Origin of the sequence: Streptomyces iconiensis (assembly GCF_028657195.3) — a bacterium.
Taxonomy (GTDB): domain Bacteria; phylum Actinomycetota; class Actinomycetes; order Streptomycetales; family Streptomycetaceae; genus Streptomyces; species Streptomyces iconiensis.
Genome location: NZ_JANCPR020000048.1, coordinates 1 through 57091 on the forward strand (window position 1 = coordinate 1; position 57091 = coordinate 57091).

The following is a 57091-nucleotide window of genomic DNA, read 5'->3' on the forward strand; positions in this document are numbered from 1 at the left end:
CCTCTAGCGGGGGGCTGTTGGGGGGCAGCGCCCCCCAACGCCCGGCCGGCGAGGCCAACGGGGGCCAGGGGGCGAAGCCCCCATCTTGAACGGAAACGGGCTTCAAATCACAGGAACAACAACAGGGGGGCACGGGGCGAAGCCCAGAAGTTTCAACAAACTGTTGACGCCCTCTCCGGCACATCCATACGCTCCAGCATGCGGAAACCCCTTTCCACATGTCTCCCAGGAAGGCCGACCATGTCGAAACCCACGCTGACAACCGAGTCCGGCGCCCCCATCGCCGACAACCAGAACAGCTCCTCCGCCGGCATAGGTGGCCCTCTCCTCCTCCAGGACCAGCACCTGCTGGAAAAGCTGGCGCGGTTCAACCGCGAACGCATCCCGGAGCGCGTGGTACACGCCCGCGGCTCAGGCGCGTACGGGTACTTCGAGGTGACGGACGACGTCAGCGCGTACACCCACGCACACTTCCTCGGCGAGGTCGGCCGCCGTACGGAGACGTTCATCAGGTTCTCGACCGTCGCCGACAACCTCGGCGGGCCCGACGCGGCCCGCGACCCCCGCGGGTTCGCGCTGAAGTTCTACACCGAGGAGGGCAACTACGACCTCGTCGGCAACAACACCCCGGTGTTCTTCATCAAGGACCCGCTGAAATTCCCCGACTTCATCCACTCACAGAAGCGCGACCCGTTCACCGGCAAGCAGGAGCCGGACAACGTGTGGGACTTCTGGGCCCACTCCCCCGAGGCGACCCACCAGGTGACCTGGCTGATGGGCGACCGCGGCATACCGGCCTCGTACCGGCACATGAACGGGTACGGCTCGCACACCTACCAGTGGACGAACGCCGACGGCGAGGTCTTCTTCGTCAAGTACCACTTCAAGACCAACCAGGGCATCCGCTGCCTCAGCAGCGAGCAGGGCGCCGAGCTGGCCGGCAAGGACCCCAACTCGCACCAGACGGACCTGCTCCAGTCCATCGAGCGCGGCGCCCGCCCCTCCTGGACGCTGCATGTGCAGGTCATGCCGGCCGCTGACGCGGCTGACTACCGGTTCAACCCGTTCGACCTGACGAAGGTGTGGCCGCACAAGGACTACCCGCTCCAGCGGGTGGGCCGCCTGGTGCTGGACCGTAACCCGGACAACGTCTTCGCCGAGGTCGAGCAGGCCGCGTTCTCGCCGAACAACTTCGTGCCTGGCATCGGCCCCTCGCCCGACAAGATGCTCCAGGGCCGCCTGTTCGCGTACGCGGACGCGCACCGCTACCGCCTGGGCGTCAACCACACCCAGCTCGCGGTCAACGCGCCCAAGGCGGCGAAGGCCGCCAACTACGGGCGTGACGGGCTGATGGCGTCCAACGCCTACGACCGGCACGCCAAGAACTACGAGCCCAACTCCTACGACGGCCCCGCCGAGACCGGTGCGGCGCTGTCGGCCCCCCGCCCCGTCACCGGGCACACCGGCACCCATGAGGCGCCGGCGCACTCCAAGGACGACGACTTCTTCCAGGCGGGCGAGCTGTACCGGCTGATGTCCGAGGAGGAGAAGGGCAGGCTGGTCGCCAACATCGCCGGCGGCCTCTCGCAGGTCTCGCACGAGGCCGTCGTGGAGAAGAACATCGCTCACTTCAGCGCCGCCGACACCGAGTACGGGCAGCGCGTCGAGGACGCGGTGCGCGCGCTTCAGGAGGGCTGAACGCCCCCGCAGCAAGCACGCGCACCGGCAGCAGCGTGCCGGGCCGATTGGGAGGTCGGCCCGATACGCGCCCCCGTTGTGGACGGCCCGTTTGATGAGGGGTGGCCGTCCACGGCGGGGGCATTCACGTGCCGCCGCAGGCGGCATTCACGCGGCGCCGCAGGCGGCATACACGCTGAGCGGTGAAGACATTCACATGGCGCGGCGACGACATCCACGTTGCGCCGCGGGGGACATTCACACGGCGCGGCGGGAACATCGCGTAGCGCCGCAGGCGGCATTCACGTTGCGCCGCGAGGGACATTCACCTGGCGCGGGCCCGACCAAACGCACGGCCCCGGCCGCACTCACGGCCCACGAACGGCCCGCGAACGGTTCGCGACTGGTTCGCGAACGTCCCGACCAGCGGCGACCCCACCCGTTCCGCTTCGCAATTCCGGCGCCATCATGGACGATTGGAGACGCTGAACCGCCCGTTGATCTGTGCCAGGAGCCGAAAAGATGGCTGAGAGTGTGCTCGTGCGCTGCCCCGTGTGCCGTCGCGAGCACAGCTATACGGCGCCCGTATACCCCTGCGGCTGCGGGGCGCCCGTCACGCTGCCGCTGCTCGGCTCCGCCGCGCCCGTCCCGATCAGGCACCGTACCTGGGCGGACTCCTGGGTCTCCGTGCGGTGCGGCGCTTGCGGGAGCCTCGACGAGTGGCCGCAGCCCGAACTCGGCTGCGACTGCGGGACATCGCTGCGCATGCCCGTCACACCGGCCGGGCCCGCCGGCACGCCGGAGGCCGCGCAACCGCTCGTCGTACCGCGCACGGGGCAGCCCGTGCGGCGGCCCGCGTTCCAGCCGGTGACCATCCGTACGGCGCAGGACGCCAAAGCGGCAGCGGCGCAGTATCTGCGCTGGCTCGGGTTCGTGGAGGTCCGGGTGACCGAGCGGACGCCCGCCTCGGGTGTGGATCTGCGCGGCCCGGACGTGGTGGCGCACGTCGACCCCAGCACGGCGCCCACCGGACTGCGCGACATCGAGACGCTGTGGCTGAACGGGCTCAACGAGTCGGCCGTCGCCGTCTGTTTCTCCCTCGCCGGATACGTCCGCGACGCCCGGCTGCGCGCCGACGAGCTCTCCCTCCCGCTCTTCGTCCTCGACCTCACGGGCACCCCGCAACCCGTCAACGACCCGGCCGACCAGCTGATCCGCACGGTGCACTGAGCGCTCGCCGCTCCACCCTGGGGTGGAGTTCCAGGGCGGCGCCTCCGCCGCACGGGGGAAGCGGATCATGCGCCGGTCCGATCCCTGCGCGCTGTGGATCCACAACAGTGAGCCCATGGCAAGCGACGAGACGAGTCCGACGACGGCGGTCGAGGGGACCGGGCGGCCTGCGCCGCCGCTGCGGGCGAAGCGCACGGCCTCCGGGAGGCGGGACCTGTTGTGACGGTATGGCTCATGTCGTTCCCGGCGTTCGTGTGTCTGCTGGTCTTGTTCGCCCTGGTGGAGAGCGGGTGGCGATGGTTCACGGGGCTGGGCCTGATCCCGTGGCTACGCAGGCGCACGGGGCGGTCCTTGGCGAGCGTTGCCTTCGATGAATTCACGGCGGTCGTGGCCGGGAACAAGACGGTGGAGCTGGAGCAGCGGCGGGTGGAGCTGCTGCGGCGGGACGACGAAGGCGACGGTGCACCGCCCCATTCCCGTATCGACCTTGCCAAGGGCACCGCGTTCATCGTGTTGCCGCGGGAACAGGAACACAGCAGACCCCGGTCGGAGGCATAGCGCGCGCCCTGTGGGCCTCGCCGTGGGGCGAGGCCGTGGGGCGAGGCCGTGCCGGCCCTACGCGCGGTACTCCGTGCCCGGCGTGCCCGACTCGCCCGCCGCGTGGGCGCGGAGTTCGACGCGGCGGATCTTGCCGGAGATGGTCTTGGGCAGATCGGCGAACTCGACGACGCGCACCCGCTTGTAGGGCGCGAGGCGCTCGCGGCAGTGGGCGATGAGGAGGCGGGCCGTGGCCTCGTCAGGGGTCCAGCCCCCGGCGAGGACGACATACGCCTTGGGCACGGCCAGCCGTACGGGGTCGGGCGAGGGAACGATCGCGGCCTCGGCCACCGCCTCGTGCTCCAGCAGGACGCTCTCCAGCTCGAACGGGCTGATCTTGTAGTCGCTGGCCTTGAAGACGTCGTCGCTCCTGCCGACGTACGTGAGATAGCCCTCGGCGTCCCGGGATCCGATGTCGCCCGTGCGGTAATAGCCGTCGGCCATCGCCGCTGCGGTGCGTTCGGGGTCGCCGTGGTAGCCGGTCATCAGACCGGCGGGGCGCTGCGACAGGTCGAGGCAGATCTCGCCCTCGTCCACGCCTGCCGCACCGGTGGCCGGGTCGACGAGCGTGACGTCGAAGCCGGGCGTCGGGCGGCCCATGGAGCCGGGTTTGAGGGGCTGGCCCGGGCTGTTGGCGACCTGGACGGCGGTCTCGGTCTGACCGAACCCGTCGCGGATGGTGACGCCCCACACGCGGCGGACATGCTCGATGACCTCGGGGTTGAGCGGTTCGCCCGCCGCCACGATCTCGCGGGGCACGCTCTTGAGGCGGGTGAGGTCGGCCTGGATGAGCATGCGCCAGACCGTGGGAGGCGCGCAGAAGCTGGTGACACCGGCGCGGTCCATCTCGGCCATCAGGCGGCTCGCGTCGAAGCGCGTGTAGTTGTGGATGAAGATCGTCGCCTCGGCGTTCCACGGCGCGAAGAAGTTGGACCAGGCGTGCTTGGCCCAGCCGGGCGAGGAGATGTTGAGGTGCACGTCCCCCGGCTGGAGGCCGATCCAGTACATCGTCGCGAGGTGCCCGACCGGGTACGAGACATGGGTGTGCTCCACCAGCTTCGGCAGGGCCGTGGTACCGGAGGTGAAGTAGAGCAGCAGGGTGTCATCGGCACGGGTCACACCGTCGGGCTCGTACGTGTCGTCCGCCTCGTACGCGTCCTCGTAGGACAGCCAGCCCTCCCGGGGCGCACCGGTCGTGCCGACGGCGATACGCGTGTAGTCCCCGGGCACGTCGGCGAACTTGGGGGTGTCCTCGCCACGGACGATCACATGCCGGGCTTCTCCCCTGCCGACGCGGTCGTTCAGCTCGTGCGGGCCGAGCTGCGGGGTGGAGGGGATGACGACGGCGCGCAGCTTCATCAGCGCGAGGAGGGTCTCCCACAGTTCGGCCTGGTTGCCGAGCATGACGATGACGCGGTCGCCCGCCCTGACTCCCCGCGCACGCAGCCAGTTGGCGACGCGGTTGGAGCGGCTGCGCATGCCGTCGAAGGTGATGGACAGCTCCTCGCCGTCCTCCTCGACGATGTGGAGCGCGGTTCCCTCGTTGCCCTCGGCGATCCTGTCGAACCAGTCGAGCGCCCAGTTGAAGTGCGCGGGCCTGGGCCACGCGAACTCGGCGCGCGCGGCGGCGTAGTCCGTCCTGTGCCGCAGCAGGATGTCGCGTGCTGCGCGGAAGGCTTCGGTGGCCTCGGTGGCCTCTGTGGATGCGGGCGGGGTCATCGTTTCCTCCTGGGCGCCTGGTGCCGGAGCCCATCGTCTCCGCAGACCGGCCACCGCACCAGCCCCGCGCACCGCCCCTGCGCGGCAGGTCAGAACGGTGGGCCCGGTGCGGCCCCGCGGTGCGCCAGGTCCCGGCGACGGGCCGGAGAGGCCGGGTGGGAAGAGGGCGGGGCGGGAAGAGGGCGGGGCCAGGGGGCCGGCGGTCCGCCTGCGGGGGGCGCGGGCCGCCGGGCCGCCGCCGGTGAGGCATCATCGGGTGTGTGTATACGGGGGCTGAGGCACGCGGAGACCGGCGCGAGGACCAGGAACGGCACAGCGCGGCGGGGCGGAGGACGGGGCGGCGGCACCCCGTGCTGGCGACGCTCGCCGCGCTCGTACTCGCGGGGCTGAGCGTGCCGCTGGCAGTGCGTGCCGCCGGGTCCGACGGGGTGACGCCCGTGCCCCAACTCCTCGCGTTCCTCCCCTGGTTCCTGGCCCCCACCTGGCTCGCGCTGCTCGGCGCCGCGCTGGCCCGCAGGCCGCTGCTGCTCGTGTGGGGGCTGGCGGTGCTGGCCGCGACGGGGTGGTTCCTCCAGCCGTACGGGAGCACGGCGCCCGACGGCGCTGCGGGGCGCCAGGGGAAGGCGCAGTTCCGGGTGCTGACCTCCAACCTCCAGCGCGGTGGGGCCCTGCCCGACCTGCTGGAGACGGTGCGCAGGGAGCGCCCGCAGATCGTGTCCATACAGGAGTGCGACAGTGCGTGCGCCGACGCGCTGCGCACACCGGAGCTGCGCAAGGCGTATCCGCACCGGGTGATCGCGGACGGCAGACCGGCCGAGGGCTCCGCGCTGCTGAGCGTCTACCCGCTGGGCGAGAAGAGCGAGGTGCCGGCGCGGCTGGCGATGCCGGGCGCCGTCGCGAAGATCGGCGGCGAGGAGGTGCGCCTCCAGGTGGCGCATCCGATGCCGCCTGACCTCGGCGAACTCGGGCCCTGGCGTACGGAGCTGGGCCGTCTGCGCTCCTACGCCGCCTCCGGCGGTGACCGGCCCACGCTCATCGCGGGCGACTTCAACTCCTCCGCCGACCACGCGGCCTTCCGCGCCGTCCTCGACACGGGCCTGCACGACACCGCCCGTATGCTCGGCCAGTCCCGCACCCCCACCTGGCCCGCCACCACCGCTCCCCCGCTGGGCACCCAGATCGACCACGTGCTGGTGAGCCGCCAACTGGTGCCCCTGGAGGCGAAGTTCCTCGACTTCGCGGGGACCGACCACCGCGCCCTGCTGGTGGACCTCAAGCTCTTCTGAGGGCTGAGGGCCGACACCGGACGCGGGCCGGCTGTGTCCGTCAGCACGCCGGGACGCCGGCCGGCTGTGTCCTTTAGCGCGCCGGGGCTGTGTCCATCAGCACGCCGGGCCCCGCCGCTGGTCGAGCGGCCGAATCACCCCTTCCGGGCCCGGTGTTCGACCAGTACGGGTTCCTCGCCGAAGACCAGGCGCTCGCCGGGGCGCACCGGTTTCTCTGAGCCGTCCATGGCACGCAGCACGCGGGCGCCCTCGCCCAGCCGGACGTCGGCCTCTCCCCGCGTGGTCCAGTACACGAGGAGCCGCTTGTCCCCGCGTTCGAAGCGGCAGGTGTACGCGCCCCGGTCGAGGCCCATCCGGGCGCCGTTGCCGCACGAGGTGATGCCGGCCCCCTCCAGCCACCCCCGCAGCCGCCCGACGCGCCGCGCCGCCTCGGTGGGCTGCCCGCCGGCGAGCTGGATCACGAGGGGCACGTCGGGGCTGCCCCAACTGTAGAAGTACGTGCGGCGCAGCCCCTGGTCCTTGACGTAGAGGCCCGTCAGGTAGAAGCGCACCGCGTAGTCGCGCGCACGGCGCGCGTCGAGGTGTTTCCTGATGGCCACGTCCTCGTCGGGGCCCGTGTTCCACAGCGCGGTGCGCCCCCTGCCCTCGCTGTAGAAGAGCCGCTGGACGCTCTTGATCAGCGTCACCATCTCCTCGGGGCGCCCGTCGGCCCTGCGCGGCGGCAGCTTGAGCGCGGCGACGTCGCAGTACTCGTACGCGCCCGTCCTGATGAACTTCCGCAGCAGCTCACGCCCCCGCTTCTGCCACAGCGAGCCGAAGGAGGGGCAGGTCGTCTGTGCCTTGGGGTCCTCCTCGCGGATGATCCGGGAAGCGCGCTCGACCATGTCGGCGAGGGTCGGGAGCGAACCGCTGTACACGCCGGGGTCGCTGGGGTAGTCCCACAGCTCGTACGCCTCGATCCGGCCCCGGTAGCGGGAGGCGAGGGCGCGGATGAAGCGGTCCCAGTCGGCCAGGTCGTCGGGGGGCGCGGCGCGCGCGTCGGCGAACACGGACCTGGCCCCCTCGGGCGCCGCCCAGTGCGGGGTACCGCCCAGCGTGAGCAGTACGGGCAGGTCCTTGCGTGCGGCGGCCTCGACCAGCCGGTCCAGCGTCTGCCACTCGAACTTGCCGCGCCGGGGCTCCAGTTGGGACCACCTGGTGCCCGAGTGCCACAGCCGTACGGACCCCGTGCCCAGGCCGGGCATCTGCCCGGTGTCGGCGCTGAGGTTCATCCCGTAGAACTCGCCGGGCACGCGCTGCGGCGCGATATGCCAGTCGGGTCCCCTGACCTCCTGCTGGTCCCCGGCGCTGTCGGACCCCGATGTGCCGGCCGTGCCCGCTGTCTCCCCTGTGCCTTCGGACCGCGCTCCCGACGGAGGGCCGCCCGTGGGGCCGCCCCGCCCGCCGCCGCCTCCGTCGCCCCCGTAGGAGACCGACAGCACCGTGGAAGGCAGCACGAGGGCGAGCAGAAGGGCCGCGACGCGCAGCCAGAAGTACGCGCGCAGCGGGGTGGGGGCCCGGACGGCGGCGGTGGGAGCGGGAGTGCCAGGCCGCCCCGCATCCGGTGCGGGGGCGGACGCGGGCACGGGAGGGGGACCGGAGGCAGGTACGGGAGTGGGTACGGGTACGGGTACGTGAGTGGGCCCGGGTGCGGGTACGGAGGTGGCCGCGCCTTCGCCGCCGGCCGCGACACCGGGGCTCTCCGCGCTCTCCGCGTCCGTGTGCGCGTCCGTGTGCGCGTCCGCGTCCGCGCCCGCGTCCGTGTCCGTATCCGCGTCCCCGGCACTCCCGGGGCCCCCGGCGCCCTCCGCACGTTCCGCGTCGATCGCCTGGCACCAGGCGCGGTAGAGCCTGTCGAGTTCGTCGCGGTCGGCGCCGCAGACGCGGGCCACCTTCTCGACGGCGCCGAAGGCGCGCGGGACGGTCGTGCCGAGGCAGTAGCGGTGCAGCGTGGACCTGCTGAGGCCCGTGCGGTGCGCGAGCGCCGTGTAACTGCGTCCGCTGCGCTGCTTGAGCAGCTCCAGCAGCTCCGCCAGCCCTGGACTCCCTGTACCGGGCGACATGGTTCCCCCTGTCCCTGGCCCCAGCCGACTGGGGCGCACCCGTCCCATCGTGTCGGAAGACTCCTGGTGGCGCCCGTCCCTCCGTCCCGTTGTCCCATCTCGTCCCTCCTTCTTGCCACGGCCCAGCGGGCACATCAAGGTCGTCCCATGGCCTCCTGGGTGACAGATGGGAGACCGCACTCAGTACATCGGGGGACTCATGCTGCGTGTGCACTTCACCGGGGGCGACCTTGCGCGGACGCGCGTCGCCGACGGTCCTGATCCGTTCTGGGAATCCGTACTCAGCCTCCACAGGCTCCGCGAGACTCGGCTGGAACCCGCCCTCTCCGGATGGCGGGAGCACGTCGCACGGACCGACGTCTCGCCGCTCCGTCAGCTGCTGCCGCTCGTTCCGCCGCGTGGGTACTTCCCGGACTTCCTCACACCCGCGGAGAGCGCACGGGGCTTCGAGACGGGGCTGGACGCTCTGCTGTCGACTCCACGTGCCCAACTGCGTTGCGAGATCGGCGCGTTGGCCGCAACGGCACCTCTGACGCCGGAGGCGCGCGACATCGCGCAGGGCAGCGCAGCCGCGCTGGAGCTGCTCGGCGGTGCGCTGCGCGCCTACCAGCACAGCGCGCTCGTACCGTGGTGGCAGCGCATCACGGCGCGGATCGAGAGCGACAGGACGTGGCGCACGAGGACCCAGTGGTACGACGGGACCGAGGCGATGCTCCGTGGTTTCGGGCCGGCGATGCGCTGGTGCCCGCCCGTGCTGGAGGCCGACTATCCGGTGGACAAGGACCTGTATCTGGAGGGCCGGGGGCTGCTCCTCATCCCGTCCTTCTTCTGCCGCCGCGCGCCGGTCGCGCTGGCCGACCCCGCGCTGCCGCCGACCCTGGTCTACCGCGCCAACGCCGGGGTGAGGCGGCAGGAACTGCCCACCCTCACCGCGGCGACCGGCCGGCATCTCGCGCGGCTCCTGGGCCATACGAGGGCGGCCGTGCTCCAGGCGCTGGGCGGGGAGTGCACGACGAGCGAGCTGGCCCGCCGCGCAGGGGTTTCCCTCTCCTCGGCGAGCGAGCACGCCTCGGTGCTCAGGGACGCGGGGCTGATCTCCAGCAGCCGCCGGCGCAACGCGGTGCACCACTCACTCACACCCGTGGGCCTCGCCCTCCTGGACGAGTCCCCGACGCCCGTGCCGCTCTGAACGGGCGCCGTCCGGCCGCCCCTTCAACCGGCCGTCAGCCCACGCCGACCGTGCCCGGCTCGTGGTGGATCGGGGTGTGCGCACCCGTCAGCGGGGCGCCGGAACCGCCGTGCCGGGCCGCGACGATCTCCGAGGCGATGGACAGGGCCGTCTCCTCCGGCGTACGGGCGCCCAGGTCAAGACCGATCGGTGAGCGGAGCGCGGCGAGTTCGGCGTCGGCGACGCCCGCCTCGCGCAGCCGGGCCAGCCGGTCCAGATGGGTGCGGCGGGAGCCCATCGCGCCCACGTACGCCAGCGGCATGCGCAGCGCCCGTTCCAGCAGCGGCACATCGAACTTGGCGTCGTGTGTGAGGACGCAGACGACCGTACGGGCGTCAGGGCGCTGGGTGTCCAGGTAGCGGTGCGGCCAGTCGACGACGATCTCGTCGGCCTCGGGGAAGCGCCTGTCCGTGGCGAAGACGGCGCGCGCGTCGCACACGGTCACGTGGTAACCGAGGAACTTGCCGACGCGCACCAGCGCGGCGGCGAAGTCGATCGCGCCGAAGACCAGCATGCGCGGCGGCGGGACCGAGGACTCCACCAGCAAGGTCACCGGCTGCCCGCACAGCCGCCCGTCGGCGCCCACGGTCACCGTCGTCGTACGCCCGGCCGCCAGCAGCGCACGGCCCTCGGCCACCGCGGTCGCGTCCAGTTCGGGGCTCCCGCCGAGCGTGCCGGCGACGCCGCCACCCGCGTACGGGGGCTCGCCCGCGTACGGGCCCTCGGCCGCGTCCGCATCCGTCTTCGGGACCGAGCCCGGGGTCGGGGCGGAGCCCGTTTCCGGGCCCAAGTGCAGTGCCGCACCCAGCAGTTCGGGTGGTCCGTCCACGATGCGGACCAGGGCCGCCGTGCCGCCGGTCGCCGCGGTGGCGACGGCCCGCGCGAAGACCGCGCGGAGCGGCGAGTCCGCGCGTACGGGGGTGACCAGGATGTCGATGATGCCGCCGCAGGTGAGGCCGACGGCGAAGGCGTCCTCGTCGCTGTACCCGAAGGTCTCGCGGGCGCTCTCGCCCGACTCCAGCGCCTGCTGGCACAGTTCGTACACCGCGCCTTCCACACAGCCGCCGCTCACGCTGCCCACCGCCTCGCCCGCCGTGTCGACCGCGAGGGCCGCGCCCGGCTGGCGCGGGGCGCTGCCGCCTACGCCGACGACGGTCGCGACGGCGAAGTCGCGGCCTTCGCCGCACCACGTGTGCAGGGCTGCGGCGATGTCCAGCATGTGCCTTCTCCTTGGTGTCGTGTGCTGCCCCCGAGCGTATGCCCGGGGCCCGCGCCTTCCCCTGTTGCTCCGGGGGCCGCGGGGACTGCGAGGGCCGCGGCTGCGGGGGTCTGTGGCTGCGGGGACGGGGCGTGCGGGGCCTGTGGCGGACCTGCGGAGACCCGGCCCTGACGTGCGTGGAGCTGAGGCGGCAGCGCCCCAGCTCCACGTACCTCGGAACAGCCGGCCCGGGAGGGGCCTACGCGCCCAGCCAGCGCTCGATGGGGCTGAGCGCGAAGTAGGCGAGGAAGACCACGCCGAGCACCCACATGAGCCAGCCGGGCTCGCGCCAGCGGCCCTGGACGGCCTTGATGAGGACGTACGCGATGATCCCTGCGGCGATGCCGGCGGTGATGGAGTACGTGAACGGCATCAGCACGGTCGTCAGGAAGACGGGGATCGACGTGGCGGGGTCGGTCCAGTCGATGTGCATCGCGTTCGTCATCATCATCGAGCCGATGACGACGAGCGCGGCTGCCGCCACCTGTGGAGGGATCACCTGCGCGAGCGGCGTGAAGAACAGACAGAGGGCGAAGCCGAGTCCGGTGACCACGCTGGCGAGCCCGGTGCGGGCACCGTCGCCGACGCCGGCCGTCGATTCGACGAAGACCGTCTGCCCCGAGGCACCGGCGAAGCCGCCGACGACTCCACCGGCGCCGTCGATGGCGAGGGCCTTGTTGAGGCCCGGCATACGGCCCTTCTCGTCGGCGAGCCCGGCCTGCTGGCCGATGCCGATGATGGTGCCGATCGCGTCGAAGAACCCGGCGAGTACGAGGGTGAAGACGATGACGCCGATGGTGATCCCGCCGACGTCACCGAGGCCCTTGAACGAGACGGAGCCGAACAGCCCGAAGTCGGGCGAGCTGACGAAGGAACCGCTGATCTCGGGCGCGTTCCGGCCGCCCCAGTCCTTCTTCGTCAGACCGGCGAACTGGTGGACGAGCGCGGCGAGCACGGTGCCGCCGACGATGCCGATGAGGATCGCTCCCGGCACCTTGCGCACCTGGAGCGCGAAGATCAGCAGCACGGTGACCGAGAAGCACAGCACGGGCCAGCCGGTGAGCATGTCCGTCGTGCCGAGCTGGATGGGCTTCTCGCCCGGCACCCCGCCGGGCCCCGGCATGGAGGTGACGAAGCCGGCCTGGACGAGGCCGATGAGGCAGACGAACAGGCCGATGCCCATGGTGATGGCGTGTTTCAGCGCCAACGGGATCGCGTTCATGATGAGTTCGCGGAGCCCGGTGACCACGAGCAGGATGATGACGCCGCCGTAGATGAGGCACATCGCCATCGCGTTGCCCCAGGTCATCTCGGGGACGACCTGGAAGGCCATGACGGCGGAGACGCTCAGTCCCGCGGCGAGCGCGAGGGGAACGTTGCCGAGGAAGCCCATCACGATCGTGGTCACCGCGGCGGCGAGCGCCGTCGCCGTGGTGACCTGGCCGCCGTCCAGCTTGTGTCCCGCGACATCGGGGACCGAGAGGATGACGGGGTTGAGCAGCACGATGTAGGCCATCGCCATGAAGGTGGTGACACCGCCACGGACCTCGCGGCCGTACGTCGATCCTCTGTCGGATATGTGGAAGTACCGGTCGAGCCACGAGCGTCCGGCGGGAACACGCGAGCCGCCGCCCGCGTCCTCCGCCGACGTCGTCGGCCCAACTGTGGACTGGGTCATGTGTACTGACTCCCAAGGTTCATAGGTGCACCCCGGCAACCACCGAGGATTTGGGACACACGACCCGGGGGACGGCCCGAGCCGGGATTCTGTGAAGCGCCGTGCCTGCCCCCTCCCTCCCCGCCGCGGCGGGGCGGCGCTTGAGCGGGAGGGGGCACACGGGGGAAGCGCTCCCCCGCGAGTCGGAAGGGCTCAGCCGACGATGTGCTCCGGGCGCACCGGAACCCGCGGCAGCGCGCGGCCCGTAGCGGCGCGGACAGCCGCCATGACGGCGGGCGTCGACGACAGGGTCGGCGCCTCGCCCGCGCCGCGCAGCCCGTACGGGGCGTGCTCGTCGGCGAGTTCGAGCACATCGACGGGGATCGTCGGCGTGTCGAGGATCGTCGGGATCAGGTAGTCCGTGAAGGACGGGTTGCGTACCTTCGCCTGCGGATCCACGACGATCTCCTCCATCACGGCCAGGCCCAGGCCCTGTGTGGTGCCGCCCTGGATCTGGCCGACGACGGCGTCGGGGTTCATCGCCTTGCCGACGTCCTGCGCGCAGGCAAGCTCGATGACCTTGACGAGGCCGAGTTCGGTGTCCACCTCGACGACGGCGCGGTGCGCGGCGAAGGAGTACTGGACGTGGCCGAAGCCCTGCCCCGTGACGAGGTCGAACGCCTCGGTGGGGCGGTGGCGCCACTCGCTCTCGGCTTCGAGCGGTTCGTCGCCGAGTACGTCGATGAGGGCGGCGAGCACCTCGCCGCCTTCGGTGACGACCTTGCCGCCCTCCAGGAGCAGTTCGGCCGTGGCCCACGCGGGGTGGTAGGTGCCGAGGCGTTCCCTGCCGCGTGCGAGTACCTTCTCGCGCAGCAGCTCGCACACGTGCTTGACGGCGCCGCCCGTGACGTACGTCTGGCGGGAGGCCGAGGTGGATCCGGCCGAGCCGACCTGGGTGTCGGCCGGCTGGATGGTGACCTGGGTGACGCCGAGTTCCGTGCGCGCGATCTGCTGGTGCACGGTGACGCCGCCCTGGCCGACCTCGGCCGCTGCCGTGTGGACCATCACGACGGGTTCGCCGCCGACGGCCTGGATGCGCACGCGCGCGGTGGAGTAGTCGTCGAAGCCCTCGGAGAACCCGACGTTCTTGATCCCGACCGCGTAGCCGACCCCGCGTACGACGCCCTCGCCGTGGCTGGTGTTGGACAGCCCGCCGGGCAGGGCCCGTACGTCGGTGCTCATGGCGTCGCCCGCGCCGGTCTCCCACTGCTTCTCCGGCGGCAGCGGCCTGGCCTTGACGCGGCGCAGGAGTTCGGCGACGGGTGCGGGCGCGTCCACCGTCTGGCCCGTGGGCATGGTCGCGCCCTGGGACATGGCGTTGCGCTGCCTGAACTCGACCGGGTCGAGGCCGAGTTCGGCGGCGACCTTGTCCATCTGCGCCTCGTAGGCGAAGCACGCCTGCACGGCGCCGAAGCCGCGCATGGCGCCGCAGGGCGGGTTGTTGGTGTAGAGCGCCAGGGCCTCGATCTCGACGTCGTCGACGACGTAGGGGCCAGCGGCGTGCGAGGACGCGTTGCCGACGACGGCGGGTGAGGCCGAGGCGTAGGCGCCGCCGTCCAGCACGATGCGGCAGCGGATGTGGGTGAGCTTGCCTTCGCGGGTGGCGCCGTGCTCGTACCAGAGCTTGGCCGGGTGCCTGTGCACATGCCCGAAGAAAGACTCGGAGCGGTTGTAGACCATCTTGACCGGCTTGCCGGTGCGCAGCGCGAGCAGGCAGGCGTGGATCTGCATGGACAGGTCCTCGCGCCCGCCGAAGGCGCCGCCGACGCCGGAGAGCGTCATCCGGACCTTGTCCTCGGGCAGGCCGAGTACGGGCGCGATCTGCCGCAGGTCGGAGTGGAGCCACTGGGTCGCGACATACAGGTCGACGCCGCCGTCCTCCGACGGCACGGCGAGCCCCGACTCGGGGCCGAGGAACGCCTGGTCCTGCATGCCCACTTCGTACTCGCCCGACACGATCACGTCGGCCCGCTCGGCCGCGGCGCGCACGTCGCCGCGCAGCACGGGCTGGCGGTGGACGATGTTGGGGTGCGGGACATGCCCCGCATGGTGGTCGTCACGGTCGGGGTGGAGCACGGCCGCGCCCTCGCCGATGGCGGACTCCTCGTCGTGGATGACGGGCAGCTCGCGGTACTCGACGCGGATCTTCGCCGCCGCCCTGCGCGCGGTCTCGGGGTGGTCGGCTGCGACGAGCGCGACGGGCTCGCCGTGGTGCCGTACCCGGCCGTGTGCGAGCGCGGGGGTGTCCTGGATCTCCAGGCCGTAGTTCTTCTGCTCGGTCGGCAGGTCGTCGTAGGTGAGGACGGCGTACACGCCGTCCTGCTTGACGGCCTCGCCGATGTCGATCGAGAGGATCTCGGCGTGCGCGTGCGGGCTGCGCAGGGTGCAGCCCCACAGCATGTCCTCGTGCCACATGTCGGACGAGTAGGCGAACTCGCCCGTGACCTTGAGGGTGCCGTCGGGGCGCAGGGCGCTGTCGCCGACGCGGCCTTCGGCGCGGTCGGTCCCTGTGGCCTCATTGAGCTTGGTGGCCATCAGACCTTGCCCTCGACTTTCTCCGCGTCCTGGCGCGCCGCGGCGAGCCGGACGGCGTCGAGGATCTTCTCGTAGCCGGTGCAGCGGCACAGGTTCCCCGACAGTGCCTCGCGGATGTCGGCGTCGGAGGGCTGCGGGGTGCGCTCGATCAGCTCGTCGGCCGCGACCAGCAGGCCGGGGGTGCAGAAGCCGCACTGTACGGCGCCCGCGTCGATGAACGCCTGCTGTACGGGGGCGAGTTCGGCCGCCCCTTCCTCGGTGCCCGTGCCGTCACGCTTCCGCGCGTACTCGGGCAGGCCCTCGACGGTGACGAGGTCGCGGCCCTCGGCCTGGCCTGCGGCGACGAGGCAGGCGCACACGGGTTCGCCGTCGAGGCGGACCGTACAGGAGCCGCACTCGCCCTGTTCGCAGGCGTTCTTGGAGCCGGGGAGGCCCATGCGCTCACGCAGGACGTAGAGCAGGGACTCGCCCTCCCACACGTCGTCGGCCTCGTGTCGCCGTCCGTTGACGGTGAATGTCACGCGCACTGCGCGCCTCCTTCGGTCGTGCGGCCCTGGGAGCCGCCCTTGCGGTAGCTCTCCCAGGTCCAGCCCAGGGTTCTGCGTGCCATGACACCGACGGCGCGACGGCGGTATGCGGCGCTGCCGCGTACGTCGTCGATCGGGTTGCAGGCGCCGACGCACAGCTCGGCGAACTCGCGCGCCAGCGAAGGCGGCAGGGTGGCGCGGCTGTTCCAGTAACCGCCGTCCTCCAGCGCCGCGTTGAGGAAGTCCTCGGCGACGCGGGCGCGCAGCGGGGTCGGCGCGACGGAGCCGAGGCCGGCGCGGACCACGCGGGACTCGGGGTGCAGCGCGATACCGAAGGCGCAGACGGCGATGACCATCGCGTTACGGGTGCCGACCTTGGAGAACTGCTGGGGACCCTGGGCCTTCCGTACATGGACGTTCTTGATCAGTTCATCGTCGGCGAGCGCGTTGCGCTTCACCCCTGTGTAGAACTCCTCAACGGGGATGAACCGGGTGCCCCGCACCGACTCCGCCTCCACCTCGGCGCCCGCTGCGAGCAGCGCGGGGTGCGAGTCCCCTGCGGGGGAGGCGGCGCCGAGGTTTCCGCCGACGCTGCCGCGGTTGCGGATCTGCGGGGAGCCGACGGTGTGCGAAGCCAGTGCGAGGCCCGGCAGTTCGGTGGCGAGCCTGTCGATGATCCGCGCGTAGGGCACGGAGGCGCCGATCCGGACGTTCTCCTCACCGACCTCCCATTCGTGCAGGTCGCGGATGCGGTTCAGGTCCATGAGATGACCGGGGCGGCGCGCATCGAAGTTGATCTCGACCATCACGTCGGTGCCGCCCGCGATGGGCACAGCTGAAGGATGCTCGGCCTTCGCGGCGAGCGCCTCCTCCCAAGTGGCCGGGCGCAGGAACTCCATGGGTGTCTCTTCTCGGTGGGTCGGTGGGGCTACAGCGGAATGTGGCTCAGTACACAGACAGGTACCCCGCCCGGTGCAGTCACCGAAAACATGAAGCGTTTGGCTGGTCGGCCACCCGGTCTTGTAGATTCGGACGAACATCTGGAGACCAGCCGACCGGAGAACCTCACGGCTTCCTTCTGGCACCACCGGACGCCGGAGGCCGCCGCGACTGGTCCGCTCCGGAACTGGCCCCCTCCCCTACGACGGTCCCCGACAGAACGGCAGGCGACGACGCGATGCGGCTGCGCGCACTCCTGGAGAACGACTCTCTGGGCCTCAGACTCCTCGGCGGCGAGGAGGAGCTGGACCGTACGGTGCGCGGGGTCATGACCACCGACCTGCGCGACCCCAGCCGCTACCTCACCGGCGGCGAACTGGTCCTGACCGGGCTGGCCTGGCGGCACGCGCCGGAGGACTCCGAGCCTTTCGTCCGCATCCTGGCCGCTGCCGGTGTCGCGGGCCTGGCCGCCGGCGAGGCGGAACTCGGCAGCGTCCCCGACGACATGGTCGTCGCCTGCGCCCGGCACCGGCTGCCGCTGTTCGCCGTCACCGAGGCCGTCGCCTTCGCCACCATCACCGAACACGTGGTCCGCCAGGTCTCGACGGAGCGCGCGGGAGACCTGGCCGCCGTGGTCGACAGGCACCGGCGGCTGATGTCCTCCGGCCCGGCGGGCGGCGGCGCCGATGTCGTCCTCGACCTGCTGGGCTCCGACCTGGACCTGGCCGCGTGGGTGCTCTCGCCGACGGGCCGCCAGATCGCGGGCCCCAGCCAGGGCCCCGAACTGCCGCCCGGCGCCGGGGCACGGCTGGCGGGCGAGCACCTGGCGGCCGTACGCACCGGACGGCGCGGCCCGCACCGTACGACGGACGGCGGCGCCTCCTACTCCCTCTTCCCCGTGCGCGGCGAGGGCCGCGACGTGCGCGAGACGCTGCTGTCCGACTGGCTGCTCGCCGTAGCTGCCGACACGGGCGACTGGCCCGCCGAGCGGCTCGACCTGCTCCAGGGCGTCACCCAGCTCATCGCCGTCGAACGCGACCGCCGCGACGCTTCCCGTACGGTGCGGCGCAGGCTCGCGCAGGAGGTGCTGGAGCTGGTGCAGGCGGGAGCGCCGCCTGCCGAGATCGCCGCACGCCTGCGCGTCGCCGCACCCGTGCTGCTGCCGGGGCTGGGCGCGGCGCCGCACTGGCAGGTCATCGTGGCCCGCGTCGAGTGGGACACCACAGGACCCGCGGGCTCACCCGGCCCCGCCGACCCCGCACACCAACTCGACGGCGGCGCGATCGCCCAGTCACTCCTGGAAGAGCTGCTGGTCGACCCCCGTACGCCGGGCGCCGACGGCTCGGACCGTATCGCGGTGGCACAGGTGGACGGCGAGGCGGTGGCGCTCGTACCGCTGCCCTCGGGCCGCACCGAGGAGGCCGAGAGCGCGACCGAGAGCACGGCCGAGGGCGCCGCCGACGGCGCGGGAACCGGTACGAACGGCCGCGCGGCCCCCGCGGCCGAGGCCAGGACCGACGCGCTGGCCGGGCTCGGCGGCGACGAAGGGCTGCACGCCGACGCGCTGCTCGCCGCCGTACAGGAACCGCTCGGCCGGGGCCTCGCCGACGACGGACGGCTCACCCTGGGCGTCAGCGCGGCCGTGCACTCGGCCGAGGGGCTGCGCGGCGCGCTGGAGGAGGCCAGGCACGCACGCCGCGTCGCCGCCGCAAGGCCCGGCAGCGTCCGCGCCGCCGGACACGAGGAACTGGCCTCACACGTCCTGCTGCTTCCCTTCGTGCCCGACGACGTACGACGCGCCTTCACCGCGCGCCTGCTGGACCCGCTCCGCGACTACGACCGCAAACACCGCGCCGAACTGGTGCCCACGCTGGAGGCGTTCCTCTCCTCAGACGGCTCCTGGACCCGCTGCGCCTCCCGCCTCCACCTCCACGTCAACACCCTCCGCTACCGCGTCGGCCGCATCGAACAGCTCACCGGCCGCAACCTGGCCCGCCTGGAAGACAAGCTGGACTTTTTCTTGGCATTGCGGATGAGTTGAGGCCCGCACGCGGGTCGGCCGAGGTTCCGGCCGGGGGTCCGGGGGTTGCCCCCGGGACAGCACAGCCTGGCGCTACGGATGAGTTGAGGCCGCACGTAGACCGGCGGGGCCCGGGGGCGCCATACGAACCTCGGCCGGGCCCGGCCTACGAGGGTTCGGGCTGGTCCGGCGTGCGGGCCGGGTGGCGTAGGTAGGCGAGGACCGCGAGGACTCTGCGGTGGTCGTCGGGTGCGGGGGGCAGGTCGAGCTTGGTGAGGATGGAGCGTACGTGCTTGACGACCGCGGCCTCGCTCACGACGAGGGTGCGCGCGATGCCCCCGTTCGACCGTCCCTCGGCCATCGCGCCGAGCACCTCGCGCTCGCGTGCGGTGAGGCGGCGCAGCGCCGAGGGTTCGCGTCGGCGGCTGAGCAGCCGGCGTACGACCTCCGGGTCGATGACGGTGCCGCCCGCTGTCACACGTTCCACGGCCTCGATGAACTCGGCGACCTCGCCGACCCTGTCCTTGAGCAGATAGCCCACGCCGTCACCTGTGGCCAGCAGATCGGCGGCGTAGGAGTTCTCCACGTACTGCGACAGGACGAGAACGGGCAGCATGGGGCGTCCGGCGCGGAGTTCGAGCGCGGCCCGCAGGCCCTCGTCGCGCAGTCCTGGCGGCATCCGCACGTCGGTGACCACGAGATCGGGTTCGTGGCGTGCCACGGCGTCGAGGAGCGACCTGGCGTCCCCGACGCCCTCGCACACCTCGTGGCCGAAGCGCGTGAGGATCTGGGTGAGTCCCTCGCGCAACAGTACCGAGTCCTCGGCGATCACCAGCCGCATGGTCTCCCGTTCCTGAGTCAGCGGGCTCGTACGGTGCGGGCCGCAGGAAGCGCTGCCCTCACTCGCACGGCAACTCCATCCGCACCACGGTCGGCCCGCCTGCGGGGCTGGAGAGGCGCAGCCGCCCCTCGTGGACGGCCAGCCGGTCCGCGAGCCCGGTCAGCCCGGTCCCGCGGGCGGGTTCGGCCCCGCCCCTGCCATCATCCCTGACCTCGACGGTCAGCTCGCCGCCGCCCCGTGCGGTCACGGACGTGCGTACGGTCACGGAGGCCCGTGCGGCGCCGCTGTGCTTGGCGACGTTCGCCAGCGCCTCGGCGACGGCGAAGTACGCGGCGCCCTCCACCGCTTCGGGCGGCCGTACGGACCCGAGCCGCACATCGACGTCCACGGGCACGGGCGATGTCTCCGCCAGGGACTCGACGGCCTCCCCCAGCCCTCTGTCCGTGAGCACGGAGGGGTGGATGCCGTGGACGAGGTCGCGCAGCTCGCCGAGTACGGCGCGTGCCTCGTCCTGGGCGCGGGCCACGAGTGCGGGATCGGCGTCGAGCTTGGCGAGGCCCAGGGTCATGATGAGCCCGGTGAGCCGCTGCTGCGCCCCGTCGTGGAGGTCGCGTTCGATGCGGCGGCGTTCGACCTCGAAGGCGTCGGCGAGGCGGGCGCGCGAGGCCGTGACCTCGGTGAGCCGCTCGTCGAGTTCCCGCTCGCGGCGCGGGCCGACCAGTACGGCGCGGGCCAGCGCTGCACGTGCGCCCGCTACGCCCGCGACCACGTACGCGGCGATCACGGCGAAGACCGGCGTCAACAGCAGCCAGGGGTACACCTGTTCAGGCCGGGTGAGGGTGATCCCCTCGCCGTACACCACCTGGTCACCGTCCAGGACGATGATCAGCGCGAAGGGCTGGCTGATGACCAGTGCACCGGCGAGGACGGCCACGGTCAGGTCGACGGCCGCCAGTACGGCGTTGAGCAGCGCGAACCCGAACTCCATCCAGCTCGCCGGCGACTTCGCGCGCCGCCACAGCACGCGCACCAGGCGCAGCCGCCCGCGCACCTCGGCCCCCGTGCCCGGCGGTTCGCCGTGCGGCGAGGGCGTCCCGCGCGGGTCGAGCCAGCGCAGGCGGCGCCGCTCCAGCGCGGCGAGCCCGGCGGCCGAAACGGGGATGCACAGCAGCGCGAGGATGCCGATCCCTGCGGGCAACAGCAGCACACCCGCGACGATCAGGAACGCCGTGAGGAAGAGCCAGCCGATGCCGAGCAGTCCCCCGGTCAGCAGGTAACCGAACGCGCGCCAGGGCCAGGAGGAGAACAGGAAGCGAAGGGGCCCGCGTGCGACGGCCTGCCATACGCTGCCGCGTCCGGCCCCCGGTTCCGCCTCCCCCGGCCGACCGGCACCCCCCTGCCGGAAGCGCCGCCGCCCGCCACTCAGCTCACCACGGCCGCCCTCTCCGCCGCCGCTGCCCTTCCCGCCTCCGCCTCTGCTTCCGTCTCCGGGCGAGCCCTCCGGCCGGGGCACGTTCCCCCGCCCGCGAGGGCCGTCCTCCCCGGAAAGGCCCTCACGCGCACGCGAGTTCTCCCCTCCGTGAGGGGGCTTCTGACGTGGAACGTTCTCCTGTTGCTGTTGGGCGGGTTCCTCCTCCGCCGTGCCGCTCACCACTCCTCGACCGTACGGGACAGCAGTGCGCGCAGGTGTCGCGCCGAGGCGTCCCAGCTCCACTCGGCGCCGACCCACGCGCGCCCCTTCGCGCCCATTCCGGCCGCGGTTTCCGGGTCGGCGAGCAGTTCGGTGATCCGGTCGGCGACGGCCCGTACGTCCCTGCCGTCGGTGACATGGCCCGTCTCACCGTCCCGTACGGCCTCCGGCGCCCCGCCGGAGGCTCCCGCGATCACGGGGAGTCCGGCGGCTGCTGCCTCCAGGTAGACGATGCCGAGCCCCTCGGCCTCCAGTCCGAGACGGCGGGTGCGGCACGGCATGGCGAACACGTCGGCCGCCGCGTAGTACGGGGGCAGTTGGCTGTGTTCGCGGGGCCCGGCGAACACGACGGCGTCACCGGGCAGCCCGGCCGTACGCCGCGCGAGGCGGCGCAGCGCACGCTCGTACGGTCCCGAGCCGACGATCAGCAGCGTCGCTTCCGGCACGGTGCGCCGTACCAGGGGCAGGGCGCGGATGAGCGTGTCCTGCCCCTTGCGCGGCACCAGCCGGGAGACGCTGAGCACCAACGGCCGCTTGCCCAGGGCCAGTTCGGCCCGTATGTCCCGGCGCGGCGGGGAGGCGAACAGGCCGGGGTCGACGCCCGGCACCAGCCTGGCCGTCCGCGCGTGCGGCCCGAGCGCGGCGGACATACGGGCGCGCGCGTGCGCCGTCAGACAGGTGACCGTGCCGGTCGTGTCCGCGACACGGCGCAGCAGCAGCCGGGCGCCAGGCAGTGCGGCCCACCCCATCTCGTGCCCGTGCGTCGTGGCCACCGACGGCAGTCCGAGCGGTTCCGCGAGCAAGGCGAGTGGCATGGCGGCGCCGAACCACACGCGGTCGCAGCCGTACCGGAAGGCCAGAGCGCGCGCGAGCGCCAACGTGCGCGGGGTCGGCAGCAGGAGGCGTGCCCTGTCCCGTACGACGGGGAAGGGCTGGGCCGCGTCGAACTCCTCGGTGGCGCTCCCCGGTTCGGCCGAGGTGTGGACGACCACCTCACCGGGCGGGAACCGGTGCGCCACCTCATGCACGAACCTCTCGATTCCGCCCCGCCGCGGCGGGAAGTCGTTGGTGATGATCAGGGTGCGTCCCGGCGTGGCTCCCCGCGTGCCCGGCGTACGACTCGGGCTGAGCGGCTCGGGCGTACAAGACGGACAGGGCGTACGGGACGGACAGGGCGAACCTGACGGACCGGACGGACTGGACGGGCCGGACGGGCTGGACGGGCTGGTCATCGGAGATCCTCCAGCGGGCCCACAGCACGAGGACCATGGGGTAGACGAGATAGCCGAACCGGGAAGCGGGCATCAGCGCCATCGCGGCGAGCAGACCGAGCGCGAGGCGCAGCGCAGCCGCCCGTACGTCCCTGGGCGGCCGGACGAGCAGCGAGACGCCGATGCCCAGCGCGGCCACGACGAGCGCGCCGACCGCGAGGCCGTGTCCGAGCGGGCCCGCTTCGGCGAGCAGCTTGCCCGGCAGCGGTGAAGCGGCGGGCGACTCCACTCCCGCGAGGCCCAGCGGGTAGCGGATGGTGCTGGTCACCAGCCCGCCGGGGTCGGCCAGCGCGGGCAGCGCCAGCCCGCAGGCGAGGGTGAGCGCCGCGCTCGCGCCGTAGCGGAGTGCCGTACGGGATCCGCCGCGTATCGCGAGCAGTGCGAGGGCGACGGCCAGCGCGGGCCAGGCCGTCGCCTTGAGGATGCCCGCGAGGCCGAGTACGGCGCCTGCCCGGCCGGGGCTCCCGCGTCCCGCGAGCGCCAGCCCGAGGCAGCTGAGCCCGATCACGGGCAGGTCGTCCCCACCGGTCGCCATGGGCAGCGCGATGAGCGGCGAACCGGCGAAGAGCAGGGCGGTCCGCAGGCGCTCGCCCGTACCGCACAGGAACCGGACACTCAGCGCGAACGTACCGAGGAAGACGGCGGCGAACACGAACCTGGCGTCCACACCCAGCAGTTGGTGCGGCACACCGAAGAGGGCCATGCCGGGCAGATACGGGTTGTACGCGAGGGCTTCGGCGCCCTCCAGCCGGTCCGCGCTCAGATAGGGCGTGCCCTCGCTCAGCAGCAGCGCGGCCGACCTGTGCACGACGTGCACCTCTTCCTGGGCGCTGCCCGTCACCGCCAGCACGAGCAGCGGCACGCACGCGGCACCCACGAACACGCCGCACCCCACCAGGCGCCCGCCGCCCAGACGGCAGCGGCCGACCGCTGCCGCCAGCGCGGCGAGGGCGTAAGCACAAGCGGCGACGAGGCCCCACGTCCTGTGGGGCGCCAACGACGTCACAGCGGCGGTGGTCGCCGCGAACCCGGCGCATCCGCCGTACCAGACAACAGTCCTGTTCACCCCTCCAGACAAGCGTTCTTCGAGCCCGGGATCACTGCCGCTGGATGCCGAGCAGGGGTAGAGCTACCTCTACCCCCCTCACCCCCCCGGGCCCGGCCCCGCACCCCCTCCCGGGCCCGGCCTCCCGGCCCTGCGGTACCGGACGGCGCGGCTCGCAGAGGCGGGGCCACAGGGGCCGCACGGGGTCGGCCGCACCCTCACAGGACGGCGACCGCACCCTCACAGGACGGCGCGGGACGGCGTCGCGAACAGGTACGGCGAGCGTTCTGCTTGCCCCGTAAGGGAGTTGGCAGAAATGGGTCTCCGGTAAAACTTTGTGAACTGTTTCACACCACCCCCTTGGCCGGGTGCCCCAACCCGTGCTGAGATGCGGGCACATCCGGCTCGAAGGCGCGCTTGGGGAGGGCACTGTGGCGGACACCGCCATGTCACGTTCGGACAGGCTGGATTCCGGAGGCGGTAGGAACCGTCCCCCCGCGATGGGCCCCGACAGCCCGCTGGGCCGCGCCGTATGGCGGCTGCGCTCCCGCGGCTGCTGGGACGACGCGGCTGCGCTGCTGGATCCGCACGCGGAGCACGACCCGAAGGCGGCGGTCGGCCGTGCTGCGCTGCTGGTGGAGCGCTGCATGTTCACGGCCGACGGCTGGCCGGCCGCCGAGGACGCGCTGCGCGCCGCTGAGGCGGTCGCACGGAACGACGACGACAGGGGCGCGGCAGCGTGCGAGCGGGGCCAACTCGCCTATGCGGCAACCGTGCTGGGCATACAAGACAGAACGGACGAGGCGCGTGCGGCGCTCGGCAGGGCAGCCGCACTGCTGGAGCCGAACGCACCGGCCCGCGCCCTGCTGGACTTCCGGCGCGGCCTGCTCGCCGAGAACCTGACCGAGACGCCCGAATCGGCCCGCGCCGCCTACCGCAGGGCACACGCGGGGGCGACATCGCGGGGTGACCTGCTGCTGTGTTCGTTCACCTGGCGGCATCTGGCCGGCCTCGCACAGCGCGAGGGCGAACTGGCCGACGCGCGGCACGGCTTCACCGAGTCACTGCGCCTGCGCGAGGAGCTGGGGTTCCTGGTCGGGATGGCCCCGGCGCTGGTGTCGCTCGCGGGCGTCCAGCCCGAGCCTGACGCGACCCGCCTGCGCGAAGAGGCAGGCCGCCTCTTCCGCCTCCTGGGCGGCGTACCGACCTGGCTGGCCGAACACCTGCCGGACGAGGGAATCCCCGCCCCTCAGTAGCGGCCCGGCAGCGACCCCGTACGGCTCAGCGGCTCAGCGGTGAGAGCCGGTACAGGTCAGTAGTGACCCCGTACCAGCCGTTCCACGGCGGGCAGGTCCTGGTCCGTCAGCGCTTCGAGAAGTGCGAGGTGGTCGGCGGCCTCGGCGAGGAGATCGGTCGTACGGGGTACGGGTGCGACCCGTACGGCCGAGCACTGGGCGCGGCGGTGCACGTCCTCGGCGACGGCGACGAGCTGGCGGTTGCCCGTCAGCTCCAGGAGCGTGCGGTGGAAGACGCGGTCAGCCTCCGCGTAGGCCGTGCAGTCGCCGCGCGCCGCCGCCTCCAGGGTGTCCTCGGCCAGCGGGCGCAGCTCGGCCCACCGCTCGACCGGTACCGTACGGGCGAGCCTGAGCACGGCCGGCACCTCCAACAGGGCGCGGATCTCGGCGAGTTCGGCGAGGTCGCGCGGGCTGTGCTCGGCGACGCGGAACCCGCGGTTGGGCACCGTCTCGACGGCGCCCTCGCTGGCGAGCTGCTGCATGGCCTCGCGTACGGGGGTCGGTGAGACGCCGAAGCGTTCGGCGAGCGCGGGCGCCGAGTAGACCTCACCGGGGGCGAGTTCGCCCGCCAGCAGCGCCGTACGCAGGGCTTCGAGGATCTGCGCCCTGACCGAGTACCGCTGCGGTACCACCTTCGGAGGCGACGGTTCGCTGTGCACATGTTCGCCGCGCACCGCCCCGGCGTTTCCCGGGCCCTGGCCCACGCCACCGGGCCCGGGCGCGTGGCCGGTCGCGCCCGCGACATCAGCGGCCGATCGGGCCGACCCGGCCGGCCGTGCCCGCGACGGCCGGCCGGGAACACGGGGGGCGAGTGCGGACGGCGCCGCGGCCTCTATGGGCGGCTCCGCTCGGTTCTGCTCCATCTGTCCCCTCCAGGGTGTCGATGAGCACGATAGGCCGAGGAGACCTGAGATCAAACCTCGCCTACGATCGGCTAAGGTAAGGCTTACCTGCTAACGATCGTCGATTCGGTGGTCCTCATGGCCGTGCCCACCCTCGCCCCCGTGGCCCCTGACGTCTCGCCTTTCCGCGCCGCTTACGCGCGGCTGACCGACGTGTTCCCCACGCTGGATGTGACCGAGACCACGGCTCGTGAATTGCTTCCCGAGGGCCCCGGCTGGGTGCGCGCCACCGAACTCGCACGCGGAGGAGCCGCGCTCGACTCCTTCCTCGCGTGGGACGACGAGCAGATCCGGCACGACTACGGGAAGAGCGCACGCCCCGACGTGATCGCCAGCTTCGGGCTCCACCGCTACGCCTGGCCCGTCTGTCTCCTCGTCACCATCCCCTGGTTCCTGCACCGAAGGGTGCCCCGCGTACCCGTCGGAGCCGTCGCCTTCCAGCGGACACTGGGCAGGCTCGCCGTACATGTCGAGGAGTTCACATGCCTGCCGGACGACCCGGCGGCCTCGGCACCCGGCGCGCGGGTCGTACCGGACGAAGCCGCCCTGCGCGCCGAGGTACGCGAGGCCGTGGCCGAGCATCTGGCGCCCGTACTCGATGGGTTCAGGCCCCGGATGCGGCGCGGGGCGCGGGCGCTGTGGGGAATGGCGACGGACGAGATCACCGAGGGACTGTGGTACCTGGGCCACCTGCTCGGCGAGGAGCAGCGCGCCATGGCCGAGGTACAGCGGCTGCTGCCCGGCGCGACCACGCCCTTCGCGCAGGGGGCCGCCTTCCGTGAACTCACGGGTCACAGTGGCGAGTCGCTGCCCACGCGCGACCGCGCGAGCTGCTGCCTCTTCTACACGCTCCGGCCCGAGGACACCTGCGTGACATGCCCCCGCACATGTGACGCGGAGCGCGTGGACCGGCTGAGCGCCGTCCGGTAGTTCGGGCCAACTTCCGGCGCCCGCCCACGGGTTCGACCCAGAAAGCCCCGTTCCCGGGGTATGCACGCCCTTTCGCGGTTTCTTGTGCTGAAACCCCGAGCAGCCTCTCTTATTTCCGTAAGGATGCTCGGCGACAGCGAACGCAAGCCAGAGCGCGAGCACCTCGCTGTGCGCACGCGGTGCCCGCTGCGCACGGACGGGCGTGCGGGCAGGGGGCACCCACCATGAGACTGACCGACATATCGCTGAACTGGGCGCTGCCGGGTGCCGTGCTGCTCGTCGGCGTCCTGATCGCGGTGATCGTGATGACGCACTCACGCCGCCACGGCACGTCCTCGTCCCCGAAGGGCTCCGAGGGCGCGGCCAACGGCCCGCACGGACAGGGGCAGTCGGCCCAACCCGACTCGTGGGAACGCAAGGAGGAACGGCGCCGCCGCAAGGAGACCGTCTACGCCACGGCCGCCTACCTGCTCCTCTTCTGCTGCGCCGGCGTCGCCGCCGCGCTCTCCTTCCACGGCCTCGTCGGCTTCGGCAGGCAGAACCTCGGCCTGTCGGGCGGCTGGGAGTACCTCGTTCCCTTCGGCCTCGACGGTGCCGCGATGTTCTCGGCCGTCATCGCCGTACGCGAGGCGAGCCATGGGGACGCCTCGCTCGGGTCACGGCTGCTCGTGTGGATCTTCGCGGGCGCCGCCGCATGGTTCAACTGGGTACACGCACCCCGGGGACTCGGCCACGACGGTGCCCCGCAGTTCTTCGCCGGCATGTCGCTCTCGGCGGCGATCCTCTTCGACCGCGCCCTCAAGCAGACGCGGCGTGCCGCACTGCGCGACCAGGGCCTGGTGCCGCGCCCGCTCCCCCAGATCCGGGTCGTACGGTGGCTGCGCGCACCGCGCGAGACGTTCGGCGCCTGGTCGCTGATGCTGCTGGAGGGCGTCAGGACCCTGGACGAGGCCGTCGACGAGGTACGCGACGACCGGCGCAGGCGCGACCAGGACCGCCAGCGCAGGCGGGAGCAGGAACGCCTGGACCGCGCACGGGTCAAGGCACTCAACAGGCAGCACAGGCTGTGGAGTCGGGGGCGCGGCGGCCCGCCGGCGCATATGGACGTGGAGATCGAACAGGCGGGCAGGCCCACACCCGGCCGCGCCCCCGCCGCCGTCACCGCTCCCCCACCGGCTTCGGCCTCCACCGCTGCCTCCGCTTCCGCCGCTGCCTCCGCCTCCACCGAAAGGGCCGACATACCTCCCGCGAGCCAACTGCCCGTGACCGAGGTCGTGGGCGCCCCCGCGCACCGCTCCCGGCCGGCGCTCCAGGCCGCCGTGGAAGAGGACTCCTCCCCGCAGAACGGTGCCCCGGCGCTGGAGGAGCGTTCGCGCGCTCCCCGCGAGGAGCAACACGGGGGCGGAGCCGCCAGCCCCAGGCTGGACACGCTGGAAGAGAAACTGGCCGAGATCGAGAGGCAGTTCACCTGAGTGAGCCTTCGGCGGACAGCGGCGGCGCACCCCATGGCGGGGGCGCCGCCGCTGTGGCGTGTACGGGCCGCTGTGGCGCGTACGGCGTGCCCCTGCCGGGCAACGTGGTGCGCCGGAAGCGGGGATCTGCGGGCTATGTGTCCCAGACCGTCGCGGCCGTACGGTCCAACTCATGGCCCTTGAGGGGGCGTTGGAGCGCGGCGAGGTAGGCCGTCAGGCCGGGTGGTGTGCCGGTCCAGCGGGCGGCGAGGGAGCCGGCGAAGCCGGGGTCCTCGCGCAGGGGCTCCGCGACACCCGCGCCGCACAGCAGGAGCGCGTCGCCGGGCTGTGCCACGGAGGCGCGGAAGCGGAACGGTTCGGACCGCGCCGGCTCGGGCTGCCGCTCCTCGGTGAACCCGTCCCGCGCTGCCGCCGCCCTCGCCGTGGGGTCGTCGGGTGGCACGATGCCGAGCCTCATCGTCGGCGACGGCTGCTGCGGCTCCTGCTGTGCCCCGGACTCCTGACGCGGGGGCACGGGTTCGGCGCCGTAACCGAGTACGGGCCCGCCGGAGCGCTCCGACTCGTCGACGCGGGGTTCGAGGTCCTGCCAGACGCCGTCCCTGAGCCGGAAGAGCCCGCCCTCGCCCGCGCCGAAGAACACCCGCGTACGGCACCGGGGGTCGGCGGGCAGCAGCAGACAGCGCAGGTGCGCCGTGTGCTGCCCGGGTTCGAGGCCGAGCGCCGCCGCCTCGGCACGCAGCATGCCGAGGGTGCGGCCGGTCAGCCGGTGCAGGCCGGACTTGAGCGCGTCCCTGCGGCCCGCGAGTATGTCCTCGGCCAGCCGCGCGTGGCTCCGCCCGATCGCGCCGCCGATCGAGCGGCACGCCTCACGGGCCGCACGGTGCGCGCCAGGGCCCGTGCGCGAACCGACCGCGACGGCCACCAGCAGCAGCGCGCTCTGTCCGGCGCCGAAGCGCGCCACGAGCAGCGCGTCGCCCCGCAGCATCCCCAACTGCCGCGCCGCCTCGCCCCGCATCGAGACCGCGCGCAGTGTGAGCACCCCGTAGTGCGCGCCTTCGAGTGCGGTGTCGGGTACGAGTTCGCCCAGCGCGGCCGGATCGGCGACGGGCAGGGCGCCGGGCTCCACCTCGGGCACCTCCCCGTAGATGTCGCCGGGTGCGGGTGCGTTCCCGGATGCGTCTCCGTCCGCCTCAGGACCGGGCTCAGGACCGGACTCAGGACCGGTCGCCGCCAGCGGCTCACGCGCCGGTCCCTGTCCCTGCTCCGGTCGCGGTCCCGGCTCCGGTGCGGGGGCGGCAGGGGGTTCGTCCAGGAGTGCCGGTTCGTCCAGGGAAGAGGACGGTGCCGGGCGCTGCGCGGAACGGGCGCCTGGCACGGGGGCGCTCGCGTCCTCGGGCCGGGAAGGGGCGGCGGGCTCCGGTTCGGGCTCGGACGGAGGCCCGCCGGTGCGGGTGTCGGCCGGGGCCTCGGGGCCGCCGACCGTACGGGTGATGGAGGCGAAGCGGTCGTCGAGGGTGTCCGGGGCGCGGGTGCGGCCGGTGTCCGTGGCCTCGGCGTCGTACAACTGAGCCCACCAGTCGTCGTGTTCGCTGGTGAACGGAGCGCGCTGCTCCCCCTGATCACTCATGGGCTCATTGTCTCGCGCGACGGCGGCCCGGGAAGCCCGGCAGGAAAGAACGGCGCAGAACGAGCGGAATACTCCGCCTCACTTAACTGTGCGTGGACACGTGCGCAGGCGGGCCGCCCGGTGTTCGGGCACGCTTTCCTCATGGACACCTCCGCGGTGCTGAGCGTGCCGCAGCCGGTGCTGATGGGCCTGGTGCTGCTGCTCGGCCTGCTCGGCACCGTGGTGCCCGGTGTGCCGGGGCCGCTCGTCGTGTGGGCCGGCGTCTTCTGGTGGGCGGTGTGGGACCAGAGCAACGCGGCGTGGTTGCTGCTCACCGGGGTCACGGGCCTGCTGCTGGTGACCGCCGTCGCACGGCTGTTCATCCCGGTGCACGGTTACCGCGGGGCCGAGACGGCGCGGCGCACGCTGCTGGTCGCGGGTGCCGCGGGGACGGTCGGATTCGTCGCGCTCCCCGTCATCGGGGTCGTGCCGGGCTTCGTGGGCGGAATCTACGGGCGCGAGCGGGTGCGGCTGGGCGGACACGGCGCTGCGGTGGCGTCCACGCGGGCCGCGATGCGCGCCGGCGGCTGGCGCGTCCTCACCGACCTGGCCGCCTGCCTCGTGGCGACGGGCGCCTGGTTCGCCACCGTGCTGTGGGGTTAGGACGGCAGCCCGTACATGGCCGGGTCTCGGGGCGGCAGTCGTTCAGGCATCGGGCGTTCGGGCGCCGCGCGTTCAGGCATCAGGCGTCGGGCGTAAAGCGTCGGGCGTAAAGCGTCGGCATCAGGCATCAGGCATCAGGGCCGACGGTGAAGAAGGTGCGGAAGTAGTCGGGTGGGTACTCCTCGCCGACCGGGATCTCCTCGGCCTCCACCCAGGCATGCGCGGTGAAGGGCGGCAGTCGTCGCGCCCCTACACACCAGACCGGCCAGCTGCGGCCGGCGCGGCACAGCAGCGCGGTCGCCAGCGAGCGGGGAAGACAGCCTTCCGGCCCCGCGCAGGTGGGGCTGACGGCGTGCACCGCGTTCCGCGCGGCGAGGGTCTCGGCGTACCCGGCGGGCCCGGCACCGCGCCGTACGAGGGCGAGGACGGCGCGGATACGGCGAGGGGGCATGCGGGCCAGCAGCAGGGCGCAGCCGACGGCGAGGCGGGCGAGCGCGCGGCGGCGCCGGGGCCGCGGGCCCGGCTCCGACTCGGTGGTGTGCGCGGGCCGCGAGGTCACCGCTCCACCAGCCCCGCTGAGGTGAGGGCGTCGACCAGCTCTTGCACGTCCTGGTGTGCGGTGTCGTCGTCCACCTCGTACGTCTCGCTCAGCCGCCGTGCGGCGAGCTGCCGGGTGCCGCCCTCCAGCAGGGTGCGCAGGACGAGCGCGGCCGTGGGGTTGAGGTGCCAGTAGTGTCCGCTGTCCTCGTCGAGGAGGGCGGTGCCGTCGTCGGTGTCGGCGCGGGACACGCCGGATCGCAGGGTGAGCATCAGGGGCTCGCTTCCTCGTCGGCTGCGGGTGGGCTGGTGGGCAGGTCGGGGGCGGCCGGCCGTTCCAGGGAGCGCAGCCACAGTTCGCAGGCCAGCGTCTGGTAGAGCCCTCCGTGCAGGTCGCGGGGGTGGTGCTGGAGCGGGCCGGCGCAGGTCGCGCGCAGGGCAGCGGCATCGATCAACCCGCTGTGCGCCAGCCTGGATTCGTCCCACAGCGCGGCCAGTTGGGCCCGGTGTGTGCGCAGGGCGGCGTCAGGGTCGCTGTTGGTGACCGTCTTGGTCCGGCCGGTGAAGCACTCCTCGGGAACGGTGCCGCGCAGGGCTGCCACGAGGAGCGGCTTGTAGCTCCACGGAGTCCGCCTCTCCTCGGGCCGTACGGCGAGCACGGCGTTGAGCACCGCGTCATCGAGGTACGGCGCCGCCAGTGCCGTGCCGTCGCGTGCCGCGAGCTGGCCGATCTGGCGGAGCGGGCGTGCCGCGTACCGCAGGCCGGTCACGTCGTCGTGCACCCCGGGGTGCACCGAGACCGGCTCCACGTGGGGCGCCGCTTCGTGGATCAGCTCGCGCACGGCGTCGACCGCTTCCGGCGTGGCCCAGGGCGCGAGGCGCGGTGGCTCGCCCCAGCTCAGCGGGGGGCGGTCCGACGGGGGCGGCGGGGCTGTGAGCGCGTCGGCCGCCGAGCGGAACCAGCCGCGGTAGGAGGTGCGGGTGCACAGCCGGCGCAGCACGTGCCGTCGGCGCCACCGGTAGGAGGCCGAGTAGTCGCTCAGCAGGGACAGCGCCGTACGGGGCCTGCGGCGCAGCAGTGTGCGCAGGTGGGCGGCACTGGCGATGAGCAGTTCGTCTCCTCCGAAGCCGGCCAGGTGCAGTGCCGAACCCGCCGCCGAGGCCCGGCGGGTGAGGGACATCCAGCGCGCGTGGTCGGCGAGGACGGCGCAGGGCTCGTCGAACGGCTCCCGCATGCCGGGCAGCGCCTCGTAGATCGTCGGCATCTCCCCGTGCGGCACGATGCGGTGCTCGATGCCGGGCAGCGCCGCTGTGGTGCGGAAGGACCACCGCACGTCCTCGTCGAGAGGGTCGGCCGAAGCGGCGGTGAAGGCCACGACGCGGGTGCCGGGCTGGAGCGCGGCCAGGGAGCACAGCGACGTCGAGTCGAGGCCGCTGAGGTCCGAGCTGACCACGGTGCGCCCCGCGGTCCTGGCCTCGACGGCTGCGCCCAGCGCCGCACGCAGTGCGGGGGCGCCGGCGGAGAGCGGAAGGCGGGCTTCGGGGGGCGACCAGTACCGCACGTCACGGGCACGGCCGCTCGCGTCGTGCAGCAGGAAGTGGTCGGACGGCACGCACCGCACACCCCGCCACAGCGGGCGGTCGGTGAGGGGAGGCAGCAGCGCCGGGGAGAGGAGGTGGAGCGCGAGGCAGCGTTCGTCGACGCCGGCTCCGGTGAGGTACGCCAGGACATCGGCACGGTCTGCGGCGACGGTGACCCCGTCCACTTCGGCCGCGTACACCCGGCGCAGCCCGCTCAGCGTGCCCTGTACCCGTACCTGCCCGGCGACGGATGTCACCAGGTGGAAGCTGCCGGGAACGCCGGACGCGTAAGCCGCCGCCTCCTCGGTGGTACGGGAGCGGGCCGCCGCTCCGTACAACTCGGCGGCAGCGGCGGCCTGTTGCCCTGCCAGCGCGAGCACAGCACCGCCCGACCGCGCCGCGCGTACCGTCTCGGCGCCGGGTTCCCGCACGTGGGCGCCGGGTTCGCGCACCTCGGCATTCGTTTCCGGCACGTAGGCGCTCGTTTCCCGCACGGTCGGCCAGCGCCCCAACAGCAGGGGACGGCCCGAGGGATGGGACACGCGGCACTCCGCGAACCGGCGCAGCCGTGCGACCGCCGCCCCGGCCGCGGCACAGTCCGGGAAGACCGCGAACCACAGGGGCGCCGTGGCGAAACCGGTCGGCTCCCTGTCCATGTCACGTCCTCCTTACTGCCCGCGCTCTTGCTGGCCGCGCACTTACTGCCCGCGCTCTTACTGGCCGTACTCGCGGCCAGAGGGCGCCAACCCTCCGACAGCGGCGGCCACTTGGTGTGGTGGGCGGCTCCGTGGGGGTTGGGCGGCTCACGCCCCCCACCACCCTTTCCCTGGGCCGGCCGTCAGGGCCGGCTATGTGGAGGTCACGGTCAGCGCACCAGGCTGTGCTGTCCGAGGAAGTCGGGTGATGCCTTCCGCTTGACGCCGGTGACCCGGCGGAAAGAACCGACAAGCATCAAGGTGGGGTGCTCGTATGCGCGGCGCATGTCGTTACACCTCCTCTCATTTTTCCGTTACCGACACATCGCGCCGCTGCCGCAGCGGCTCCGGTTCCGGTTCGGTTCCGGTTCGGTTCCGGTCAGCGGATCCGTACGGCAGTGCCGTACCAGACGAACTGCCCGCCCCCGCCGCCGACGAGGCAGCACGGAGCGGGCGTGCGGGGTGGGCTGGAAGCGAAGTCGGACAGTCACAAGAGCGCTGTTCACACCAGCGCGACGCAAGTGGACGTCAGCACCCCGTCAGGGGGCGCCCCGTCAGGGGGCGCCCCGTCAGGGGCGCGGGGAACTGCGCGACAAGCCACGACTCAGCCGCAGCCCGCACAGCACACACAGGGGCACAACGTCCCCGCAACACCCACAAGGGCGGCTCAGCTCTCTCCTGGCAGGGCGCCCTCCAGGGCGAGGAGGTGGCGCTTACGGTCCAGGCCACCTGCGTAGCCCGTGAGGGAGCCGTCGGCGCCGATCACACGGTGGCAGGCGCGGACGATCAGCAGCGGGTTGGCGCCGACCGCGCCACCGACCGCGCGCACGGCGGCGCGGGACGCACCGGCGCGTGCCGCCAGTTCGCCGTAGCTGGTGGTGGCGCCGTACGGGACCGCGTCCAGCGCGTCCCAGATCCTGCGCCGGAACTCCGTTCCGCGCGGGGCCAGTTGGAGTGTGAACTCCTTGAGCGTGCCCGCGAAGTAGGCGTCGAGCTGGCGCCCGGCCTCCTCCAGGACGGGGTGCGCGTCGGCGCGCTCCCAGTCCGGCTGGACGGTGGCGCCGCCACGCTGGCCCGGCACGGAGACCGAGACAAGCGCGGCACCGTCCGAGACGAGCAGCAGCTCCCCGAGGGGCCCTGGGTGAGTCGTGTAGAGAGTGCTCATACTGCGTCGCTCCGGATCGTCGTAGTAGTGGCGGTGGCGGCGGTAGCCGCGGTGGAGGCGGTAGCGGCCGTGGCGGCGGCGCTAGTCGCGATGGTGGCGGCGGCAGTCGCGGGGGCAGCGGCAATCGCGGTGCCGGCGCCGTTGGGGGCGACGACGCGCCCCTCCGCAGCCAGCGTCACCGCGTGCCACAGATGGTGCAGCGCGTACGAGCGCCAGGGGCGCCAGAGTTCGGCCTGCGCGGGCGTCGTTCCGGTCAGCGCCAGCCCGTGCCGTACGCCCGCGTCGCCGGGGAGGAACACGTCCGGGTCGCCCAGCGCGCGCATGCGCATGTATCCCGCCGTCCACGGCCCGATGCCGGGCAGCGCGAGCAGCGCCCGCTCGGTCTCCTCGCGTTCGGCGCCCGGGTCGAGGACGACGGTGCCGTCGGCGAGCGCCGCGGTGACGGTACGCAGCGCCTTGCGGCGCGCTTCCGGCATGCCGAGTTCGCCGAGCGGAGCCTGCGCGAGCGTGCCCGCCTCGGGGAAGAGATGGGTGAGGCCACCGTCGGGAACGGACAGCGGCTTGCCGTAGGCGGCGACCAGTGTGCCCGTGAGGGTGCGTGCCGCGCCGACCGTCACCTGCTGGCCGAGCACCGCACGGACCGCCAGCTCGTGCGGGTCGGCGGCGCCGGGCGAGCGCAGCCCCGGTTCCGCCTCCAGCAAGGGGCCCAACGCGCCGTCGCCGCCCAGCCGTTCGGCCACCGCGTACGGGTCGGCGTCCAGGTCGAACAGGCGGCGCACCCGCTGGACGGCCGTCGTCAGGTCGCGCAGGTCGCCCAGGTGCAGCCGGCACTCCAGCCAGCCCTTTCCGCTGCGCGCCGCGCACTCGTCGACCTCGGCGATGCCCGCGCCGAACGGCAGGCTCAGGGTGCGCCGGTACGTGCGGCTGCCCGGCTCCCCGCGCACCTCCTCGATACCGGGTACCGCCCTGCGCTCCAGAAAGCCGAAGACCTGCCCCGTCGCATACGGACCCCGGTACGCCAGCCGCAGCGGCACCCCGCTCATCGCGCCGCCCGGCGCCGCAGCCGCACGTACCCCGGCACGCCCTGCGGGCCCGTGCCCGCCGCGCGCCGACGCCTCGCGCAGGGCGCTGGGCGTACGGGCGTAGATCTCGCGGACCGTGTCGTTGAACTGCCGTACGCTCGCGAAGCCCGAGGCGAACGCGACCTCCGTGACGGGCAGCGGCGTCGTCTGGAGCAGCACCCGCGCGGTGTGCGCGCGCTGGGCCCTCGCGAGCGCCACGGGGCCGGCGCCGAGTTCGGCCGTGAGCTGGCGCTGCACCTGGCGGGCGCTGTAGCCGAGCTTCGCGGCCAGTCCCGCGACGCCCTGGCGGTCCACGACGCCGTCGGAGATCATGCGCATCGCGCGCCCGACGAGGTCGGCGCGTACGTTCCACTCGGCCGAACCCGGCACCGCGTCCGGGCGGCACCTGCGGCAGGCACGGAACCCCGCGCCCTGCGCGGCTGCGGCCGTCGGGTAGAAGCGGACGTTCTCCCGCTTCGGTGTCACGGCCGGGCAGCTCGGACGGCAATAGATGCCGGTGGTACGCACCCCGAGGAAGAACACGCCGTCGAAGCGCGCGTCCCGGCTGCGTACGGCCTCGTACCTGCTGTCTTCTGTGGTCACGCCCTCCAGTGTGCGCGACCCTCCGGGACATCACTAGCGGGAATCGGACGCGACGGTCCGGCCCATGATCCGACTCTCTGGTACGGCAGATACGGCACAGTCTTGCCGGTGGACGGACCCGCGCGGACCGCGCCATGGTCGGCGGCGTCCACCACGGCGGAAAACTTCACCGCTCTTCTCGACGAAGAGTTCCTGTACCCGTGACTACGGGCGCCGAGTCCGGGCGAAGCATGCTGCGGCGAGGACCAGTACGCCTACCTCGACCGCGGCGGGTACGGAGGACGCGTCGTGTTGGGGCCAGGCCCACCAGCGCGTACCACCGCCGGGTCCGCTGCCCACGAGTCCGCAGGCGACGGGAACGGCGGCAACCGCCGCCGTGGCGTAGACAGGACCGAACGCGCGGCGCACCAGCAGCCCGACGGCCAGGTAGCCCGCGAGGTTGCGGACGACGGCCAGCGCGAGCGGAAAGTCCAGCAGGGTGCTTTCCAGGGCGGCCAGGAGACCGCCCAGGCAGACGGCCGAGGCGAGGACCGTCAGCTGCCCGCGGTGCAGCGGCCGGACCGCGGTGTCCTCCATCGCGTGCGGCGGGCGGTCCATCCCGTACAGCAGCGCGCAGGCCGGCACGAGGGGAAGGAGCAGGGGCACGGAGACGGAGCCGGCGTTCCCGGTGAAGAGCGCTGGCACGTCGAGCGCTGAGCCGGAGAAAAGCGGCGCGAGGACGAAGCAGACCGCAAGTGCCACCGCACTGGCCCCGACGGCATGGGCGCGCAGCCACCAGGTCATGGGTTCCCTCCGGCCGATCGCGCGTAGGGGCCGGGTCGAGTTCCGGCTCGATGCCGCAGCCTCGCACGGCCTTCATGTTCCGTACGTACCAGGCGTGCTGGGCGTCGGGGGACAGTGCTGTGCGGACCCGTCCCGCGAGGCGGACGGCATCGGCGGGCATCCGGTCGTCGAAGTCCTTGGCGGGGATCCCGGCGGTGAGGGACAGCCAGACGTAGACGGCGGTGTCCGCATCCTCGCCCTGGTAGTTCTCGCACTCCGGTGAGGTCTCGGGGAATCCGCTCGTCGCGACCTCCTCCCACGTGGCCGCGCGGTCCTGCCGTACGCCGGAGAAGGTGAGGCGCGACGGAGTGGACACCCCGACTGCTGCGACGCGGGCTCGCGCCTGGTGGGACCACCTGGTGAGCCGGTCGCGCTCCGGTTCCTGCTCGGGCCACAGGCACACGCGCGGGGCCGCGCCCGCACAGCGCAGCAGGCTCCGGTCCCGGGCCTGGGCCCCGTTTGTGTCCAGGGGAACCGCGAGCAGGACGGACGCGGCGACTCCGGCACCAAGGACCACGCCGGTCAAGGCCCGGCGAGCGAAGAGGCGAGGGATCCCGAGCAGGAGCGCGGCGGCGAGGACAAGCGCGGCATACAGGGTGACCGTGGCGGCGATGCTCCGTACGGACAGCACTTGGTCCAGGGTGCAGCAGTCGACGGTGCCCTGGCCGTTCAGGTGCCGGAGCCAGGCCGGCGAGTCCAGGGCTGCGGGCCAGAACGCCCAGAAGTAGCCGCCGACGAGCATGGCGGCGACGCCGGTCAGGTCAGGATCAGGGCCGGGACGAGGAAGGCGCCCACCCATACCGCGGGGCTCCGGAGCAGTGCGATACGCAGCAGCACGGCGTCGTCAGCCCTCTCCCTGGACCAGGGAGCGGTAGACGGTCTCGGTCCGTCGCTCCGGAGTCGTGGCGGTCGGGGCCAGGGCGAGAAAGTCGTCCGTCCCGCCCTGGAAGACGACCTGTCCGCGGTCGATGACGAGGACGGTGCGGTAGATGTCGGCCAGGTCTTCGGTCTGGTGCGTGGAGACGACGACGTCCGTGGATGTGCCGGCGGTGAGTTCGCCGATGAGGTCACGGAAGATGCCACGCTGCACGGGGTCGAGCCCCGCGGTCGGCTCGTCGAGGAGGAGAATCTCCGCCTCGTGCACCAGGCACTGGGCGATGCCGAGCCGCCGCAGCTGGCCGCCGGACAGATGATGGCTGCGGCGTGTGGCCAGGTCGCTCAGCCGTACACGGTCCAGGGCCGTCGCCGAACGGTCCCACGCCTCGCGCTTGTTCAGCCCTTTCGTCCAGCCCGCGTACGCGGCCTGCTCCCGTACGGTCAGCCCGGGGACGGGCGCGATGTGCTGCGGCAGCCAGCCGACCCGCTGCCGGTAGCTCCTGCGATCGGCGCGGCGGGCGCTGTCCAACCCGCCGAGGGACACTCGCCCGGCATCGGGGGTGCGGGCCGAGGCGCCGAGGGAGAGCACGGTGGACTTCCCGGCGCCGTTGGGGCCCAGGAGAACGGTGCAGCCCGGTGGGAGCCGCAGGTCGAACTCCCGCAGTACGGGTTCCCGGCGGCGGTAGGCGAAAGTGCAGGACCGGTAGTGCAGTGACACGAGGTTCCCCGTGGGTGCGAGGTGAACCCCTTGCCGGGGCCCACCTGTGAAGCGGAAGGTCAGTACTTGACACTTATCTTCTTCACCCTGAGGGTGGCGCCCGGCTGGTCGGAGCCGTGGAGCAACATGGCGAACCAGTTCCCGAACAGGCCGGTCAGCCAAGGGAGTTGACGCTATGTCGTGAACTGGACATTCCGTAGCTGTCCAAGGCGTGACCACGGTCACGCCTGGCGTTCGTTTCGGGTGATGTGAGTGTCCATGCGTCCGCAGCGTCTCCCGTCGCTGCCGGACCGGACCGGGCCGCGGCCATCGCCCGCCGGGCCTTCCCGGCGGGCAGCTTGCCGATACGCCGACCCGGTCGCCGGACCCGCCCTCACACAGTCTGCTCTTCGCCGCCCTTGAGGACGGCATTGCCGGGATGCTCGAACCACAGTGTCTCGTCCTCAGGGGTAACGGTCAGCCCGTAGCGGGTGATGTCCGGTTGCCCGTGCGTGTTCCACCAGAGGCAAGCAGCGGCTACTTCGTCCCACAGGCTGCGCAGGCCGTGCTGGAGGACCGCGTCGGGCTCATGCCAGTCCGTCAAGCACACCGAGGCGTAGGAGTGTCCGTCCCAGAGCACGATGCGATCGGCGGAGACGCGGCGCAAACGCGTCTTCTGTGGCACACGGGCCCCGATGGTCCATTGGGCGGCCCAGGATGGCGCGAGGACGGTTGTGGGGTCGAGGGGCGAGGCGGACTCCCGCCCCTCACCGTGGCGTTCCGGGCGGCTCGGAGTCGGGCGGTGGGAGCGCAGCCACATGTATCGGGCCCCGCCGACCAGGCGCCCGCTCGCGGTCCCGTCACCGTTCACGGTCAACCGGGCCAGCCCGGTGTTCGACCACGCGGTTCCGTACGGCGCGAGAAGGAGCCCTCCGGGTGCGACGTGCTGAAGCAGCGTACGGGGAATGCGGCCGAGCGAGGCGGTGACGATCACACGGTCATAGCGAGACCGGCGGAAGGCCGCCCCCAACTCGGCATCGGCGGCGCGCACATGGGGACGGTATCCGGCGGCACGCAGGTTGCCGCGCGCGATGTGTGCCAGGTCCGGGTCGATCTCGACGGCGTCCACCTGCGCGCTTCCGGTCCTCTCGCACAGCATGGCGGTGTTGTAGCCCGAGCCGGCGCCGACGTCGAGCACGCGGTGCCCGGGTTCCAGATCGAGCAGGGCGAGCTGGTCGAGGACGATGGACAGTGCGGAGACGGAGGAGGTTGCCACTGCTCCGGTGACCAGTTCGCCCGGGTCGTGGGTAGCGAGGTCGTAGGCGCCGTCGTCGAGCTGGGTGACGACAGCGGTGTGCGGGACGTAGACGGCCGCTGTCCAGGCGGCCGGATCGAGGGCGCGGTCCAGGACCCGGTATCCGCCTTCGTCGCGGTGCCAGACCCAGAACCGGCCGGGCACGAACCGCTCACGGGGCACCGTGGCGAAGGCCGTGCGTAGCCACGCGGCCCTGAAATGCCCCTCCTGATCAAGGTCCCGTGCGCAGGCTTCCTTGTACCTCGTCCAGTCGACCGAGACGGGCCGCGTCACTCGTCGCCCCCGTCGTCGCGGTGCTCGCCGCCACCCGGCGGTGCCGGACTGTCCGGGTTGGGTTCTTCCGGCTTCCATTCCTGGTCATCGCCTGCGGAGTCCCCAGAGTGCTTTTCCATACCTTGCCTCCGTTTCGAGGTGGTGGGTATCTGCCCCAGCGTGGCGGTCGGATGCTCCTCGTGGGCCGTCTCAGCCTCGGCGGCCACCTCAGAGGGCGGTACTCAGACGGCGTAGTCCTCGTCGGCCTTTCCGCCGCCGACCGCGTTCACGATGCCATCCCGGCCCAACGGCCCCGCGCCCAGCGGCACTTCACGCAACCGCACGGCGAACTCGCACCAGACGACCTTGCCGGGCGAGCGCTCCCCCACCCCCCACTTGTCCGCGACCCCGGCCACGAGCAGCAGCCCGCGCCCGCCCTCCGCCTCCGGACAAGGCGACGGCGACCTGACCTCACCGCCACCGCTGTCGTGCACCTCCACCCGGAGGACACCTTCGCCGCCTCCGGCACCTTCATCGCCTTCGTCCGCGTACAGGAACAGGTGCAGCCGAAAGCCGCGGCCGGGCGGCACGCCGTGCAGCAGGGCGTTCGTCGCCAGCTCGCCGACACACAGGAGTACGTCGTCGCCGCGCCCGTCCACGCCCCAGTCGGCCAACGCCCACCGCACGAACGCGCGCGCTTTCGGCACCGACTCGCGCTCCCGCCGGTAGAACACCTCGCGGAAGAGAGGGGGTTGAGCTTCGGAGTTCATGTGCTGAATGTCACACCCCGCGCATAGGCTGCAACAGCGCGTCAAGCCGTACATCGCGGATGTACGGCCTCCGAGAGGGCGCGCACCAGCACGGCAGGGAAGGTCGGAGCAATGAACCAACCGAAGAAGCAGGGCAAGCGGGTGACTTCGTGGGGCCCGATCGGAGCGCAGGTCGCGCAATTTCGCCGGTACGCGGGAAAGACACAGCCCGTCCTGGCAGCGGACCTGTGCATCAGCGAGGACAAGCTCGCCTCCATCGAACAGGGCCGCAGGCCACTCCAGATGGCGCTGGCCGTCCAGATCGACACCCTCCTGGACACGAAGCGGGCGTTGGAGGCGGCTGTGGGGAAGGTGCCGGAGCGGGAACGGTATCCCGTGTTCGTGCAGGACTTCGTGGACTACGAGCACGAGGCGGTGACCCTGCTCTCGTACGAGACGTCGGTCGTACCCGGCCTGCTCCAGACCGAGGAGTACGCGCGGGCGGTCTTCGACTGCCGCTACCCACCCGTCGAGGACGAGACGGTGGACGACTGGGTGCAGGGCCGGATGGACCGGCAGAAGGTGTGGGAGCGATTCAAGCCGCCCCGGGCGAACTTCATCCTGGAGGAGGCGATCCTGCGCCGCCCGGTGGGCGGACGTGAGGTGATGCGGGAGCAGATCCGCCGGTTGCGCGACATGGCCCAACTCCCCTGCATGGGCCTCCAACTCATGCCGACGGACCGGATGCCGCACGCCGGGCTCGCGGGGCCGATGGTGCTACTGGAGACACCTGACCACGAGCATCTGACCTACGTGGAGGGGCAGCGGGTCAGCTTCCTCATCGACGACCCCGACGAGGTCAGTGTCATGCAACAAAAATATGGAATGCTGCGGTCACAGGCGCTGTCACCAGAGGAGAGCACGCGCCTGCTGGAGCAACTGCTAGGAGACCGATGAACACCGCAGCACGACCCCGGCACGCCTCTCCCGACCTGGCATGGTTCAAGTCCAGCTACAGCAGCGACGAGGGCGGCAACTGCCTCGAAGTCGCCTACCACTGGCACAAGTCCAGCTACAGCGGCAGCCAGGGCGGCGAGTGCGTGGAGGTCGCCGCGCACCCGGCGGCCGTGCACATCCGCGACTCCAAAGTGACGGACAGCCCCATCCTCACCGTCACCCCCCACGCCTGGTCCACCTTCATCAGCCACGCAGGCTGAACGCGTGCTCGGTTGACGACGGCGCGTAGGCGCCGTCGTCGGCGTGCCGGTTTCGCCAGCGGACACTCCAGCGCCTAGCTCTGAAGTGCTAGGCGAAGTCGTCGTGGTCGATACCGACAATGACGGCCGCACAGACCGCTGGCACGTCACCGTTATTGATCCACCGGTGCTTCGTCCCGTTCTGGATGATCGTGTCGCCTGGCTTCAGAGTCTTGCTGGCGCCATCGTCGAGTTCGAGGGTCAGCTCTCCGGACAAGACCACCATGAGGTCGACGCTGGCCGACTTGTGCATCCCGCCGCCTTCGGGGAAATCACCGTCGAAGCCGTAACGCATTTGCCGCCTCGGGGTAAACGTCCCCGGTGCCAGCTCCGGCAACGGGTCTGCGCCGTTCGGTGCCAGCGTGACCATTACGTAGCGAAACCCGCCGGGCCTCGGGAAGTATTCGTCCTCACAGGCAGGCTCCGAACCGGCGTCAGGGAAGCGCACGCCTTTGTAGTCGCCGCCCCAAATCTGGTGAATCGGGCCACCACCCCCGTCGTGTTCAAGCTCCACGTCACTGGCAAAAACAGCCTTGCCCTCCGCGTTATGACCAGTGGCTACTCGCCTTATCGTCATGCTGAACTCCCTAATGCGTTGATGGACGTCGCGGCTTCACGGCTTCACGCGGATGAGTTTCTTGGTAACGCGGGGTACGGGATACAGGGCCTCTCCGCGTTTCCGTGCCCCGCCAGGAAACCCGTATTCGCGCGTGGGTGGGAGCTACCGCTCTTCCGGGTAATGGCAGTACCTCCCAGCACACCGCCACACGATCTACGGTGGTGAGGTGACCGACAGCAGGAGGCATGAGCAGGCCGACGCGGTGCGGAAGTTCCTCAGTACCCGTCGCGGGCGCATTACGCCCCAGCAGGCAGGACTGCCCGTATTCGGTGTCAAACGGCGAGTGACGGGGCTGCGCCGGGAGGAGGTGGCGCTGCTGGCCGGGATGAGCGTTGACTACTACATCCGCCTTGAGCGAGGGAACTTGAGCGGCGCCTCCGACTCGGTGCTGGACTCCTTGTCCCACGCACTTCGGCTCGACGATGCCGAGCGGGCCTACCTCTACGACCTGGCCCGCGCGGCCACCGCGTCCGGGCGTCGGCCACCCGCTGCGACTGGGCGCATCCGACCGGTGGTCCAGCGGATGCTCGACGCGATGACCGACCTGCCCGCCTACCTCCGCAACGGGCGGTTCGACGTCCTCGCCGCCAACTCTCTCGGCCAGGCTCTGTATGCCCCGGTCTACGATTCCCCGTTGTTCGCGCAGCGTGGTCCGGTCAACACCGCGCGGTTCCTGTTCCTCGATCCTGGTTCCGCCGATTTCTGGCCCGAGTGGGAGAAAGCCGCCAACGACTCAGTCGCCTACCTGCGCACCGAGACCGGCCGCTCGCCGCAGGACAAGGCCCTGACGGACCTGATCGGAGAGCTGTCCACGAAGAGCGACGAGTTCGCGCGGCGTTGGGCCAGGCACGACGTGAAGTTCCACCGCTCCGGCCTGAAGCGACTCCACCACCCGCTCATCGGGAACCTGGCTCTGCCCTACGAAGCCCTCGAACTGCCCACTGACCCCGGGCTCTGTATCACCGTCTACTCGCCCGAGCCCGACTCATCCGAACGTCAGGCACTCGATCTTCTGGCCAACTGGACCAGCTCGGCCGCTCGCGAGCGCTGACAATCGTCACCCCCCTCGTCCTCCCCACCCCGGCGCGGCACCCCGACGCAGCGCGAGAACCACGGGCAGGAAGAGGCAGCTCGCCGCGGCGAAGAGCGGGCCAGGACCTGCCCATCCCGAGCCGAGCGCGTACGCCCCGTACACCGCGACCGCGACGACCTCCGAGCCGAAGCCCGCGAGCGAGAGGACGGTGGCGCGGGCGCCGTCCTCGATACGGTCCTGGAGACGGGCCTCGGTGTGCGCGATCGTCCAGGAGAACGCCCCGAAGGCGGCGCCGACCAGCGCGGTTCCCTCCGGGCTGCCCCACACGATGAGCAGCGCGCCCGCGACCAGCGCGAGGACCCCGCCGCCCAGCACCCGCTGCGCCCACCGCTCACCCCGGCCCGCGAGCCAGCCGCCGACGGCCGCGCCCGCTGTGACCAGCATGACGAGCAGCGGCACGATTCCCGGCCCGACGCCCGTGCTCTGCGCCAGGAACGGCACGTACTCGTCCAGCGCCGTCGCCCCCGTCACGACGCTCACGACCACGACGCCCCGCGCCACCCCGCTCCCCCGGGCCACCTGCCGCATACCGGCGAGGAGGACCGCCATCCCACCGCACTGGTCCTCGGCTCCCCGCACGCCCTCGGCCGGGAGCGCGTCCGGGTCGGGGGTCGCGTCCGGGGCCGTTCGCGGGAAGGTGAGGGCGACGCAGGCGGTCAGGGCGCAGACGCCGACGGAGGCGGTCCCGACCGCGAGGTAGCCGCCGTCCGGCAGGACGAGCGCGGCGAGCGCGTCGGCCAGCAGGGCGGCGGTGACGCCGAGCGCCTGCGCGCGTCCGGCGAGCCGCGCGTACGCCGCTGATTCACCGCGCGCAGCGAGCTGCTCGTAGACGAGGGCCTGCACGGTGCCGGACCGCAGCGCCGAACCGGCGCCCCACAGCACGAAGCCGCAGGCGAAGGCCGGGTAGGAGGGCAGGAACGTCCACAGCGCGAACCCCGTACCGCCCAGCAGCGGCGCGAGCACGAGCAGCAGGCGGCGGGAGAAGAGGTCGGACCACACGCCGGAGGGGATCTCCAGCGCGAAGGTGGTCACGGACCACAGGACGAAGAGCGAGGAGACCTCGGCCGGGCTCAGCCCGTGCGCGGTGAAGAGCAGCGCGTAGACGGGGTAGAGCAGCACGAGATCGTCGAGGAAGGAGTACGCGTACAGCGGCGCCGCGACCCTCGCGGACCCGGAGAGCGCGAAGCGGCCCGCGCGCGTACGGCGGCGGGGAGCCCGGCCCGAACCACGGTGGAATCAATGTCGCTTCATGGCCGACAGCCTACGTGTTCGAGGGCCCCTGCGGCAGGCGCTGGAGCAGCCCCCAGGTGAACTCCGCAACCACGTCGTGGAGTTCACCGACGCGGTCAGAGGCCGTGAACGCGAGCTGCCATCGCGTCGGCGCCGACCCCTCCCGGGACCGGGTGGGCGCGAAGGCGCGGGCGACCTCATCCACGGTGCAGCTCCAGGGCGCGAGGTCCTCGACGGTACGCAGGGACGGCGCCGCCACGCCGGGCGCGCGCACGAGCCACGCGTTCCACACGGCCCCGCCGCCGGGTGCGGCCAGCGCCTCGAAGCGCAGGTCCGGCCAGAGCGGCACGGGCCAGGTGACGACCTGGCATTCGAGGTCCCCCACGCGGCGCCGCGTCTCACTCTCGGGCTCCCCCAGCACGGACCTGTACCGGCCGAGCGAGGACCGCCCCGCACCACGCGGCGACCGCACCATGGCCTGCCACCGCTTGTTGGCCTCGCGCATCTCGGCATGGCCGACGCCCAGTTCCCGCAGCGCCGCGTCAACCCGCCCCGCCTGAAAATCAGCCATCCTGCGCAGCAGAACCAACTGAAACTGGAGCGGACCGAACGAATCCATCCCCCGACGCTACCAACCGTCCTCATCCGTGCTTGATCTTCGCGCGTGGGAGGGTTCCGGGGCCGGGGCCGCCGTCGGTGGAACGGTCACGATCACCGACGGCGGCGGTTCCGGCGCGGGGCTGCTCAGGCGCGGCGGTGGGGGCCGCGTTTGCGTTCCATCATGTGGCGGCCGAGCGCCTGCCGTTGCTTGAACATGTGGCGCTGCTCGGCGCGGAGGCGCGCGTCGGTGCGGGCCGCGAGGCGGGTGTTCTCGCGCAGGAGCTTGCGGTAGCTGTCGAGCCGCCGTTCGGGGAGGGTGCCGTCCGCGACGGCGGCCGTGACGGCGCAGCCCGGTTCGCTGTCGTGGGCGCAGTCCTGGAAGCGGCAGTCGCGGGCCAGTTCCTCGATCTCGGAGAACGCCTGCCCGAGACCGTCCTGCGCGTCCCACAGGCCGACGCCGCGCAGCCCCGGTGTGTCGATGAGGACGCCGCCTCCGGCTGAGGCGGGCAGCGGCAGCAGGTTGCGTGTGGTGGTGGTGTGCCGCCCCTTGCCGTCCCTGTCCCGGGTGACCTGTACGGCCTGGCTCTCCTCCCCCAACAGCGCGTTGGCCAGGGTGGACTTGCCGGCTCCCGACTGCCCGAGCAGCGCCGTCGTACCGCCGGCGACCACGGCGGCGAGGATGTCGAGCCCCTCCCCCGTCTCGGCGCTGACGGGCAGCACCTGGACGCCGGGCGCCACGGTCTCGGCGTCGGTGCGCAGATGCGCGAGGGTCGCCTCGTCGGGTACGAGGTCGGCCTTGGTGAGCACCAGCACCGGCTGCACGGCGATGCTCTCCCCGTGCGCCTGCTCCCGCAGCAGCGCGTCACCGCTGGAGCAGGACATGGCGAGGGCGAGAAACCGCTCGATGCGGCCGAGGTCCAACTCGTCGGCGAGCGACACACAGATGACGACATGGTCGATGTTGGTGGCCAGCACCTGGCCCTCGGAACGCTTCGAGGAGGTCGAGCGGACGAAGGCGTTACGGCGGGGCAGCAGCGCCCGCACATACCGGGGATCACGGTCCCCGGTATCGACGGCTGTCCAGTCCCCCGTGCACACGACGCTCATCGGATCACTGGGAACCACGAACTCGGTGTCGGCGCGGACCAATCCGCCGGGGGTGAGCACGTCGCACTGCCCACGGTCGACACGTACGACACGGCCGGGCAGGAGCCCCTGCTCGGCGTACGGCGCGAACACCGCGTCCCAGTCCGCGTCCCAGCCGTACGGAACCAGCGGGCTCCGAGAGGCCGAAGCGGCTGGAGAGGCCGGTGAGAGTGGCGAGCCGGGAGAGTCCGGCGCGGGCAGCGCGGACGGAGACTGCCCCAGGAAAGAAGAAGAGGAAGACGAAGAGGAAGACAAGGGGTGACCCTTCACATGGGTGGCCCCGACTGCGCGCGCTTGGGCGCGGAAGGAAGAGTAAGCAGGTTCAGCCGGCGGCCACGGAGGTGGACGTGAGGAACTTCCGGATGCGGGCAGCGCCCTTCACCACGACAGCCATCGGTCACACCCCCTGGGGTCTCTCGCACAAACACAGCGGCGACGAGCGCCCACTGCGCGAACGTGCCGAGCGTAGCCGCCCCCGCCAGGGCGGACCACCCCTTTTTGCGCACAGCGCCGAGGACCCGCGCCTCATCGCCCCCCGGCACACCCCCGCCGCCCACGCGCAAACACCGTGCCCGCCTCCGCGGCGGCGGAGGCGGGCACGGTAGGGGACGCGGTCTCGCGACGGGCCCCGATACGGGTTCCACGGCGGGGCTACGGGGCTCCGCAACAGGAGCCCACGACAGGACTCGCGACAGGCTCAGACCCCGGCTGAGTCCTTCTCCTGCGAGGTCCCGGCCGCCGGTTCCGCAGAGGGTGAGGGCGCCGGCGCCGGGCCGCCTTCGCTGAGCCCGAACCGTGCGTGGAACTTGCGCAGGAACGGGGGCGCGTACCAGGCCGAACGGCCGAGGAGGCGCATGGCGGCGGGCAGCAGGATGCCGCGTACGGCGACGGCGTCCAGGAGGATGGCCAGCCCGGTGCCCAGGCCGAACATCATCATGAAGCTGATCTTGGCGGTCCCGAAGGCGAAGAAGCTCACCGACAGCACGGCAGCCGCAGCGGTGATGATGCCTCCCGTGTGCCCGAGGCCGTTGACCACGGCGCGTCCGGTGCTCTCACCCTGGTCGTGCAGCTCCTTGATCCGGCTGGTGACGAACACCTCGTAGTCCATCGAGAGACCGAAGGCGATGCAGAACATCAGCACGGTCATCGAGGTGTCCATCGGCTGTGGCGTGAAGCCGAACACGCCGGCGAGGTGGCCGTCCTGGAACATCCACGTCACGACGCCGAGGGCCGCCGAAAGGCTGATCCCGTTGAGGACGAGCGCGCGCAGCGGATGCACGACGCTGCCCGTGAACAGGAAGAGGAGGATGAAGGTGGTGAGCGCCACCAGGGTCGCGGCGAGCGGGAGGTTGCTGCTGATGGAGTCCTTGGAGTCCACCAGGTCTGCGTCCGTCCCGCCGACCAACGGGGCCGTCCCGGCGGGGGGTTCGGCCGCCCGCACTGCCTTGACCAGGCTCTCGGCCTCCTCCGACTTCGGCGTCAGCGAGCTGACCACGTTGACCCGCTGGGCGTCCGGGCGTGCGAGCGCCGCACCGGCGGGGCCTGCGGGCTTCGAGGTGCCCTCGACGTAGGTTCCCGTGGAGGACTCGACGCGGACGACGCCCTTGAGCCCGGACAGCCCCTTGGCGTACGCGTCCAGCGGGGAGGTGCCAACGGACTGGCTGAAGACGACGTGGATGGCGGAGTTGTCGTCGCCGTCGAAGTTCGTCCGCAGCAGCTCCGAGACCTGGCGGCTCTCGGCGTCCTCCGGCAGCACCCGCTCGTCCGCCGTACCGAAGTTGATGCCCAGCAGCGGGCTCGCGGCCACCAGCAGTACCGCGAGCACCGGCAGCGCGGTGAGCGCGGGGCGCCGCATGACGGTACCGGCCAGCCGCCCCCACAGCGGCTTCCGGGCGGCGGACGCGGCGGCGCGCTTCCGCTTCGCCCACGGCATCCGTCCGCTGTTGACCCGGTGCCCCAGGGCGTTGAGCAGCGCCGGCATCACGAACAGGGTGCCGACGGACGCGATGACGACGACCCCGACCCCCGCGTAGGCGAACGAGCGGAGGAAGTACATCGGGAACACCGCGAGCGCCGCGAGCGCGATGGCCACCGTGGCGGCCGAGAACGCGACCGTGCGGCCCGCGGTCGCCACCGTGTGCCGGACGGCGTCGGGCACCTCGGCGCCCGCATCGAGCTGCTCCCGGAACCGGCTGACCATCAGCAGCGCGTAGTCGATCGCCAGCCCGAGGCCGAGGGCTGTGGTCAGGTTGGTCGCGGTGATGGAGATGCTGGTGACACCGCCGAGCAGCGAGAGTTCGGCGAGCGAACCCGCGATCGCGATGACGGCGATGGCCAGCGGCAGCAGGGCCGCTACGGCGCTGCCGAAGACGAACAGGAGCAGCAGAAGCGTCAGGGGGATGGCGATCGCCTCGGCCACGACGAGGTCAACGCCCGACTGTGTTCCCAACTCCTGGCCGACGACGGTGCTCCCGGTCGCCCTGATGTCGAGCCCGCCCTCGCGCTTACCGGTGTACTTGTCGAGGATCTCCTTGGCGTTGTCCCTCGACGCGCTGTCACCGCCCTTCACATGGGCGGCGACCATGGCTTCGCCACCGTCCTTGGAGCGGAGGCCGGGGTTGCCCGTGTCCCAGTACGACATCACGTTCTCAAGGTGCTTCTCCTTCTTGAGATCGGCTGTCAGTGCCCGGCCCGCCCGCTCGGCCCCGGGAGTGTCGGCGCGGCCTTCTCCCGCGCTGACCAGCAGCACCAGGTTGGTCTCCCCGCCGAACTTGTCGTCGATGGCTGTCTCGGCTTTGCTGGACTCGGAACCCGGGTCGGAGTAGCCCCCGTCCACCAGCTTGCCGAACGCTCCTGCGCCCACCGCCCCCATGAGAGCCACGACCACGGCGGCGACGACGAGTACCAGCCGGGACCGGCGTATCGCCAGTTCGGCTATGCGTTCAAACACGCACTTTCTCCTTCGGGTGTCATACGGCGGAAAAGACCTGACGGGGGTCGGACCGGCATGAGGGGCATGGCACCGTGCGCACGTGCTGCCCATGCCGAGGACAAGGCGAACCGGTCCCGGAACGCGCTGTCGCGTTCCCCGTCGCCGCTGACGACGTTAGCGAGGTGAAAGGAGTTTGAGCAGTGCCAGTTTTCTCTAACGGGCGCCTGGTTCACCTGACACCGTCAGGTGAACCAGGCCACCAGGCACTCGCCGCGCCCTGAGCACCAGCACCGCGGACCCGTGGGCGGGGGGCGGGCGGGCTGAGACCGCGCTACTTGTCGAGCCCGTCGAGCAGTTCCTCCAGCGCGAGTTCACCGTCGCGGGTCTGGGCACCGGCCTCCACGGCACGGGCCATACGGTCGACGACGGGCCGCGGCGCGGGATAGACCTTCGCGTGCGCCTGGGCCTCCTCGGTCAGGTCAGGGACCGGGCCGCTCGCCTCGGCCGCGTCGATGGCCTGCTTGGCCGCTTCGGCAACACCGGTCGGCAGCGCGCCGATCCGCCGCGCGAGCGCGTCCACGAAGGTGTCGAGCGCGTCCGGAGCGACGGCACGGTTGATCCAGCCGTACCGCTCTGCCAGGTCGGTGTCGAACAGTTCGGCGCCGAGGACGACCTCCAGCGCGCGGGCGCGTCCGACGAGCCGGGTCAGGTACTGGGTACCGCCGCCGCCGGGGAAGATGCCCATCCGGGTCTCCGGCTGCGCCAGCCAGGTCTCACCGCGTGCGGCGAAGCGCATGTCGGCGGCCATGGCCAGCTCGGCGCCCCCTGCCCTGAGCCGGCCCCGCAGCTTGGCGATGGTGATCTGCGGCAGGGCGCGGAAGCGTTCGTGCAGCTGCTGAAGGGGATTGAGGTTCGGGTCGCCCTCGTCGTCGGCGAGCGCCACCAGCTCCTCGGGCTCGAACATCCACGTGAGGTCGGCGTGGGCCGAGAAGAACTCCGGGTTCGCCGACTCCACGACGAGCACGCGCAGTTCGTGGTCGTCCTTGGCGCTGCGGACCACCTGGATCAGGTCCGTCACGAGCGCCTTGTCGATGGTGTTGACCGGCGGGTTGTCCAGCGTCACGGTGGCGACGGCGCCGGTGCGGGTGACGCGCAGTGCGGTGTATCCGGTCTCGGTGAGCGGCATGGTGGCTCCTTGGAGCGATCGAAAGAGAACAGAGGAAACGACGGGAGAAACACGGGAGAAACAGAGCCCGGTCTCACGCTCTGTTTTCACCTTATGGAGAGCACCGCGCCTGTTTCGATGCTCGTTCGCTCCAGTCCCTTGTCCCTCTGTGTCACCGCCATGGCCGCCGCGAAGAGGCCGGCCGTACGCTTTCCGGCATGGACGTACTGGCTGATGCCCTCGCCGTCGCGGGGGTACGCGGAACCGTGGCAGTCCGGATCGACGGCAGCCGGGACTGGGGCGTGCGGTGGGCGCAGAACGCGGACGCGGTGCTCTACGCCGTCGCTTCGGGCAGCGCCTGGCTCACACCGGCGAGCCCCGAGGGCGGCGCCGAACCCATCGAACTGCTGCCTGGCGATGTCGTCCTGCTCCCCACGGGCGCCGCGCACCACATAGCCGGCGACCCCCACCGCACACCGAAAGCCTGCGATGTCGCGCTCACCGATGAGCTGCGGGAGACCGGAGCCGCCATGAAGGTCGGCACGGGCGAGCCCCACACGCACCTGCTGGGCGCCTCCTACCAGCACGATCGCGTGGTGTCGCTGCACGTCTTCACGCTGCTCCCGCCCGTCGTGCACATCCGCGGCAGCGAGGCCCACACCGCGCTCGACGGCACCGTGCGGCTGCTCACCCAGGAGACGGCCGACCCGCAGCTCGCCACCTCCGTCGTGCTCGACCGGCTCGTCGACGTCGTCCTCGTCCAGCTCCTGCGCTGCTGGCTGCGCACGCACCCCGACCTCATCAGGGGCTCCTGGCTCGGCGCCCTCACCGATCCGCTCGTCGCCGACGCGATGAACCGCATGCACCGCGAGCCCGACAGGCCCTGGAGCACCGAGGCGCTCGCGCAGGCACTCGCGGTCTCCCGCTCCACCCTCACCCGCCGCTTCCGGGAGGCGGCGGGACAGTCGCCCGGCGCCTACCTGACGCGGTGGCGCATGGACCTCGCGGCACGTCAGCTGCGGGACACCGACACCAAGGTGGAGAGCATCGCCCGGTCCGTCGGCTACACCTCGGTCTACGCCTTCAACCGCGCGTTCAGCCGCACCAGATCCCTGCCGCCGGCACGCTTTCGCCGTGACTCACGCCGTGTCCCCCACCAGGGCCCCCACCATGGCCCTCACCGTGACTCCGACCGGGCGCCGGCACCGGCCGGGCCCTGACCTGATCTGATCTGACCTGACCTGTCAGAGGCCCTGGTTGCCGTGGCGGGTGTCGCCGTTGCGGTCGCGTGGGAGGAGGCGCCCGCGTACGTCCGACGGAGGCAGGAACTTCGTCCAGCGCTCCGGGAATTCGGCGGGGGCGTCCTCGGCCCCCGTGTCGTCCCCGAAGTCGTCGTCATCCTCGTCGTCCTCGTCCTCGTCGTCGTGCTCAGCCTCCGCGCCGGCTCCCCGGGCCTTGCGCGCCGCGACGGCGGCGACGACCTCGGCCGCCGCCTCCTCGCGCCTGCGCTCGTTGGCGCGGCGGGCCGCCGCCGTGGCCACGGACGGCCACACGTGGTCGATGGCGGCGTTCACGGCCGCGCCGACCAGCACGGCGAAGGCGGAGACGCCGATCCACAGCAGCACGGCCACGGGTGCGGCCAACGAGCCGTAGATCGTGGGCCCCTCGACGGTGTTCGTCAGGTAGAGGCGCAGCAGGAAGCTGCCGAAGACCCAGATCACCAGCGCGACCAGCGCACCGGGAACGTCCTCGCGCCACGGCGAACGCACCGGCACCGACACGTGGTAGAGCGTGGTGAGGAAGGCGATGGACAGCAGCAGCACGACGGGCCAGTAGAAGACGCCGACGACCCACTGGGCCTGCGGCACGAGCCGCAGCACCGCGTCGGGGCCCGCCACCATCAACGGCAGCGCGACGGCGCCGATGACCAGCGCCACCAGATACAGGCCGAAGGCCAGCAGCCGCGTCTTGACGATGCCGCGGCGCCCGTCCAGCCCGTACATCACGGTGATGGTGTCGATGAAGACGTTCACGGCACGTGACCCCGACCAGAGCGCCAGCGCGAAGCCGAGCGAAATGACGTCGGGGCCGCCGCCCTTGATCACGTCGTCGATGAGGGGCCGCGCGAGCTGGTCGACGCCCTTGCTGGACAGCACGGCGGAGGACGCGTCGAGGAAGTTCGTGCGGATGGAGTCGATGGTCTCCTGGCCGATCCAGTCCAGATAGCCCAGCAGACCGATCAGCCCGAGCAGCAGCGGAGGGATGGAGATCAGGGTGAAGAAGGCGGCCTCGGCGGCCAGACCGAGCACCCGGTACTCCATGCAGGAGTTGACCGTGTCCTTGAGCAGCAGCCACGCCATCCTGCGCTTGGGCACGTCGCGATACATGACCCGGGCCTTGCGGAGTTGTCCGCGGGAGCGCCTGGGTGCCCATCTCGGGGCCCGATCGGGGGTCTGCTCAGGGGTTTCCTCGGCTGCACGCACGTCTTTAACGTATCTGGCATGCCAGCCTCGACACACACCGTGACCAACCAGGCTTCGCCCCTGGCCGACTACGACGTCTTCTCCGCCGACCCCGCGCTCGTCGAAGGTGTCGCCCTGCACATCGCGCCGGAGCGCGCGGAGGAGGCGCGCTCCGAACTGTCCGAGCTGGGCAGCGCCGCGGGTTCCGCCGAGGCGCAGGAGTGGGGCACACAGGCCAACGAGTGCCCGCCCGTACTGCGCACACACGATCGTTACGGGCACAGGATCGACGAGGTCGACTTCCACCCCGCCTGGCACCGCCTCATGGAACGCGGCGTCGCAGCCGGGCTCACCGACCCCTGGTCCAGGCCCGACGGGCAGCTGCGGCGTTCGGCTGCGTTCTACGTGTGGACCCAGGTCGAGGCGGGGCACGGCTGCCCGCTGTCGATGACGCACGCCGCCGTGCCCGCGCTGCGCAAGGAGCCGCAGCTCGCGGCCGAGTGGGAGCCGCTGCTCGGCTCGCGTACGTACGACTACGGGCTCGACAGGCCGGCGGCGGCGAAGGCGGGCGCCCTCGCGGGTATGGGCATGACGGAGAAGCAGGGCGGCAGCGACGTACGCGCCAACACGACGACGGCCGTGCCGCTGGCGGGCGAGGGCGAGTACGCACTGACGGGCCACAAGTGGTTCTGTTCCGCGCCGATGTCGGATGTCTTCCTCGTGCTGGCGCAGGTGCCCTCCGGCGGAGAGAACGACAGGCTGACCTGTTTCCTGGTGCCGCGCGTCCTGCCGGACGGTACGCGCAACACGTTCCGCATCCAGCGCCTCAAGGACAAGCTGGGCAACCGTTCCAACGCCTCCAGCGAGGTCGAGTTCGACGGCACCACCTGGGCACGCCGCGTCGGCGAGGAGGGGCGCGGGGTCGCGACCATCATCGAGATGGTCGCCGCGACCCGTCTGGACTGCGTCACAGGGTCAGCGGCGCTGATGCGGCAGGCCGTCGCGCAGGCGACCCACCACGCGGCGCACCGTGCCGTGTTCGGCAAGGAGCTGATCGACCAGCCGCTCATGCGCAACGTCCTGGCCGACATGGCCGTCGAGTCCGAGGCCGCGACGGCACTCGCGCTGCGGCTCGCCACCGCGTACGACAGTGCGGCGGGCGACGGCGCCGGGGCCGAGCACGACCGCGCGCTGCTGCGCCTGGCCGTGCCCACGGCGAAGTACTGGGTCACCAAGCGGTGCGTGCCCCTCGCGGGTGAGGCCCTCGAATGCCTCGGCGGCAACGGTTACGTCGAGGAGTCCGGCATGCCGCGCCTGCTGCGCGAGTCACCGCTCAACTCCATCTGGGAGGGGTCGGGGAACGTCCAGGCGCTCGATGTGCTGCGCGCGCTCCAGAAGTCGCCGGACGCGCTCAACGCGTTCCTCACCGAGCTGGGGCGCGCACGCGGCGCCGACTTCCGGCTCGACGCCGCCGTCAAGGACATGCTCACGCAACTGTCCGACCTGGACGGCATCGAGAGCCGCGCCCGGCGCCTCGTGGAGCGGATGGCGCTCGTCCTCCAGGGCTCCCTCCTGGTGCGCCACGCGCCCCCCGAGGTCGCGGACGCGTTCTGCGCTTCCCGCCTCGGCGGCGACTGGGGCGCGGCCTTCGGCACCCTGCCCAGCGGCCTGGACCTCGGCACCATCGTCGAACGTGCGCTGCCGGTGGCGTAGGGCCGCCGGTGTGGACCGAGCCGGGCTCGCGACGCCCGCCAAGACCGGTCCTCCGGCCCCGGCGTGGCCGCTCGGCACACCAGCTCAGCACGCCCGCAGGGCACAGGGCACAGGGTCAGCACACCGGCTCAGAACACCGGCATGGCCCGGATGTTCCCTCCCGTGCGGACGAAGACACGGTTCCCGGCGGCGACGAGCCCGACCTCGCCGCCGCCGTGGAGCTGCGGGTCCCACACGGTCTTGCCCTCGGCGATGTCGCCTACGGACAGCTCGTTCTCCAGTTCGGTGTCAATGCCCCACACGCCGTTGCCCTGCACTGCCAGCCGCACGCCGGTGCTGCTGCTGCCCCTCGCGTCCCAGACCTTGGAGCCGTCGGCGCGCTTCATGCGCCGGAAGGTGGTCCCGTGGGTGGCATACAGACTGCTGCCGTGGACGGTGGGCGGACCCCACGCCTCCGGGTCGTTGTCCAGGAGGTCCCTCGACGCCTGTTTCCAGCGCTGCTCGCCGTCGCGTACGGAGTGCGCGCTGAGCACCCGGCCGTTCACATAGACGGTGTCGCCGTGGACGGTGGGCGTGACGGGCTTGTCCCACAGGTCCTCAAGGCTCCACGCGAGCCGTCCGTCGGCGGTACGGAAGGTGAGGACGCCGCCGTCCTTGGTGGACACGAACAGCCGTCCCCCGCCGACCGCTCCGGGACCCTCGATCTTCTGCCGGTGGCGCGCGGGGATCTTCGCGGTCCAGCGCACCTGGGCGTCGGCGGAGTTGACGGCACGTAGTTCGCCGTCCTCGGTGACGAGGTACACCGTCTTGTCGTCAGCGGCCAGCAGCACCCAGGCCGCCACGCCCGCCGTCCACTTGGGCTCCCCCGTGGAGGCGACGAACGTGCGCAGCGTGCCGTCGGCGTCCGCGCTCGCGAGCAGCCGGTCGGAGAGCGAGAGGATGCCGCGCCGGGTGTCGGTGTTCCCGGCGGTCCAGCGGCGCTTGCCGTCAACGACGTTTCGGGCCTCCAGCGCGTCGGAGCCGTTGCCGATCGCGAGCACGTCCCGTACGGGCACGGGAGAGGGCGCGTTGGTGCCCAGCACGTCGAAGGGGCCCCAGATCGCCTTCGGGTCCTCGCCGACGATGTAGTCGCCCGCGTCGGCGGAGAGCACCCGCGCCTTCGGGGTCTTCCTGGCCGGGGGTATGTCGAAGGACGTGTCGTCGGCCGAGCTGAGCAGCACGGCGGCCGTACCGCCCCCGGCCGCGAGTACGGCACCGCCGGCGCCGAGCACGGTGAGCAGACGGCGCCGCGAGAAGCGACCTGCGGGCTCGGCGCCCGGCGTGACCGTATCGGCGGTGAGCTGGTGCACGCTGCGCTCGCGCGCCCCGATCTCGTCGGCCACGGGGCCACGCCGCCAGGCCCTGTCGGCGCCGCGCGGCGGGGCGAAGGCCCGCACGATCCGGTCGGGCGGCGGCCGGAAAGCGGGGTCCTTGGCGAGGCAGGGCTCGATGAGCGGGCGCAGCGCCTCGGGAACCCCGTCCAGCCGGGGCTCACCGTGCACGACCTCGTACTGCAGGGCTGCCACATGTGAGGCGTCGAACGCGCGTTGGCCGCTGGCCGCGTACACCAGCACGGCCCCGAGCGAGAACAGGTCAGCCGCCGCCGAAACCCGGTGGCCCAGCACCTGCTCGGGCGCCCCGTAGCCGGGCGTCACGGGGATCTGCCCCGTGGTGGTGAGGGTGAGCCCGTGCTGGGGGCGGGCGATGCCGAAGTCGATGACGCGGGGACCCGACGAGGTCAGCACGATGTTGGAGGGCTTGAGGTCGCGGTGGATCAGGCCGGCGGCGTGCACATCGGCCAGGGTGCGCGCGAGGGACGCCGCGAGGGCGCGCACCGCCGGCTCACCGAGGGCACCGTGCTGGTCGACGGCCTCGTCGAGGGTGGGCCCCGCCAGGAACTCCGTGGCCATCCACGGCCGCGCGTCGTCCGTAC

General features: G+C 72.1%; 47 protein-coding genes and 1 pseudogene (1 of these 48 cut by a window edge). 15 read left to right on the top strand and 33 right to left on the bottom strand.

Features of this window, described 5'->3' with window-relative positions:
• Positions 1-240: 240 nt before the first annotated feature.
• From NMN56_RS34185 to NMN56_RS34195, 3 genes are all read left to right on the top strand, one after another.
• On the top strand, positions 241-1698 hold the full coding sequence (locus tag NMN56_RS34185; RefSeq protein ID WP_274047470.1) for a catalase: 1458 nt from the start codon (positions 241-243) through the stop codon (positions 1696-1698).
• Positions 1699-2199: 501 nt separating this feature from the next.
• Entirely contained in the window at positions 2200-2907 is a 708-nt protein-coding gene (locus NMN56_RS34190) for a hypothetical protein (protein ID WP_274047469.1), read from the top strand.
• A gap of 234 nt (positions 2908-3141) precedes the next feature.
• Positions 3142-3465, top strand: coding sequence for a DUF6191 domain-containing protein (locus NMN56_RS34195; RefSeq protein ID WP_274047468.1), 324 nt, complete (start codon positions 3142-3144; stop codon positions 3463-3465).
• A 57-nt stretch (positions 3466-3522) separates the two neighbouring features.
• Here the strand turns inward: NMN56_RS34195 and NMN56_RS34200 are convergent, their stop codons facing one another.
• Positions 3523-5223 (bottom strand): AMP-binding protein, encoded by a 1701-nt coding sequence (locus tag NMN56_RS34200; protein ID WP_274047467.1) that lies wholly within the window; start codon positions 5221-5223, stop codon positions 3523-3525.
• A gap of 260 nt (positions 5224-5483) precedes the next feature.
• Here NMN56_RS34200 and NMN56_RS34205 point away from each other — a divergent pair, with 260 nt between their 5' ends.
• Positions 5484-6509 (top strand): endonuclease/exonuclease/phosphatase family protein, encoded by a 1026-nt coding sequence (locus NMN56_RS34205; protein ID WP_274047466.1) that lies wholly within the window; start codon positions 5484-5486, stop codon positions 6507-6509.
• 134 nt (positions 6510-6643) lie between these two features.
• Here the strand turns inward: NMN56_RS34205 and NMN56_RS34210 are convergent, their stop codons facing one another.
• Positions 6644-8611 carry a helix-turn-helix domain-containing protein gene (locus NMN56_RS34210; protein ID WP_274047465.1) on the bottom strand — a complete coding sequence of 656 codons (1968 nt, stop codon included), beginning with the start codon at positions 8609-8611 and terminating at the stop codon, positions 6644-6646.
• 166 nt (positions 8612-8777) lie between these two features.
• Here NMN56_RS34210 and NMN56_RS34215 point away from each other — a divergent pair, with 166 nt between their 5' ends.
• A complete protein-coding gene (locus NMN56_RS34215; protein ID WP_274047464.1) occupies positions 8778-9800 on the top strand; it encodes an ArsR/SmtB family transcription factor in 1023 nt (340 codons plus the stop codon).
• 34 nt (positions 9801-9834) lie between these two features.
• On the opposite strand, the gene NMN56_RS34220 is transcribed toward NMN56_RS34215, so the two are convergent.
• The 5 genes from NMN56_RS34220 to NMN56_RS34240 form a co-directional block, all read right to left on the bottom strand.
• Positions 9835-11058, bottom strand: coding sequence for an XdhC family protein (locus NMN56_RS34220; protein WP_274047462.1), 1224 nt, complete (start codon positions 11056-11058; stop codon positions 9835-9837).
• Positions 11059-11296: 238 nt separating this feature from the next.
• The gene (locus tag NMN56_RS34225) at positions 11297-12775 is read right to left on the bottom strand and encodes an NCS2 family permease (protein WP_274047461.1); all 1479 of its coding nucleotides are present in this window, start codon (positions 12773-12775) and stop codon (positions 11297-11299) included.
• Between the two features lie 192 nt (positions 12776-12967).
• Positions 12968-15349, bottom strand: coding sequence for a xanthine dehydrogenase subunit D (pucD, locus tag NMN56_RS34230; RefSeq protein ID WP_274047460.1), 2382 nt, complete (start codon positions 15347-15349; stop codon positions 12968-12970).
• The gene (locus tag NMN56_RS34235) at positions 15349-15876 is read right to left on the bottom strand and encodes a (2Fe-2S)-binding protein (RefSeq protein ID WP_274047459.1); all 528 of its coding nucleotides are present in this window, start codon (positions 15874-15876) and stop codon (positions 15349-15351) included. The genes pucD and NMN56_RS34235 overlap by 1 nt, the downstream gene beginning before the upstream one ends.
• Positions 15867-16775, bottom strand: coding sequence for an FAD binding domain-containing protein (locus NMN56_RS34240; RefSeq protein ID WP_274047458.1), 909 nt, complete (start codon positions 16773-16775; stop codon positions 15867-15869). The genes NMN56_RS34235 and NMN56_RS34240 overlap by 10 nt, the downstream gene beginning before the upstream one ends.
• Before the next feature lie 278 nt (positions 16776-17053).
• On the opposite strand from NMN56_RS34240, the gene NMN56_RS34245 reads away from it, so the two are divergent.
• On the top strand, positions 17054-18856 hold the full coding sequence (locus NMN56_RS34245) for a PucR family transcriptional regulator ligand-binding domain-containing protein (RefSeq protein WP_274047457.1): 1803 nt from the start codon (positions 17054-17056) through the stop codon (positions 18854-18856).
• A gap of 145 nt (positions 18857-19001) precedes the next feature.
• On the opposite strand, the gene NMN56_RS34250 is transcribed toward NMN56_RS34245, so the two are convergent.
• From NMN56_RS34250 to NMN56_RS34265, 4 genes are all read right to left on the bottom strand, one after another.
• Complete coding sequence (locus NMN56_RS34250) at positions 19002-19676, bottom strand: response regulator transcription factor (protein WP_274047456.1); 675 nt, start codon at positions 19674-19676, stop codon at positions 19002-19004.
• 58 nt (positions 19677-19734) lie between these two features.
• Positions 19735-21189: a sensor histidine kinase gene (locus NMN56_RS34255; RefSeq protein WP_274047455.1), complete on the bottom strand. Its 1455-nt coding sequence runs from the start codon at positions 21187-21189 to the stop codon at positions 19735-19737.
• 134 nt (positions 21190-21323) lie between these two features.
• The gene (locus NMN56_RS34260) at positions 21324-22394 is read right to left on the bottom strand and encodes a glycosyltransferase family 4 protein (RefSeq protein WP_274047453.1); all 1071 of its coding nucleotides are present in this window, start codon (positions 22392-22394) and stop codon (positions 21324-21326) included.
• Positions 22387-23703, bottom strand: a complete 1317-nt coding sequence (locus NMN56_RS34265) for a glycosyltransferase 87 family protein (protein WP_274047452.1) — start codon at positions 23701-23703, stop codon at positions 22387-22389. The genes NMN56_RS34260 and NMN56_RS34265 overlap by 8 nt, the downstream gene beginning before the upstream one ends.
• 425 nt (positions 23704-24128) lie before the next feature.
• Here NMN56_RS34265 and NMN56_RS34270 point away from each other — a divergent pair, with 425 nt between their 5' ends.
• Positions 24129-24938: a hypothetical protein gene (locus NMN56_RS34270; protein WP_430542786.1), complete on the top strand. Its 810-nt coding sequence runs from the start codon at positions 24129-24131 to the stop codon at positions 24936-24938.
• Positions 24939-24994: 56 nt separating this feature from the next.
• Here the strand turns inward: NMN56_RS34270 and NMN56_RS34275 are convergent, their stop codons facing one another.
• Positions 24995-25840 (bottom strand): GntR family transcriptional regulator, encoded by an 846-nt coding sequence (locus tag NMN56_RS34275; protein ID WP_274047451.1) that lies wholly within the window; start codon positions 25838-25840, stop codon positions 24995-24997.
• A 117-nt stretch (positions 25841-25957) separates the two neighbouring features.
• Between NMN56_RS34275 and NMN56_RS34280 the strand changes: the two genes are divergently transcribed.
• Positions 25958-26809 carry a (2Fe-2S)-binding protein gene (locus NMN56_RS34280; protein ID WP_274047450.1) on the top strand — a complete coding sequence of 284 codons (852 nt, stop codon included), beginning with the start codon at positions 25958-25960 and terminating at the stop codon, positions 26807-26809.
• A gap of 224 nt (positions 26810-27033) precedes the next feature.
• Complete coding sequence (locus NMN56_RS34285; RefSeq protein WP_274047448.1) at positions 27034-28281, top strand: DUF2637 domain-containing protein; 1248 nt, start codon at positions 27034-27036, stop codon at positions 28279-28281.
• A 133-nt stretch (positions 28282-28414) separates the two neighbouring features.
• Here the strand turns inward: NMN56_RS34285 and NMN56_RS34290 are convergent, their stop codons facing one another.
• The gene (locus tag NMN56_RS34290; RefSeq protein WP_274047447.1) at positions 28415-29908 is read right to left on the bottom strand and encodes a protein phosphatase 2C domain-containing protein; all 1494 of its coding nucleotides are present in this window, start codon (positions 29906-29908) and stop codon (positions 28415-28417) included.
• A gap of 141 nt (positions 29909-30049) precedes the next feature.
• On the opposite strand from NMN56_RS34290, the gene NMN56_RS34295 reads away from it, so the two are divergent.
• Positions 30050-30550, top strand: a complete 501-nt coding sequence (locus NMN56_RS34295) for a DUF456 domain-containing protein (protein WP_274047446.1) — start codon at positions 30050-30052, stop codon at positions 30548-30550.
• Between the two features lie 127 nt (positions 30551-30677).
• Here the strand turns inward: NMN56_RS34295 and NMN56_RS34300 are convergent, their stop codons facing one another.
• The 12 genes and pseudogenes from NMN56_RS34300 to NMN56_RS34350 form a co-directional block, all read right to left on the bottom strand.
• Positions 30678-31109, bottom strand: a complete 432-nt coding sequence (locus tag NMN56_RS34300) for a lasso peptide biosynthesis B2 protein (RefSeq protein ID WP_274047445.1) — start codon at positions 31107-31109, stop codon at positions 30678-30680.
• Positions 31106-31360, bottom strand: a complete 255-nt coding sequence (locus NMN56_RS34305) for a lasso peptide biosynthesis PqqD family chaperone (RefSeq protein WP_274047444.1) — start codon at positions 31358-31360, stop codon at positions 31106-31108. The genes NMN56_RS34300 and NMN56_RS34305 overlap by 4 nt, the downstream gene beginning before the upstream one ends.
• On the bottom strand, positions 31360-33324 hold the full coding sequence (locus NMN56_RS34310; RefSeq protein ID WP_274047443.1) for an asparagine synthase-related protein: 1965 nt from the start codon (positions 33322-33324) through the stop codon (positions 31360-31362). The genes NMN56_RS34305 and NMN56_RS34310 overlap by 1 nt, the downstream gene beginning before the upstream one ends.
• A 209-nt stretch (positions 33325-33533) precedes the next feature.
• Entirely contained in the window at positions 33534-33650 is a 117-nt protein-coding gene (locus NMN56_RS34315) for a keywimysin-related RiPP (protein ID WP_274047405.1), read from the bottom strand.
• Between the two features lie 380 nt (positions 33651-34030).
• Complete coding sequence (locus NMN56_RS34320; protein WP_274047404.1) at positions 34031-34528, bottom strand: methylated-DNA--[protein]-cysteine S-methyltransferase; 498 nt, start codon at positions 34526-34528, stop codon at positions 34031-34033.
• Positions 34525-36192, bottom strand: coding sequence for an AlkA N-terminal domain-containing protein (locus NMN56_RS34325; RefSeq protein ID WP_274047403.1), 1668 nt, complete (start codon positions 36190-36192; stop codon positions 34525-34527). Before NMN56_RS34325 ends, NMN56_RS34320 begins: the two co-directional genes overlap by 4 nt.
• A 204-nt stretch (positions 36193-36396) precedes the next feature.
• Positions 36397-36975: a hypothetical protein gene (locus NMN56_RS34330; protein WP_274047401.1), complete on the bottom strand. Its 579-nt coding sequence runs from the start codon at positions 36973-36975 to the stop codon at positions 36397-36399.
• 67 nt (positions 36976-37042) lie between these two features.
• A pseudogene (locus NMN56_RS43450) lies at positions 37043-37813 on the bottom strand (DUF7224 domain-containing protein); the annotation flags it as partial.
• A gap of 45 nt (positions 37814-37858) precedes the next feature.
• Positions 37859-38608 (bottom strand): ATP-binding cassette domain-containing protein, encoded by a 750-nt coding sequence (locus tag NMN56_RS34335; RefSeq protein WP_274047399.1) that lies wholly within the window; start codon positions 38606-38608, stop codon positions 37859-37861.
• Positions 38609-38981: 373 nt separating this feature from the next.
• Positions 38982-40175: a methyltransferase domain-containing protein gene (locus tag NMN56_RS34340; RefSeq protein ID WP_274047397.1), complete on the bottom strand. Its 1194-nt coding sequence runs from the start codon at positions 40173-40175 to the stop codon at positions 38982-38984.
• Positions 40172-40294, bottom strand: coding sequence for a hypothetical protein (locus NMN56_RS34345; RefSeq protein WP_274047396.1), 123 nt, complete (start codon positions 40292-40294; stop codon positions 40172-40174). The genes NMN56_RS34340 and NMN56_RS34345 overlap by 4 nt, the downstream gene beginning before the upstream one ends.
• Positions 40295-40396: 102 nt before the next feature.
• Positions 40397-40924, bottom strand: coding sequence for an ATP-binding protein (locus NMN56_RS34350; RefSeq protein ID WP_274047394.1), 528 nt, complete (start codon positions 40922-40924; stop codon positions 40397-40399).
• Between the two features lie 111 nt (positions 40925-41035).
• Here NMN56_RS34350 and NMN56_RS34355 point away from each other — a divergent pair, with 111 nt between their 5' ends.
• Together NMN56_RS34355 and NMN56_RS34360 are read left to right on the top strand one after the other, a co-directional pair.
• Positions 41036-41860, top strand: a complete 825-nt coding sequence (locus tag NMN56_RS34355; protein WP_274047392.1) for a helix-turn-helix domain-containing protein — start codon at positions 41036-41038, stop codon at positions 41858-41860.
• On the top strand, positions 41857-42120 hold the full coding sequence (locus tag NMN56_RS34360) for a DUF397 domain-containing protein (protein WP_274047390.1): 264 nt from the start codon (positions 41857-41859) through the stop codon (positions 42118-42120). Before NMN56_RS34355 ends, NMN56_RS34360 begins: the two co-directional genes overlap by 4 nt.
• 88 nt (positions 42121-42208) lie before the next feature.
• On the opposite strand, the gene NMN56_RS34365 is transcribed toward NMN56_RS34360, so the two are convergent.
• The gene (locus NMN56_RS34365; RefSeq protein WP_274047389.1) at positions 42209-42736 is read right to left on the bottom strand and encodes a cupin domain-containing protein; all 528 of its coding nucleotides are present in this window, start codon (positions 42734-42736) and stop codon (positions 42209-42211) included.
• A 208-nt stretch (positions 42737-42944) separates the two neighbouring features.
• On the opposite strand from NMN56_RS34365, the gene NMN56_RS34370 reads away from it, so the two are divergent.
• Positions 42945-43829: a helix-turn-helix transcriptional regulator gene (locus NMN56_RS34370; RefSeq protein WP_274047388.1), complete on the top strand. Its 885-nt coding sequence runs from the start codon at positions 42945-42947 to the stop codon at positions 43827-43829.
• 6 nt (positions 43830-43835) lie between these two features.
• On the opposite strand, the gene NMN56_RS34375 is transcribed toward NMN56_RS34370, so the two are convergent.
• The 5 genes from NMN56_RS34375 to NMN56_RS34395 all read right to left on the bottom strand — a co-directional run bounded on the left by NMN56_RS34375 (position 43836) and on the right by NMN56_RS34395 (position 50965).
• Positions 43836-44990 (bottom strand): MFS transporter, encoded by a 1155-nt coding sequence (locus tag NMN56_RS34375; protein ID WP_274047387.1) that lies wholly within the window; start codon positions 44988-44990, stop codon positions 43836-43838.
• 142 nt (positions 44991-45132) lie between these two features.
• Positions 45133-45720, bottom strand: coding sequence for a hypothetical protein (locus NMN56_RS34380; protein ID WP_274047386.1), 588 nt, complete (start codon positions 45718-45720; stop codon positions 45133-45135).
• A 125-nt stretch (positions 45721-45845) separates the two neighbouring features.
• Positions 45846-47048: a ribosome small subunit-dependent GTPase A gene (rsgA, locus tag NMN56_RS34385; protein ID WP_430542787.1), complete on the bottom strand. Its 1203-nt coding sequence runs from the start codon at positions 47046-47048 to the stop codon at positions 45846-45848.
• 496 nt (positions 47049-47544) lie between these two features.
• Positions 47545-49797 carry an MMPL family transporter gene (locus tag NMN56_RS34390; RefSeq protein ID WP_274047385.1) on the bottom strand — a complete coding sequence of 751 codons (2253 nt, stop codon included), beginning with the start codon at positions 49795-49797 and terminating at the stop codon, positions 47545-47547.
• A 313-nt stretch (positions 49798-50110) separates the two neighbouring features.
• A complete protein-coding gene (locus tag NMN56_RS34395) occupies positions 50111-50965 on the bottom strand; it encodes an enoyl-CoA hydratase/isomerase family protein (RefSeq protein WP_274047384.1) in 855 nt (284 codons plus the stop codon).
• Between the two features lie 197 nt (positions 50966-51162).
• Here NMN56_RS34395 and NMN56_RS34400 point away from each other — a divergent pair, with 197 nt between their 5' ends.
• Positions 51163-52164, top strand: a complete 1002-nt coding sequence (locus NMN56_RS34400; protein ID WP_274047383.1) for an AraC family transcriptional regulator — start codon at positions 51163-51165, stop codon at positions 52162-52164.
• A 24-nt stretch (positions 52165-52188) separates the two neighbouring features.
• Here the strand turns inward: NMN56_RS34400 and NMN56_RS34405 are convergent, their stop codons facing one another.
• Complete coding sequence (locus NMN56_RS34405; RefSeq protein ID WP_274047382.1) at positions 52189-53331, bottom strand: YihY/virulence factor BrkB family protein; 1143 nt, start codon at positions 53329-53331, stop codon at positions 52189-52191.
• 114 nt (positions 53332-53445) lie between these two features.
• On the opposite strand from NMN56_RS34405, the gene NMN56_RS34410 reads away from it, so the two are divergent.
• A complete protein-coding gene (locus tag NMN56_RS34410) occupies positions 53446-55119 on the top strand; it encodes an acyl-CoA dehydrogenase family protein (RefSeq protein ID WP_274047381.1) in 1674 nt (557 codons plus the stop codon).
• A 128-nt stretch (positions 55120-55247) separates the two neighbouring features.
• Here the strand turns inward: NMN56_RS34410 and NMN56_RS34415 are convergent, their stop codons facing one another.
• A protein-coding gene (locus NMN56_RS34415; RefSeq protein ID WP_274047380.1) for a protein kinase domain-containing protein crosses the window boundary here: on the bottom strand, positions 55248-57091 show its 3' portion. The gene runs 241 nt beyond the window's last position; 1844 of the gene's 2085 nt are visible here — the last part of the coding sequence; the start codon falls outside the window, past its right edge; the stop codon is at positions 55248-55250.

What these genes read in the sequence shown, in the direction of transcription:
- NMN56_RS34315 (WP_274047405.1), bottom strand. Translation starts at nt 33,650, where the DNA reads ATGCGCCGCGCATACGAGCACCCCACCTTGATGCTTGTCGGTTCTTTC.
- NMN56_RS34250 (WP_274047456.1), bottom strand. Translation starts at nt 19,676, where the DNA reads ATGCGGCTGGTGATCGCCGAGGACTCGGTACTGTTGCGCGAGGGACTC.
- pucD (WP_274047460.1), bottom strand. Translation starts at nt 15,349, where the DNA reads ATGGCCACCAAGCTCAATGAGGCCACAGGGACCGACCGCGCCGAAGGC.
- NMN56_RS34195 (WP_274047468.1), top strand. Translation starts at nt 3,142, where the DNA reads ATGTCGTTCCCGGCGTTCGTGTGTCTGCTGGTCTTGTTCGCCCTGGTG.
- NMN56_RS34405 (WP_274047382.1), bottom strand. Translation starts at nt 53,331, where the DNA reads ATGTATCGCGACGTGCCCAAGCGCAGGATGGCGTGGCTGCTGCTCAAG.
- NMN56_RS34350 (WP_274047394.1), bottom strand. Translation starts at nt 40,924, where the DNA reads ATGAACTCCGAAGCTCAACCCCCTCTCTTCCGCGAGGTGTTCTACCGG.
- NMN56_RS34395 (WP_274047384.1), bottom strand. Translation starts at nt 50,965, where the DNA reads ATGCCGCTCACCGAGACCGGATACACCGCACTGCGCGTCACCCGCACC.
- NMN56_RS34190 (WP_274047469.1), top strand. Translation starts at nt 2,200, where the DNA reads ATGGCTGAGAGTGTGCTCGTGCGCTGCCCCGTGTGCCGTCGCGAGCAC.
- NMN56_RS34240 (WP_274047458.1), bottom strand. Translation starts at nt 16,775, where the DNA reads ATGGAGTTCCTGCGCCCGGCCACTTGGGAGGAGGCGCTCGCCGCGAAG.
- NMN56_RS34210 (WP_274047465.1), bottom strand. Translation starts at nt 8,611, where the DNA reads ATGTCGCCCGGTACAGGGAGTCCAGGGCTGGCGGAGCTGCTGGAGCTG.
- NMN56_RS34365 (WP_274047389.1), bottom strand. Translation starts at nt 42,736, where the DNA reads ATGACGATAAGGCGAGTAGCCACTGGTCATAACGCGGAGGGCAAGGCT.
- NMN56_RS34310 (WP_274047443.1), bottom strand. Translation starts at nt 33,324, where the DNA reads ATGGACAGGGAGCCGACCGGTTTCGCCACGGCGCCCCTGTGGTTCGCG.
- NMN56_RS34270 (WP_430542786.1), top strand. Translation starts at nt 24,129, where the DNA reads ATGTCACGTTCGGACAGGCTGGATTCCGGAGGCGGTAGGAACCGTCCC.
- NMN56_RS34280 (WP_274047450.1), top strand. Translation starts at nt 25,958, where the DNA reads ATGGCCGTGCCCACCCTCGCCCCCGTGGCCCCTGACGTCTCGCCTTTC.
- NMN56_RS34330 (WP_274047401.1), bottom strand. Translation starts at nt 36,975, where the DNA reads ATGACCTGGTGGCTGCGCGCCCATGCCGTCGGGGCCAGTGCGGTGGCA.
- NMN56_RS34380 (WP_274047386.1), bottom strand. Translation starts at nt 45,720, where the DNA reads ATGGATTCGTTCGGTCCGCTCCAGTTTCAGTTGGTTCTGCTGCGCAGG.
- NMN56_RS34275 (WP_274047451.1), bottom strand. Translation starts at nt 25,840, where the DNA reads ATGGAGCAGAACCGAGCGGAGCCGCCCATAGAGGCCGCGGCGCCGTCC.
- NMN56_RS34355 (WP_274047392.1), top strand. Translation starts at nt 41,036, where the DNA reads ATGAACCAACCGAAGAAGCAGGGCAAGCGGGTGACTTCGTGGGGCCCG.
- NMN56_RS34200 (WP_274047467.1), bottom strand. Translation starts at nt 5,223, where the DNA reads ATGACCCCGCCCGCATCCACAGAGGCCACCGAGGCCACCGAAGCCTTC.
- NMN56_RS34290 (WP_274047447.1), bottom strand. Translation starts at nt 29,908, where the DNA reads ATGAGTGATCAGGGGGAGCAGCGCGCTCCGTTCACCAGCGAACACGAC.
- NMN56_RS34305 (WP_274047444.1), bottom strand. Translation starts at nt 31,360, where the DNA reads ATGCTCACCCTGCGATCCGGCGTGTCCCGCGCCGACACCGACGACGGC.
- NMN56_RS34410 (WP_274047381.1), top strand. Translation starts at nt 53,446, where the DNA reads ATGCCAGCCTCGACACACACCGTGACCAACCAGGCTTCGCCCCTGGCC.
- NMN56_RS34345 (WP_274047396.1), bottom strand. Translation starts at nt 40,294, where the DNA reads ATGGAAAAGCACTCTGGGGACTCCGCAGGCGATGACCAGGAATGGAAG.
- NMN56_RS34285 (WP_274047448.1), top strand. Translation starts at nt 27,034, where the DNA reads ATGAGACTGACCGACATATCGCTGAACTGGGCGCTGCCGGGTGCCGTG.
- NMN56_RS34295 (WP_274047446.1), top strand. Translation starts at nt 30,050, where the DNA reads ATGGACACCTCCGCGGTGCTGAGCGTGCCGCAGCCGGTGCTGATGGGC.
- NMN56_RS34220 (WP_274047462.1), bottom strand. Translation starts at nt 11,058, where the DNA reads ATGCTGGACATCGCCGCAGCCCTGCACACGTGGTGCGGCGAAGGCCGC.
- NMN56_RS34360 (WP_274047390.1), top strand. Translation starts at nt 41,857, where the DNA reads ATGAACACCGCAGCACGACCCCGGCACGCCTCTCCCGACCTGGCATGG.
- NMN56_RS34185 (WP_274047470.1), top strand. Translation starts at nt 241, where the DNA reads ATGTCGAAACCCACGCTGACAACCGAGTCCGGCGCCCCCATCGCCGAC.
- NMN56_RS34320 (WP_274047404.1), bottom strand. Translation starts at nt 34,528, where the DNA reads ATGAGCACTCTCTACACGACTCACCCAGGGCCCCTCGGGGAGCTGCTG.
- NMN56_RS34245 (WP_274047457.1), top strand. Translation starts at nt 17,054, where the DNA reads ATGCGGCTGCGCGCACTCCTGGAGAACGACTCTCTGGGCCTCAGACTC.
- NMN56_RS34215 (WP_274047464.1), top strand. Translation starts at nt 8,778, where the DNA reads ATGGGAGACCGCACTCAGTACATCGGGGGACTCATGCTGCGTGTGCAC.
- NMN56_RS34225 (WP_274047461.1), bottom strand. Translation starts at nt 12,775, where the DNA reads ATGACCCAGTCCACAGTTGGGCCGACGACGTCGGCGGAGGACGCGGGC.
- NMN56_RS34400 (WP_274047383.1), top strand. Translation starts at nt 51,163, where the DNA reads ATGGACGTACTGGCTGATGCCCTCGCCGTCGCGGGGGTACGCGGAACC.